The 57,671-nt window shown below is 29.8% G+C and carries 49 protein-coding genes and 1 other RNA gene (2 of these 50 cut by a window edge); 35 read left to right on the forward strand and 15 right to left on the reverse strand.

The genetic code is table 11. The features are described 5' to 3' along the window. The 11 genes from CHB63_RS02800 to CHB63_RS02850 all read left to right on the forward strand — a co-directional run. On the forward strand, positions 1-720 hold the end of the coding sequence (locus CHB63_RS02800; protein WP_089376900.1) for an ATP-dependent helicase. The gene continues 1,608 nt to the left of window position 1, outside the view; 720 of the gene's 2,328 nt are visible here — the last part of the coding sequence; its start codon lies off the left edge, out of view; it ends in the stop codon at positions 718-720. Positions 721-783: 63 nt separating this feature from the next. Continuing rightward, the gene (locus CHB63_RS02805) at positions 784-1,437 is read left to right on the forward strand and encodes a DUF4290 domain-containing protein (RefSeq protein ID WP_089376901.1); all 654 of its coding nucleotides are present in this window, start codon (positions 784-786) and stop codon (positions 1,435-1,437) included. Positions 1,438-1,439: 2 nt separating this feature from the next. Then, complete coding sequence (gene murA / locus CHB63_RS02810) at positions 1,440-2,747, forward strand: UDP-N-acetylglucosamine 1-carboxyvinyltransferase (RefSeq protein ID WP_089376902.1); 1,308 nt, start codon at positions 1,440-1,442, stop codon at positions 2,745-2,747. A gap of 126 nt (positions 2,748-2,873) precedes the next feature. Continuing rightward, positions 2,874-3,401: a nucleotide exchange factor GrpE gene (locus CHB63_RS02815; RefSeq protein ID WP_089376903.1), complete on the forward strand. Its 528-nt coding sequence runs from the start codon at positions 2,874-2,876 to the stop codon at positions 3,399-3,401. Positions 3,402-3,411: 10 nt separating this feature from the next. After that, on the forward strand, positions 3,412-4,551 hold the full coding sequence (dnaJ, locus tag CHB63_RS02820) for a molecular chaperone DnaJ (RefSeq protein ID WP_089376904.1): 1,140 nt from the start codon (positions 3,412-3,414) through the stop codon (positions 4,549-4,551). 163 nt (positions 4,552-4,714) lie between these two features. After that, positions 4,715-5,015: RNase P RNA component class A (rnpB, locus tag CHB63_RS02825), an RNA gene on the forward strand. A gap of 178 nt (positions 5,016-5,193) precedes the next feature. Beyond that, positions 5,194-7,458 carry an aconitate hydratase gene (locus CHB63_RS02830; protein ID WP_089376905.1) on the forward strand — a complete coding sequence of 755 codons (2,265 nt, stop codon included), beginning with the start codon at positions 5,194-5,196 and terminating at the stop codon, positions 7,456-7,458. Positions 7,459-7,667: 209 nt separating this feature from the next. Next, positions 7,668-9,074 carry a glycogen synthase gene (locus CHB63_RS02835; RefSeq protein WP_089376906.1) on the forward strand — a complete coding sequence of 469 codons (1,407 nt, stop codon included), beginning with the start codon at positions 7,668-7,670 and terminating at the stop codon, positions 9,072-9,074. A gap of 6 nt (positions 9,075-9,080) precedes the next feature. Continuing rightward, positions 9,081-10,343 carry a glucose-1-phosphate adenylyltransferase gene (locus CHB63_RS02840; RefSeq protein WP_089376907.1) on the forward strand — a complete coding sequence of 421 codons (1,263 nt, stop codon included), beginning with the start codon at positions 9,081-9,083 and terminating at the stop codon, positions 10,341-10,343. A gap of 10 nt (positions 10,344-10,353) precedes the next feature. Continuing rightward, positions 10,354-12,261, forward strand: a complete 1,908-nt coding sequence (glgB, locus tag CHB63_RS02845) for a 1,4-alpha-glucan branching protein GlgB (RefSeq protein ID WP_089376908.1) — start codon at positions 10,354-10,356, stop codon at positions 12,259-12,261. Between the two features lie 137 nt (positions 12,262-12,398). Then, a complete protein-coding gene (locus CHB63_RS02850) occupies positions 12,399-14,798 on the forward strand; it encodes a glycoside hydrolase family 31 protein (RefSeq protein ID WP_089376909.1) in 2,400 nt (799 codons plus the stop codon). Between the two features lie 77 nt (positions 14,799-14,875). Here the strand turns inward: CHB63_RS02850 and CHB63_RS02855 are convergent, their stop codons facing one another. Together CHB63_RS02855 and CHB63_RS02860 are read right to left on the reverse strand one after the other, a co-directional pair. Beyond that, complete coding sequence (locus CHB63_RS02855) at positions 14,876-15,607, reverse strand: energy transducer TonB (RefSeq protein ID WP_089376910.1); 732 nt, start codon at positions 15,605-15,607, stop codon at positions 14,876-14,878. A 290-nt stretch (positions 15,608-15,897) separates the two neighbouring features. After that, the gene (locus CHB63_RS02860) at positions 15,898-18,780 is read right to left on the reverse strand and encodes a TonB-dependent receptor (RefSeq protein ID WP_089376911.1); all 2,883 of its coding nucleotides are present in this window, start codon (positions 18,778-18,780) and stop codon (positions 15,898-15,900) included. 180 nt (positions 18,781-18,960) lie between these two features. Here CHB63_RS02860 and CHB63_RS02865 point away from each other — a divergent pair, with 180 nt between their 5' ends. The 11 genes from CHB63_RS02865 (at position 18,961) to CHB63_RS02915 (ending at position 32,948) form a co-directional block, all read left to right on the forward strand. Continuing rightward, a complete protein-coding gene (locus tag CHB63_RS02865; RefSeq protein ID WP_089376912.1) occupies positions 18,961-19,632 on the forward strand; it encodes a Crp/Fnr family transcriptional regulator in 672 nt (223 codons plus the stop codon). A gap of 71 nt (positions 19,633-19,703) precedes the next feature. Continuing rightward, on the forward strand, positions 19,704-20,579 hold the full coding sequence (locus CHB63_RS02870; RefSeq protein ID WP_089376913.1) for an anti-sigma factor: 876 nt from the start codon (positions 19,704-19,706) through the stop codon (positions 20,577-20,579). Between the two features lie 128 nt (positions 20,580-20,707). Next, positions 20,708-21,454: a 3-oxoacyl-[acyl-carrier-protein] reductase gene (gene fabG, locus CHB63_RS02875; RefSeq protein ID WP_089376914.1), complete on the forward strand. Its 747-nt coding sequence runs from the start codon at positions 20,708-20,710 to the stop codon at positions 21,452-21,454. Positions 21,455-21,465: 11 nt separating this feature from the next. Continuing rightward, positions 21,466-23,493 carry a hypothetical protein gene (locus CHB63_RS02880; protein WP_089376915.1) on the forward strand — a complete coding sequence of 676 codons (2,028 nt, stop codon included), beginning with the start codon at positions 21,466-21,468 and terminating at the stop codon, positions 23,491-23,493. Positions 23,494-23,528: 35 nt separating this feature from the next. Further along, positions 23,529-23,909, forward strand: coding sequence for a hypothetical protein (locus CHB63_RS02885; protein ID WP_089376916.1), 381 nt, complete (start codon positions 23,529-23,531; stop codon positions 23,907-23,909). Between the two features lie 79 nt (positions 23,910-23,988). Continuing rightward, positions 23,989-28,317 carry a CusA/CzcA family heavy metal efflux RND transporter gene (locus CHB63_RS02890; protein ID WP_089376917.1) on the forward strand — a complete coding sequence of 1,443 codons (4,329 nt, stop codon included), beginning with the start codon at positions 23,989-23,991 and terminating at the stop codon, positions 28,315-28,317. A gap of 2 nt (positions 28,318-28,319) precedes the next feature. Beyond that, complete coding sequence (locus tag CHB63_RS02895; protein ID WP_089376918.1) at positions 28,320-29,477, forward strand: efflux RND transporter periplasmic adaptor subunit; 1,158 nt, start codon at positions 28,320-28,322, stop codon at positions 29,475-29,477. Positions 29,478-29,552: 75 nt separating this feature from the next. Next, complete coding sequence (locus CHB63_RS02900; protein ID WP_089376919.1) at positions 29,553-30,380, forward strand: prohibitin family protein; 828 nt, start codon at positions 29,553-29,555, stop codon at positions 30,378-30,380. Positions 30,381-30,641: 261 nt separating this feature from the next. After that, entirely contained in the window at positions 30,642-31,352 is a 711-nt protein-coding gene (pxpA, locus tag CHB63_RS02905; RefSeq protein WP_089376920.1) for a 5-oxoprolinase subunit PxpA, read from the forward strand. Positions 31,353-31,354: 2 nt separating this feature from the next. Then, positions 31,355-32,101: a 5-oxoprolinase subunit PxpB gene (gene pxpB, locus CHB63_RS02910; RefSeq protein WP_089376921.1), complete on the forward strand. Its 747-nt coding sequence runs from the start codon at positions 31,355-31,357 to the stop codon at positions 32,099-32,101. After that, the gene (locus CHB63_RS02915; RefSeq protein WP_089376922.1) at positions 32,094-32,948 is read left to right on the forward strand and encodes a 5-oxoprolinase subunit C family protein; all 855 of its coding nucleotides are present in this window, start codon (positions 32,094-32,096) and stop codon (positions 32,946-32,948) included. The genes pxpB and CHB63_RS02915 overlap by 8 nt, the downstream gene beginning before the upstream one ends. On the opposite strand, the gene CHB63_RS02920 is transcribed toward CHB63_RS02915, so the two are convergent. Continuing rightward, complete coding sequence (locus CHB63_RS02920; RefSeq protein ID WP_089376923.1) at positions 32,940-34,589, reverse strand: glycoside hydrolase family 5 protein; 1,650 nt, start codon at positions 34,587-34,589, stop codon at positions 32,940-32,942. The two genes, CHB63_RS02915 and CHB63_RS02920, sit on opposite strands and share 9 nt — an antisense overlap. A gap of 109 nt (positions 34,590-34,698) precedes the next feature. Between CHB63_RS02920 and CHB63_RS02925 the strand changes: the two genes are divergently transcribed. The 12 genes from CHB63_RS02925 (at position 34,699) to CHB63_RS02980 (ending at position 47,510) form a co-directional block, all read left to right on the forward strand. Next, positions 34,699-37,491, forward strand: coding sequence for an alpha/beta hydrolase family protein (locus tag CHB63_RS02925; RefSeq protein WP_176420225.1), 2,793 nt, complete (start codon positions 34,699-34,701; stop codon positions 37,489-37,491). A gap of 26 nt (positions 37,492-37,517) precedes the next feature. Next, entirely contained in the window at positions 37,518-37,994 is a 477-nt protein-coding gene (locus CHB63_RS02930) for a hypothetical protein (protein ID WP_089376925.1), read from the forward strand. Positions 37,995-38,094: 100 nt separating this feature from the next. Further along, positions 38,095-39,642, forward strand: a complete 1,548-nt coding sequence (locus tag CHB63_RS02935; RefSeq protein ID WP_089377564.1) for a DEAD/DEAH box helicase — start codon at positions 38,095-38,097, stop codon at positions 39,640-39,642. Positions 39,643-39,765: 123 nt separating this feature from the next. Next, a complete protein-coding gene (locus CHB63_RS02940; RefSeq protein WP_089376926.1) occupies positions 39,766-40,317 on the forward strand; it encodes an RNA polymerase sigma factor in 552 nt (183 codons plus the stop codon). A gap of 5 nt (positions 40,318-40,322) precedes the next feature. After that, a complete protein-coding gene (locus CHB63_RS02945; protein WP_141107247.1) occupies positions 40,323-40,820 on the forward strand; it encodes a hypothetical protein in 498 nt (165 codons plus the stop codon). A gap of 102 nt (positions 40,821-40,922) precedes the next feature. After that, complete coding sequence (locus tag CHB63_RS02950; protein ID WP_089376928.1) at positions 40,923-41,384, forward strand: hypothetical protein; 462 nt, start codon at positions 40,923-40,925, stop codon at positions 41,382-41,384. A 59-nt stretch (positions 41,385-41,443) separates the two neighbouring features. Further along, positions 41,444-42,316 (forward strand): hypothetical protein, encoded by an 873-nt coding sequence (locus CHB63_RS02955; protein ID WP_089376929.1) that lies wholly within the window; start codon positions 41,444-41,446, stop codon positions 42,314-42,316. 124 nt (positions 42,317-42,440) lie between these two features. After that, the gene (locus tag CHB63_RS02960; protein WP_089376930.1) at positions 42,441-43,211 is read left to right on the forward strand and encodes an outer membrane lipoprotein-sorting protein; all 771 of its coding nucleotides are present in this window, start codon (positions 42,441-42,443) and stop codon (positions 43,209-43,211) included. A gap of 1 nt (position 43,212) precedes the next feature. Then, a complete protein-coding gene (locus tag CHB63_RS02965; RefSeq protein ID WP_089376931.1) occupies positions 43,213-44,433 on the forward strand; it encodes an ABC transporter permease in 1,221 nt (406 codons plus the stop codon). A 2-nt stretch (positions 44,434-44,435) separates the two neighbouring features. Beyond that, positions 44,436-45,653 (forward strand): ABC transporter permease, encoded by a 1,218-nt coding sequence (locus CHB63_RS02970; RefSeq protein ID WP_089376932.1) that lies wholly within the window; start codon positions 44,436-44,438, stop codon positions 45,651-45,653. A gap of 4 nt (positions 45,654-45,657) precedes the next feature. Further along, positions 45,658-46,356 carry an ABC transporter ATP-binding protein gene (locus tag CHB63_RS02975; protein ID WP_089376933.1) on the forward strand — a complete coding sequence of 233 codons (699 nt, stop codon included), beginning with the start codon at positions 45,658-45,660 and terminating at the stop codon, positions 46,354-46,356. A 5-nt stretch (positions 46,357-46,361) separates the two neighbouring features. Further along, positions 46,362-47,510: a hypothetical protein gene (locus tag CHB63_RS02980; RefSeq protein WP_141107248.1), complete on the forward strand. Its 1,149-nt coding sequence runs from the start codon at positions 46,362-46,364 to the stop codon at positions 47,508-47,510. A gap of 582 nt (positions 47,511-48,092) precedes the next feature. Here CHB63_RS02980 and yiaA read toward each other — a convergent pair. The 7 genes from yiaA to CHB63_RS03015 all read right to left on the reverse strand — a co-directional run bounded on the left by yiaA (position 48,093) and on the right by CHB63_RS03015 (position 53,358). Continuing rightward, entirely contained in the window at positions 48,093-48,485 is a 393-nt protein-coding gene (yiaA, locus tag CHB63_RS02985; protein ID WP_089376935.1) for an inner membrane protein YiaA, read from the reverse strand. A gap of 30 nt (positions 48,486-48,515) precedes the next feature. After that, a complete protein-coding gene (locus CHB63_RS02990) occupies positions 48,516-49,187 on the reverse strand; it encodes a TIGR02117 family protein (protein ID WP_089376936.1) in 672 nt (223 codons plus the stop codon). A gap of 362 nt (positions 49,188-49,549) precedes the next feature. Then, on the reverse strand, positions 49,550-49,915 hold the full coding sequence (locus tag CHB63_RS02995) for a hypothetical protein (RefSeq protein ID WP_141107249.1): 366 nt from the start codon (positions 49,913-49,915) through the stop codon (positions 49,550-49,552). An 88-nt stretch (positions 49,916-50,003) separates the two neighbouring features. Beyond that, positions 50,004-50,378, reverse strand: a complete 375-nt coding sequence (locus CHB63_RS03000) for a carboxypeptidase-like regulatory domain-containing protein (RefSeq protein ID WP_176420227.1) — start codon at positions 50,376-50,378, stop codon at positions 50,004-50,006. Positions 50,379-50,562: 184 nt separating this feature from the next. After that, entirely contained in the window at positions 50,563-52,050 is a 1,488-nt protein-coding gene (locus CHB63_RS03005; RefSeq protein ID WP_089376939.1) for an ArnT family glycosyltransferase, read from the reverse strand. A 335-nt stretch (positions 52,051-52,385) separates the two neighbouring features. Continuing rightward, positions 52,386-52,550 (reverse strand): hypothetical protein, encoded by a 165-nt coding sequence (locus CHB63_RS03010; protein WP_245856739.1) that lies wholly within the window; start codon positions 52,548-52,550, stop codon positions 52,386-52,388. A gap of 295 nt (positions 52,551-52,845) precedes the next feature. Continuing rightward, positions 52,846-53,358, reverse strand: coding sequence for a VOC family protein (locus CHB63_RS03015; protein ID WP_089376940.1), 513 nt, complete (start codon positions 53,356-53,358; stop codon positions 52,846-52,848). A gap of 157 nt (positions 53,359-53,515) precedes the next feature. On the opposite strand from CHB63_RS03015, the gene CHB63_RS03020 reads away from it, so the two are divergent. Next, positions 53,516-53,791 (forward strand): winged helix-turn-helix transcriptional regulator, encoded by a 276-nt coding sequence (locus CHB63_RS03020; protein ID WP_217898393.1) that lies wholly within the window; start codon positions 53,516-53,518, stop codon positions 53,789-53,791. A gap of 172 nt (positions 53,792-53,963) precedes the next feature. Here CHB63_RS03020 and CHB63_RS03025 read toward each other — a convergent pair whose 3' ends face one another. The 5 genes from CHB63_RS03025 to CHB63_RS03050 form a co-directional block, all read right to left on the reverse strand. Further along, positions 53,964-54,167 carry a DUF3703 domain-containing protein gene (locus tag CHB63_RS03025; protein ID WP_089376942.1) on the reverse strand — a complete coding sequence of 68 codons (204 nt, stop codon included), beginning with the start codon at positions 54,165-54,167 and terminating at the stop codon, positions 53,964-53,966. A gap of 87 nt (positions 54,168-54,254) precedes the next feature. Continuing rightward, a complete protein-coding gene (locus CHB63_RS03030) occupies positions 54,255-54,875 on the reverse strand; it encodes an alpha/beta fold hydrolase (RefSeq protein ID WP_089376943.1) in 621 nt (206 codons plus the stop codon). Beyond that, entirely contained in the window at positions 54,866-55,057 is a 192-nt protein-coding gene (locus CHB63_RS03035; RefSeq protein ID WP_141107251.1) for a hypothetical protein, read from the reverse strand. The genes CHB63_RS03030 and CHB63_RS03035 overlap by 10 nt, the downstream gene beginning before the upstream one ends. 240 nt (positions 55,058-55,297) lie before the next feature. Then, a complete protein-coding gene (locus CHB63_RS03040) occupies positions 55,298-56,380 on the reverse strand; it encodes a Fic family protein (protein WP_089376945.1) in 1,083 nt (360 codons plus the stop codon). A gap of 271 nt (positions 56,381-56,651) precedes the next feature. Further along, positions 56,652-57,671, reverse strand: the 3' portion of a protein-coding gene (locus CHB63_RS03050) for a DUF6090 family protein (RefSeq protein WP_089376947.1). The gene runs 30 nt beyond the window's last position; the window shows 1,020 of its 1,050 coding nt (coding positions 31-1,050); its start codon lies off the right edge, out of view; it ends in the stop codon at positions 56,652-56,654.

Raw genomic sequence — 57,671 nt, forward strand, 5'->3', positions numbered from 1 at the left:
GATTCTTTAGCCTTCTTTTTAGAAGATGCAGCTTTAGCATCGGATTTAGATAAAAAAGCAAAAGATGATTCTCCAAAAGTTTCATTAATGACAATTCACCTGGCAAAAGGATTGGAATTTCCGTATGTTTATATTGTTGGTTTAGAGGAAAATTTATTTCCATCAGCAATGAGTATGAATACAAGAAGTGAATTAGAGGAGGAGCGTAGATTGTTTTATGTTGCATTAACAAGAGCAGAAAAACAAGCCTATTTATGTTATTCTCAAAATAGATATCGCTGGGGAAAATTAGTAGATTGTGAACCTAGTAGATTTTTACAGGAAATAGATGAAAAATATTTGGAGTATTTAACTGTTAAGGCTCCGGAGCCTATACAAAATAAGTTTATTAACGAAGATATTTTTGGAAGTGTTCCTCAAAATAAGATACGATTTAAAAAGCCAATTCAACGCACTCCAATTAAGAAAAGCACAGCTCCAAAAATTGAATTTCAACCGCCAAAAAACTTAAAAAAAGTTTCTAAGACTTCGGCTACAAATAGCAACTTGTTCGACAATAATATAGTTGTTGGAAACGTTGTAAATCATACAAAGTTTGGAAAAGGAGAGGTTATTAGTTTAGAAGGCTCTGGAGCAAACCAAAAAGCAGAAATAAGATTTGCAAGTGTTGGTGTTAAAAAGCTGTTGTTACAGTTTGCTAAGCTTTCAATTATTAGCTAAAATAACATTGTAAAACCAATATTTATATTGTAATTTGCATAAATTAAAAAGAAGAAAAGATACATGGAATTTGATTTAGAATACAACGGTGAAAGACCTCATTTAATTATACCAGAATATGGTAGACATATTCAAAAATTAGTTGATCACTGCATAGCAATAGAAGATGTTGAAGAGCGTAATAAAATGGCAAGAGCAATTGTTGATGTAATGGGGAATTTACAGCCTCATTTACGTGATGTACCAGATTTTAAACATAAATTATGGGATCAAATTTTTATAATGTCCGATTTTAAATTGGAAGTTGACTCCCCTTATGAAAAACCAGTAAGAGAAGAATTACAAGCAAAACCAGAACCTTTAGCATATCCTAAATCTGCATCAAAATATAGATTTTATGGAAACAATATTCAAACGATGATTGATGTTGCTTTAACTTGGGAAGAAAATGAGGCAAGAGAGGCATTGTATTATGCAATTGCTAATCACATGAAAAAATGCTATTTAAACTGGAATAAAGATACAGTAGATGATGCTGTCATTTTTAAACATTTAATTGATTTGTCTGGTGGGAAAATTGATTTGTCTGATAAGGGCGAAAAGTTATCAGAAATAAAAGAATTATTACGTAAAAGAAAACCTACTGCAAAATCTTCACATAAAGCATCTGGTAAATCCAGACAAGATTATAAAAAGAAAAATTATAAATCTAATTAATAATGGCAACATTTGTAATTGAAGGAGGTCATAAACTTAGTGGAGAAATTATTCCTCAAGGAGCTAAGAATGAAGCTTTACAGGTTATTTGTGCAGTTCTTTTAACAGCAGAAAAAATTACAATTAGTAATATTCCTGATATAAGAGATGTAAATAAACTTATCTACATTTTAGGCAAATTAGGAGTTAAAATTGAAAAGGTTAATGGAGATACTTATACTTTTCAATCGGATGATTTAAATTTAAAATACTTAGAATCAGAGCAATTTAAACAAGATGGTAGTTCACTAAGAGGTTCTATTATGATTGTTGGTCCATTATTAGCACGTTTTGGAAAAGGTTATATTCCGAGACCTGGTGGTGATAAAATTGGGCGAAGACGTTTAGATACTCATTTTGAAGGATTTATAAAGCTTGGTGCTTCTTTTAGATATAATAAAGACGAAAAATTTTACGGAGTTGAGGCTGATTTTTTAACAGGAACTGATATGCTTTTAGATGAGGCTTCTGTAACAGGTACAGCTAATATTGTGATGGCAGCTGTTATGGCTAAAGGTAAAACTTCAATTTACAATGCGGCTTGTGAACCTTACTTACAGCAATTGTGTAAAATGCTAAATAGTATGGGCGCAAAAATAAGTGGAGTGGGTTCTAATTTACTTGTTATTGAAGGAGTTGAGATATTAGGAGGATGCGAACATAGAATTTTACCAGATATGGTTGAAATCGGTAGCTGGATTGGTATGGCTGCAATGACAAAATCTTCTATAACAATTAAGAATGTTAGTTGGAATGATTTAGGTTTAATTCCTCGTGTATTTCAAAAGATAGGTATTAAATTAGAAAGAAGAGGTGATGATATTTTTATTCCGGAACAAAAAAGTTATGAAATTCAAAATTTTATTGACGGTTCAATTTTAACAATTTCTGATGCGCCTTGGCCTGGTTTTACACCCGATTTATTAAGTATTATATTGGTTGTTGCTACACAGGCAAAAGGAAGTGTATTAATACACCAAAAAATGTTTGAAAGCCGTTTGTTCTTTGTAGATAAATTAATAGATATGGGTGCAAAAGTAATTCTTTGTGATCCACATAGAGCTACAGTAATTGGAATGAATCATGAATCTAGTTTAAAAGCAACGGTTATGACTTCACCTGATATTAGAGCGGGTATTTCATTATTAATTGCGGCACTTTCTGCTAAAGGTACCAGTACTATTCATAATATTGAACAAATTGATAGAGGTTATCAAAATATAGATACGCGCTTACAAGCAATTGGAGCAAAAATTACAAGAGTTGAATAACGAATATTCAAAATTTTAAAAATCCCGCTTAATGCGGGATTTTTTATTGATGTCATATTGGCATAATTCAAAAAATGGCAATACTTTTGCTGATTATTAAACTGAAAAATTTTTTAGAGAAAAATTATGGGTAAAAAGAAAGATTCAAAGGAAGAAAAAGAATTAAAAGATAAAGAATCAGTTCAGCAAGAAACGAATGAAATTAGTGTAGAAGAGCAATTAAAAGTTGAAGTTGTTCAAGAAAAAGATAAATTTTTAAGGTTATTTGCAGAATTTGAAAATTACAAAAAGCGTACCTCAAAGGAACGTATAGAGTTATTTAGAACTGCCAACGAGGAATTAATGACAGCCTTATTACCAATATTAGATGATTTTGACAGAGGTCTATCTGAAATGAAAAAAGCAGATGACAAAGAGCTATTGAAAGGAATGGAACTTATAAAAAATAAGTTTTACAATTCTTTAACTCAAAAAGGTTTAAGTCATATTGAAGTAAAAAATGGTGAAACTTTTGATGTGGAATTACACGAAGCTATTACACAAATTCCAGCTCCAACGGAGGCTTTAAAAGGGAAAATTATTGATGTTATAGAACAAGGATATAAATTAGGTGATAAAGTAATCAGGTATCCTAGAGTAGTTGTAGGACAATAATAATTATAAAATGAAGCAAGATTTTTACGAAATATTAGGCATTTCAAAAAATGCAACTCCAGCAGAAATAAAAAAGGGATATAGAAAGATGGCAATAAAATACCATCCTGATAAAAATCCTGGAGATAAAACAGCAGAAGAAAATTTTAAAAAAGCGGCTGAAGCATATGAAGTTTTAAGCGACGAGAATAAAAAAGCAAGATACGATCAATATGGTCATGCAGCATTTGAAAATGGTGGTGGCGCAGGCGGTTTTGGCGGTGGCGGAATGAATATGGATGACATATTTAGTCAGTTTGGAGATATTTTTGGAGGTGCTTTTGGTGGTGGCGGAGGCGGCTTTGGTGGCTTTGGTGGTGGACAATCTAGAGGTAGAGCTCGTGTAAAAGGGAGTAATCTTAGAATTCGTGTAAAACTTACTTTAGAAGAAATTGCAAAAGGTGTTGAAAAGAAAGTTAAAGTTCGTAGGAAAGTAAGTGCACCTGGAGCTACATTTAAAACGTGTACTACTTGTAATGGAAATGGGCAGGTAATGCGTGTTACCAATACTATTTTAGGGCGTATGCAATCTGCTTCAACTTGTCCAACTTGTCACGGAGCAGGTGAAATATTGGATAAAAGACCTAAAAATGCAGATGCACAAGGTTTAGAACAAAAAGAAGAAACAGTTTCTATAAAAATACCGGCAGGTGTTACTGAAGGTGTTCAATTAAAGGTAAATGGTAAAGGAAATGCTGCCCCTGGAAATAATTCAGTAGATGGGGATTTAATTGTTGTTATAGAAGAAATAAAACATGATACCTTAAAACGTGAAGGAACAAATTTGCATTATGATTTGTACGTTAATTATTCAGAAGCTGTTTTAGGAATAGATAAAAATATTGATACAGTAAGTGGTAAGGTTAAAATTAAGATTGAACCAGGAACTCAATCTGGTAAAATATTAAGATTAAGAGGTAAAGGACTTCCAAGTATAGATCATTATGGAAATGGGGATCTATTGGTACATATAAACGTATGGACGCCGCAAAACCTTTCAAAAGAGCAAAAAAAGTTTTTTGAAAAAATGATGAATGATGAAAATTTTACACCAAACCCTTCGAAGTTTGACAAATCTTTTTTTGAAAAAGTAAAAGACATGTTTTCATAAAAAAAGTGTTAATTAATTATTATAATAATTAATTTTAATATATATTTGAAGTGTTATTAGTGAAATATCTAATAACACTTTTTCTTTTTCATAGCAATTTTCCCACTCAAATTTTGAGTGGGTTTTTTTTTACAATTTAATAGTCTATTTTTGCAAAAAAAAATAAGTAGGTCGTCTTATCGCTTTAATTTATTAAAGAGGAAAGTCCGGACACCAAAGAGTAGCATAGCGGATAACATCCGTCCAACGTGAGTTGAGGACAAGTGCAACAGAAAGCAAGTACAGTTCGGCTGTAGTGAAACCAGGTAAACTCTATGCGGTGAAATGCCACGTATATTGAAATTTTAGAGTCACTCGCTCTATTTCAAGGGGTAGGCAGCTTGAACTATAAAGTAATTTATAGTCTAGATAAATGATAAGAACTTTTTAAAGTACAGAATCCGGCTTACAGACCTACTTATTTTTTTATCATATTCTTAATATTTACAACGTTTTCGTAGCTGTTTTTTATGTTATTAAAAATATTTGTTGTTATTAATATTTATATCTTTAAAAATGCATTGGACATTAGGAATTTTTTAATTCAAAACATCATTTTTTGTACCTTCGCTGAATTAAAATAACTAAACAAAAATTATAGATATGGCATTTGATATTGAAATGATTAAAGGTGTTTACGAAAGAATGGCTGAACGTGTAGATGCTGCACGTAAAATAGTTGGGAAACCCTTAACATTGGCTGAGAAAATATTATACAACCACTTGTGGGATGGTAAAGCGACTTCTCCTTATCAACGAGGAGTTGATTATGTAGATTTTGCACCGGATCGTATTGCTTGTCAAGATGCGACTGCACAAATGGCATTGTTGCAATTTATGCAAGCGGGTAAAAATAAAGTTGCTGTACCTACAACAGTTCACTGTGATCATTTAATCCAAGCTAAAATTGGAGCAGATAAGGATTTACAAAATGCCTTAAATACGAGTAGTGAAGTTTTTAATTTTTTAGCTTCAGTATCTAATAAATATGGAATTGGATTTTGGAAGCCAGGAGCAGGAATTATTCATCAAGTAGTATTAGAAAATTATGCATTTCCTGGAGGAATGATGATTGGTACTGATTCTCACACTGTAAATGCAGGTGGACTTGGTATGATTGCTATTGGTGTGGGTGGAGCAGATGCAGTGGATGTAATGGCTGGAATGGCTTGGGAATTAAAATTTCCAAAATTAATAGGAATTAAATTAACAGGTAAACTATCTGGTTGGTCGGCGCCTAAAGATGTTATTTTAAAAGTAGCAGGAATATTAACTGTAAAAGGTGGTACTGGTGCAATTGTTGAATATTTTGGTGAAGGAGCTAAATCAATGTCGGCAACTGGGAAAGGTACAATTTGTAATATGGGTGCTGAAATAGGAGCTACAACTTCTACTTTTGGTTATGATGCATCTATTGAGCGTTATTTACGTTCAACAGACAGAAGTGAAGTTGCGGATGAAGCTAATAAAATTGCTTCATATTTAACAGGAGATGATGAAGTTTATGCGAATCCTGAAAAATATTTTGATCAAGTTATTGAAATTAATTTAGATGAGTTAAAACCACATATTAATGGTCCGTTTACACCAGATTTAGCTACTGTTGTTGGAGAAATGACTGAAAAAGCAACAGCTAATGACTGGCCTTTAAAAGTTGAATGGGGTTTGATTGGTTCTTGTACAAACTCATCTTATGAAGATTTATCAAGAGCAGCTTCTGTTGCAAAACAAGCCGTTGATAAAAAATTAATTACAAAAGCAGAATTTGGTATAAATCCAGGATCGGAACAAGTGCGTTATACAGCACATAGAGATGGATTGTTAGATATTTTTGAAGAATTAAATGCTAAAATCTTTACTAATGCTTGTGGACCTTGCATTGGACAATGGGCTAGAGAAGGAGCTGATAAACAAGAAAAAAATACAATTATCCATTCATTTAATCGTAATTTTTCTAAAAGAGCAGATGGAAATCCTAACACACATGCCTTTGTAGCTTCGCCAGAAATGGTTGCTGCAGTTGCAATTTCTGGGCGTTTAGATTTTAATCCATTAACTGATAAGTTAATCAATCAAGATGGAGAAGAAGTAATGTTAGAAGAACCTACTGGAATGGAATTACCTCCAAAAGGATTTGCTGTTGAAGATGCTGGTTACGATGCACCTATTGAAGATGGTTCAGGAGTTAATGTGGTTGTTAGAGATGATTCAGAAAGATTACAATTGCTTACACCATTTACTCCAATAGGAAGTGATATTAAAGGAGCAAAATTATTAATAAAAGCATTCGGAAAATGTACAACAGACCATATCTCTATGGCAGGTCCTTGGTTACGATTCCGTGGTCATTTAGATAATATTTCAAACAATTGTTTAATTGGTGCTGTAAATGCCTATGGAAAAGCAACAAATAAAGTTAAAAATCAATTGACTGGAGAATTTGGAGCGGTTCCAGATACAGCAAGAGCTTATAAAGCAGCTGGAATATATTCAATTGTTGTTGGTGATCATAATTATGGAGAAGGATCTTCTCGTGAACACGCAGCAATGGAACCACGTCATTTAGGTGTTGCAGCAGTTATTGTAAAATCATTTGCTCGTATCCATGAAACAAACTTGAAAAAACAAGGAATGTTAGGTTTAACGTTTGCAAATGAAGCGGACTATGATTTAATTTTGGAAGATGATACTTTCAACTTTATTGATCTAAATGAATTTGCACCGGGTAAACAATTAAGTTTAGAAATTGTGCACGCAGATGGATCAAAAGATGTAATAAAATTAAATCATACTTATAACCAAAGTCAAATAGATTGGTACAATGAAGGTTCAGCATTAAACCTTATTAAAAAGGAGAATGCTCAGTAAAAAAGATTAGATTATTATATAAATCATCAAAAAAGAGACCTATTTATACGTCTCTTTTTTGTTTAATATGTAATTGAGAGTGAATTTATTTATATATTTTTAATATAAAGGATTGAATTACAAGGTAAAATAAATTAAATTCCAACGATTTCGTAAATATATAATTTGTTTTATATATTTTTTGTAACTTTTTATCATAAATTCGAAATATGAATATAGTACATGTTAGTGCCGAATGTTATCCAATTGCAAAGGTTGGTGGTTTGGCAGATGTGGTAGGATCTCTACCAAAATATCAAAATAGCGCAGATGTTTTATCTCAGGTAATTATGCCTTTTTATGATAATAAGTTTACAAAAGAAAATGATTTTGAAATAGTTTTTGAATCAAAATTAAAATTAGGAAAGGAAGAATTTGATTATCGAATTTTAACGCTGAAAAAAAATAATTTAGGTTTTAATTTATTTCTGGTTGATATACCAGAACTTTTATTTAAAAATTATGTATACTCAAATGATGATACAGAAAGATTTTTAGCTTTTCAAATTGCAACTTTGGATTGGTTTTTAAGTTGGGATAATAAACCAACTTTTGTTCATTGTCACGATCATCATACAGGTTTAACTCCGTTTATGATGTTACAATCAAAAAAGTATGAAGCATTAAATAAAATCCCTACTGTATTTACAATTCATAATGCACAATACCAAGGTTGGTTCTCGCATGATAAAGTATCTTTAATACCAGAATTTGATTTTGATAATGTTGGATTATTAGATTGGGGTGGAAGTATAAATCCATTAGCGGCTGCAATAAAATGCGCTAGTCGAGTTACAACTGTTTCACCCAGTTATATGGAAGAGCTAAAAGGTAATGCAAATGGTTTAGAATGGTTATTAAGTCATGAAAGTGCTAAGTGTGTTGGTATTTTAAATGGAATTGATATAGAAGTTTGGAATCCTGAAACCGATAATTATTTAGTTAAAAATTATAACCAAAATACAGTTCAGTCAGGTTGTAAAGAAAATAAGAAATGGTTGTGTGAAAAATTTAATTTAGACAATGAAAAACCGCTTTTTGCTTTTATAGGAAGATTGGTTGGAGAAAAAGGTTCGGATTTATTTCCGGAAGTATTTAAAAAATCATTGGAAACAAAAAATATTTCAATACTTTTGTTAGGTTCAGGAAATAAAGATGTTGAAGAGCAATTAGACGAGCTAAAGTCTGAATTCATTGGAACATATAATGCTTTTATTGGCTATGATGAAAGTTTATCACATATAATTTATTCAGGAGCAGATTTTTTATTGATGCCATCAAGAGTAGAACCTTGTGGTTTAAATCAAATGTATGCTTTAAGATATGGAACCATTCCAATAGTTAGAAGTATTGGAGGGTTAAAAGATACTGTAATCGATATTTCAGAAGAAAATGGATTTGGTATTTGTCATAAAGAGGTAACTGTTTCAGATATTGCAATTGCAATTGAAAGGGGAGTTGAGCTTTATAATAATCAACCGGAATATAAAAAATTAAGAAAGCAAATAATGAGCATAGACCATTCTTGGAATGCTTCAGCAAATGAATACATCAATTTATATAAATCTTTAAATTAAAAAAATATGTCAGGAAATAAAGTTTTAGCAATTATTTTAGGAGGTGGACAAGGATCAAGATTGCACCCTTTAACTCAATCAAGATCTAAGCCAGCAGTTCCTATTGCAGGAAAATATAGATTGGTAGATATACCTATTTCAAATTGTATAAATTCTAATATTAAAAGAATGTTTGTGTTAACTCAGTTTAATTCAGCATCTTTAAATAGACATATTAAAAATACATATCATTTTAGTTTTTTTAGCTCTGCTTTTGTGGATGTATTAGCTGCAGAGCAAACTCCTGGAAACCAAGGTTGGTTTCAAGGAACAGCAGATGCTGTTCGTCAAAGTATGCACCATTTTAAAGAATTGGATTATGATTATATGTTAATATTATCGGGAGACCAACTATATCAAATGGATTTTAATGTAATGGTAAAGGCACACATAAAAGCAAAAGCAGCAATATCAATTGCTACCATTCCAGTTAATGCTAAAGACGCTACTTCTTTTGGTATATTAAAAACCAATGATAAAAATGAGATTACTTCTTTTATAGAAAAACCAGAAACTAATTTATTACCAGAGTGGAGTTCAGAAGTAAGTGATGAAATGAAATCTGAAGGTAGAAATTACCTAGCTTCTATGGGTATTTACATTTTTAATAGAAAATTGTTAGAAGATTTAATGGAAGACGATAGTACTATTGATTTTGGAAAAGAAATTATTCCTCAAAATATTGAGAAACAAAAAGTTGTAAGTCATCAATTTGAAGGTTATTGGACTGATATTGGTAATATTGATTCATTTTTCGAAGCCAATTTAGGATTAACAGATGATTTTCCAAAATTTGATTTGTACAGTAAAGAAAGACGAATTTATACGAGAGCTCGTATGTTACCAACTACAAAAGTTTCGGGAACTAATTTAGATAAAACTGTAATAGCAGAAGGTTGTATTATTAATGCAGGAAAAATTGAACATTCTGTGATTGGTATTCGCTCTAAAATTGATTCAGAATCAACTGTTATAAATACCTATATGATGGGTAGTGATTATTATCAAGCTCTAGAAGAAATTTTAGATGATAAAATAGTTTCTATGGGAATTGGTAAACGTTGTTTTATAAAAAATGCAATTTTAGATAAAAACTGTTGTGTTGGAGATGATGTTAGAATTAATGGAGGTAAACATTTAGAGGATCAGGAAACTGATACTTATGCAATAAGAGATGGTATTGTAGTAATTAAAAAAGGAGCAGTAATACCTAACGGATTTATAATATAACTAAAAATTTATGGCAAACGTTATTCCGTATAGTCTGTTTACAGATTTTGATATAGATTTATTTAAAGGAGGTAAGCATTATAGACTTTATGAAAAGTTTGGTTCTCATTTAGTTACTGTAAATGGCATTATAGGAACATATTTTGCTGTTTGGGCTCCAACTGCAAATCAAGTTTCAGTTATTGGAGATTTTAACCATTGGGTAGATGGAGAATTTAGTTTAAATGTTAGATGGGATTCGTCTGGAATTTGGGAAGGATTTATTCCTTACGTTGAAAAAGGAACAGTTTACAAATATAAAATTCATTCAAATAATCAAGGGTATATCTCAGAGAAGGCTGATCCTTATGCACGTAGATATGAGCATAATCCTAAAACCGCTTCTATAGTTTGGGAAGATAATTATCAATGGAAAGATAAAAACTGGATGAAAACTCGAAAGAGTCATAATGCCTTAGATGCACCATATTCAGTTTATGAAGTTCACTTAGGTTCTTGGAAAAGACATGAAACAGAAGATCGTTTTTTATCTTATTTTGAATTAGGAGATGAATTGGTTAATTATGTAAAAGAAATGAATTTTACACACGTAGAATTTATGCCAATTATGGAATTCCCATATGATCCTTCTTGGGGATATCAAGTAACAGGTTATTTTGCACCAACATCTCGTTTTGGTTACCCAGATGAATTTAAGTATTTAGTTGATAAACTACATGAAAATGGTATTGGAATTATTTTAGATTGGGTACCTTCTCATTTTCCAGAAGATGCGCATGGTTTAGGTTATTTTGATGGTTCATGTTTATATGAACATCCAGATAAACGGAAAGGATATCATCAAGATTGGAAAAGTTTAATTTTTAATTATGAACGTAATGAGGTTCGATCATTTTTAATAAGTAACGCTATTTTTTGGTTAGAACAATATCATGCCGATGGATTACGTGTAGATGCAGTTGCATCCATGTTATTTTTAGATTATTCACGTGAAGAAGGAGAGTGGGAACCTAATATTTATGGTGGAAATGAAAATTTAGCAGCAATTAGCTTTTTTAAAGAATTAAATGAGGAAGTTTATAAGTCATTTCCAGATGTTCAAACAATTGCAGAAGAATCAACTGCTTTTCCTATGGTGTCGAAGCCAACCTTTATGGGTGGATTAGGTTTTGGAATGAAATGGATGATGGGCTGGATGCACGATACGTTAGATTATTTTGCAAAAGACCCAATGTATAGAAGGTATCATCAAAATGAAATTACTTTTAGTTTAGCATACGCATTTACTGAAAATTTTATGCTACCACTTTCTCATGATGAAGTTGTTTATGGAAAAAACTCCATATTAGGCCGAATGCCAGGAGATGAATGGCAGCGTTTTGCAAATTTGAGACTTTTATATGGTTATATGTTTACACACCCTGGAACCAAATTATTGTTTATGGGTAGTGAATTTGGGCAATATAATGAATGGAATTTTCAGCAAAGTTTAGATTGGAATTTATTAGAGTTTGAACCTCATAAAAATATGAAGTTGTACTTTTCCGAGTTGAACAAATTTTATAGAGATACACCAGCACTTTATGAAAAAGGATTTAGCGGAGAAGGGTTTGAATGGATTAGTTATGAAGATACAGAAAATTCTGTGATATCTTATATTAGAAAAGGAAATGATCCAGTAAATAATTTACTGGTTGTGTGCAATTTTACACCTGCAACTATAAAAAAATATAAAGTAGGTTTTCCAACTAATGGAAAATTAAAAGAAGTTTTTAATAGTGATTCAAAAAAATATGGAGGAAGTGGCATATCTAATTCAAAACAAATAACTTTAAAAAAACAAACCTGGAATAATAGAGAATATTCAGGCGAAATTAGTTTAGCTCCGTTAGGTATTAACATTTTTCAGGTAAAATAGCATACAAATAGTTTTAAATATAAAAAGAGCCTATAATTTTAAATTTTATTTAAAATTATAGGCTCTTTTTTAGCTAATTGCATCGTAATTGAATACTAATATTTAGTATGTTTGCATTTCGTTTAATAGCATAATTTATGATTTTAAATACAGAATTAGAATACAAAGGAAATTTATTTCCATCGAAAATAGTTTTTTATAAAAAAAACGTAGACACTTTATATTTTAAGAGTGAAAATAATGTTGTACTTCAATTAACAGTTGAGCGAGACAGTGTATTACGATTTAGATATAGTACTACAGGAATGTTTGATAAAGACTTTTCATATGCAATAACAATGTATGCAAGTAAGGGATTTAATCATTTAGAAATTGTTGAGGATGATGAAAAATATATAATCACCACATCAAAATTAATTTGTCATATTTCAAAATTAGATATGCGTAAATCTATTTTTGATGTTAAAGACAATTCATTAATTTGTGAAGATGAACTTGGTTTTCATTTTGAAGAGAGTTATGAGCTTGGAGGCGATATCGTTAAAATGTCTTTAAAATCTCAACAAGGTGAAAATTATTATGGTTTAGGTGATAAACCTGTTGAAAATAATTTAAAAGGTAAACGTTTTCAAAACTGGGTTACAGATTCTTATGCTTATGGTAGAGGAACAGACCCTATTTATAAAGCCATTCCGTTTTATACTGCAATACATCACGGAAAGTCTTATGGAGTATTTTTTGATAATACTTTTAGAACTTATTTTGATTTTTGTCATGAAAGAAGAAATATTACAAGTTTTTGGGCTGAAGGTGGTGAAATGAATTATTATTTTATTTATGGACCTGAAATGACTGAAGTTGTTTCTAACTATACAGATTTAACAGGTAGACCGCACAATATTCCACCATTATGGGCCTTAGGGTATCATCAATGCAAGTGGAGTTATTATCCAGAGTCAAAGGTAAAAGAAGTTGCAAATAAATTTAGAGAATTACAGATTCCTTGTGATGCACTTTATTTGGATATTGATTATATGGAAGGGTTTAGATGTTTTACTTGGAACAAAGAATATTTTCCAGATCCTAAACGAATGGTTAAAGAACTTTCTGATGATGGTTTTAAAACAATAGTTATTATTGATCCCGGAATTAAAATTGACCATGAATATGATGTTTTTAAGGAAGGATTGAGCAAAGATTATTTTTGTAAACGTGCTGATGGACCTTATATGAAAGGTAAAGTTTGGCCTGGGGAATGTTATTTTCCAGATTTTACAAAGCCAGAAGTTAGAGAATGGTGGTCAGAATTATTTAGAGAATTGATTGAGGATATTGGTGTTAAGGGAGTTTGGAATGATATGAATGAGCCCGCGGTAATGGATGTTCCAGGTAAATCTTTTCCGGACGATGTTCGTCATGATTATGATGGAAATCCTTGCAGTCATAGAAAAGCACATAATATTTATGGAATGCAAATGGCAAGAGCAACATACCATGGATTAAAGAAATTTAGCTACCCAAAGCGTCCATTTGTAATTACAAGAGCTGCATATTCGGGTACTCAAAGATACACATCTACTTGGACAGGTGATAACGTTGCAACCTGGGATCATTTATCTATAGCAAATCAACAAGCACAAAGAATGTGTATGTCCGGATTCTCGTTTGCAGGATCTGATATTGGAGGTTTTGCTGAACAACCAAACGGAGAATTGTTTACTCGATGGATTCAATTGGGTGTATTTCATCCATTTTGCAGAGTACATTCATCTGGTGATCATGGGGATCAGGAACCATGGGTATTTGGTACAACTGTAACAGATATTGTAAGAAAGTTTATTGAAATAAGATATCAATTATTACCTTATTTATACACAACGTTTTGGAGATATACAGAAGAAGGTATACCAATTTTAAAATCATTGGTTTTATTTGATCAGACTGATACAAATACACATTATAGAAATGATGAATTTATTTTTGGAGAAAAAATATTAGTTTGTCCAATAATTGAAGCAAATGCAAAAGGTAGAAGAATGTATTTTCCAAGAGGGAGATGGTATAACTTCTGGGATAATACTGTTGTAATTGGAGGTGAAGAAAAATGGGTAGATGCGGATATAGACAGTATGCCTATTTTTGTTAAAGAAGGTGCAATAATACCAAAATATCCAATTCAACAATACGTTGGTGAAAAAGTAATAGAAGAATTAGAACTGGATATTTACTATAAAGAAGGTAAAGAATCTTCTGAAGTTTATGAAGATGATCATGATGGTTACGATTATAAAAAAGGTAGATATAGTTTAAGAAATTTTAACCAAGTTGGTAAAAAAGATACTTTAACGATTCAGCAATTTAAATCTGGAAAATACATCACTAGTTACAATACTTTTAAAATTAATATTCATGGATTACCATTTAAAATTAAAAGTATTGAAGTTGATAATGAAAAAATAGATATTTCAAAAATTAATGGAGATGTAACTTTTGTGGTAACAAAAGAATTTAGAGAGATTTATATTGAAAGAAAATAAAGTTCTATTTAAATAGAATAAAAAAAGCTCCTTATTTAATTATAAGGAGCTTTTTCAATAATATGGAGTCTTTTTTTTTAATTTCTAAAAAACACTATTGGAATCGTAATTACTTGGCTTATAGCTTTACCATCTAACATGGCAGGTAGCCAATTAGGCATATTTTCAACCACTCTTTTAGCTTCTTTATTAAGTATTTGATTAACGCCTTTTTCAATTCTTACATCAGCTATTTTTCCATCATTTTCAATTGAAAAGCAAACAATTACCTTCCCTCTAGAACTTGAATTCCTAGAATTTCTTGGGTATTTCATATTATTGGTTAAATACTTGGCCAGTTCTTTGTTTCCACCTGGAAATTTAGGTTGAATTTTGTACATGGTATGTTTTATATTTACGCCATCTTTGTTCCAACAAAAACCTTCAGTAAAGATTCCATTTTTATAAAAATCTTGTCTTTTTAATTGTCCACTTTCCCAATAAGTCATGAATGCACCATGCTTTTTTCCATTTTTATAATAAATTTCAGAACTAATTTTCCCATTCTCATTCCAATAAGTCTGTTTTCCATGAAATTTTTTTACAGTATTTGAAACAAAATGATTTTCAGATTTAATTTGACCAGATTCAAAGTATTTTAATTGAACAGCTTGATTAATTGACGAATCTGATAATTTTATGATTTTGTTCTTATTTACTAATTCAATAGTATTTGATTTTGAGGAAGTATCTATATGAAGTGGTATGTTTTGTGCATAAACTATTTTAGTTATTAAAAACAGCATAAATGCTATTGAGATTGACCTCATTTTATCTTTTTTAGGGTTCTAAATAGTTGATAGGTTATTTTTACCTTAATTTATTTATACTGTAAAATTATAAGATTATAGATGTTTTTGTTATGATATATGTCATATCAATAAATGTTATATAAGTTTTAATTGTAATAAATTATTATATTGATATTCAATAGAGTAACTAATTAATAAATTAATCTATAATTTCAAAAAGTGAATATTTTTAAAAAGAAAAACCCGTAAAGAAAAGAATCTTTACGGGTTAAAATTATCTTCATTTTGAAGGTGTATAATTTTATATATTATTTAAGTACAAAATTTAATCTGGCAAAAAGGAAACGACCTCCAACACCAAATTGTTGTGCTCTTCTTGACCAGTCAAATCTACCACTACTTCTGTTGGTTCCACCATCAGAAAATTCTTGTGCAGCTCTATCTGGTTCTACATCAAGTAAATTATTTGCTCCAACTGTAATTGTTAAAGATTCAGTTGCTTTGTATCCAAAAGATAAATCTGTAACTACTTTTGTTCCAAATACTTGTTGTCTGGTAACATTGTTTGTAGCTTCAGTTACTTCACCAAAATATACATTTCTTAAAAACACGTTGAATTTATCAGTAGTTAAACTATGAGATAAATTAACTTTAGTAGTAGGTACGGCTTCTTCTAAATACACTCTACTTGCCTCATCGAAATAGGTATCAACTTTTCCTGCATCTATTAATACTTGTGAGGCATTTACATCACCAACTCTTTTGGTGTTTGAAAAAGTTGCAGCAAAGTCAGTTTTTAATTTTGTATTATCACCAAAGTATGCATCATGTGTTATTACTACATCTAAGCCTTTTGATTCAGTATCAATTGCATTCGCAAAAAATGCTGCAGCACCAGCATTTGCCTGAGAAAGTAATTTATCTAATTCTGTGCCAGTTCCTGGTCCTGAAAATCTACCTGTATATACAACTCTATCATCAATACCTACCCAATAACCATCAACAGTTAATGTTATATTTGAGTCAGGAAATTTTGATGTAAATCCTATACTAACACTGCTAGAAGTTTCTTCTTTTAACTGAGGAATTCCTAATAATTGAGCAGCTCTACTATCATTTGCAAAAGTTCCAACTTCAATAGGGTCACCATTTTGATCAAAAATTGTTGAAGTAGAATTAAAGTTTAATTGGTGTAAAGATGGAGCTCTAAAACCAGTATTTACGGCAGCTCTTATATTTGTATTTTCACCAGCTTTTATTCTAGATGCAACTTTAAAGTTTAATGTTGAACCAAAATCAGAGTAATCTTCATAACGAGTAGCTAAACTTAATAAAAAGCTTTCTGAAATATCAGCTTCAACATCTAAATAACCAGCAACACTGCTTCTTCCTCTAGATAATTCGTTAGCCGGACTAAATCCAGGAAATACTTGAGAACCTCCTGGTCTTGAAGCTCCAAAAAAGTCTACAGAAGGATCTTGACTGTCCAAAGTAATTACTTGTCCATCATCAGTATATTGGGCATATGAAGCTTCTTCACCAGAATAAATTTCATATGTTTCTATACGGTATTCAGATCCAAAAGCAACATTTACTCCAGACATAACATCGTCATAAAATTTACTGATATCTAAATTAGTGGTGTTTTGGGCGAATGAAAATCCACCAGCATCAAATTTTGTTGGTGATGCACTTTGTTTAGAAGCATTAAATGTATTTCCAATAGTATATAAAAATTCATTTTTACCATAAGTATTGCTAAAGTCAACATCCCATTCAGATACCTTTCCTTTTATTCCTACTGAAAATGATTTATCGGTTATAGCTGAATTAATTTCTGGTAAAAAACCATTAATATAGGCAGGAGTATAAGTTCTACTTTGACTAGGTAATCTATAAAAACCAGCAGAGTTTCCAACTCTTGAACTAACACCAGCAAATGAGTAAAGTTCAGTTCCATCGTCATTTAACGGTAATGAAAAGTTTGCAAAGAATCGACCACCACGTAAAGCAGATTGACCAACTCTCATGTTAAAATCACTTCTATCTAAACCTCTAGCAGCTAATTCTGAAGTAGTATTATCAGCTGATAAAATACTTTGTAATTCAGATTTTGTTGAAGACGGGCTTAAACCTAAACCAGCAGCATTACCATATTGAATTACATCTGATACATCATCATCTAATAAATTAGATAAATCATATCCGGCATTATCAGCAAATCTTTCAACAGTATTATAAAGATTGAAAATACCTCCTTCAAATTCTTTCATTCTACTATATGGATCTCTCACGTCAAAATCTCCAGTGAAATTTAAAAAGCCTCCTTTATCTCCTAATTGTAAACCATAGTTAGCACTTACGTTTGTTGTGCTACCATCACTTCCTCCAGTTTGATCATTTGAATTTTCAGAGAAATATGCACCAGAAGTTATATTCATAGTAAGTTCATTAGTGCTTCTTTTTAATACAATATTTATAACACCTGCAATAGCGTCAGAACCATATTGCGCTGCTGCACCATCACGTAAAACTTCAATACGCTCAATAGAAGCTGCAGGAATTGCATTTAAATCCGTACCTACGCTACCACGTCCAAAGGTTCCATTTACATTTATTAATGAAGAAGTATGTCTTCTTTTTCCATTAATCAACACCAAAACTTGATCAGGACCTAAACCTCTTAATGAAGCAGGATCTATATGGTCTGTACCATCAGAAATCGTTTGGGTATTAGATGTAAAAGAAGGAGCCACATAATTTAAAATTTGATTTAAATTTACTTGTGGACCAGCTGTTATTAGTTCGGTTACATCAATAATATCAACAGGAACTGCAGTATCTACAGCTGTCCTGTTTGGATTTCTTGAACCTACAACAACTACCTCATTTAAAGAAACTCCTGATATCATAATAACATCAAAACTTAAAGTTCCATCCATTTGTAATTTTTTATCATTAAATCCTACATACGAAAAAATAAGATTTTCACTAGATTCTACCCTAATGTTGTAATTACCATCAAAATCTGTTGTTGTTCCTCTTGATGTTCCTTCTATTGTTACCGAAACACCTGGCAGTGGTTGATTGTCAACATTGGTAACTGTACCTGTAACTTGATAAGATTGGGCATAAATTCCCATTGTTAAAAGCGAAAATATCGCTAAAATTAATTGTCTTTTTTGTTTCATTTAAATTGATTTTATTTAGTTAATTCGCGTAATATATAACAAAAAGATAATATACGGTGTGATTAATTACACATATTAATCATAAAATATAGAATTTATTTTCATTATTATAATTTGATATATATATATTGTAAGGTTGAATTAATATTTCGACCAACATTTAAATAATTTAAGGTAGATATGAGTAAAATTTGGTATTTAGAAAATGTTAATTTATTTAAAATTTTATGCCCGCATAAATTTGCAGCTTATAAAGACTGCCATAATTTTACTCAATATTCAAAAAGTGATTATATTTATTTTGTAGAAGACGCTTCAACCAAAGTATTTTTAATTGAAAAAGGAAAAGTAAAATTAGGTTATTATAATGAAGATGGGAGTGAAGTGGTTAAAGCAATTTTATGTAAAGGCGAGTTATTTGGTGAAAAAGCAATTTTAGGTGAAGAAAAACGAAATGAATTTGCTCAATCAATAGATAATTCCACATCAATTTGTCCGATAGGTGTTACAACGCTTCACGATTTAATGCGTGATAATCAAACCTTTACTCTAAAAATATATAAGTTTATAAGTTTTAGAATTCAAAAATTAGAGCGCCGTTTACAAATTTTACTTTTTAAAGATGCTAAAACCAGACTGTTGGATTTTTTAGATGAACTATGTGAAGATTATGGTATGTGTTGTGAAGAAACCGGTGGAATGAAAATTGAACATCCATATACTCAAAAAGATATCGCTAATTTAATTGGTACTTCAAGACCAACATTAAATCTTATTTTAAACGAGTTAAAACACGATGGAGTCATTGATTTTAATAGAAAAGCGATACTTTTATTAAAAAAAACTGCATAGTGTTAGCTAGCTGACATTTTAAACTATTTTACTGAAATATATTTGTCATATAACTTTTAAAACAAATTATTATGACAAGAATTTTCACATTAATTGCATTATTTACAATTGCATTTTCGGTTTCATTTTGTTCAGACGATGATGAACCAACAACAAAATATTTAACCTTAAACATTTCTGGATTAGAAAATTTAGGAACAGATTATGTTTATGAAGGATGGATAATTGTAGGCGGAAATCCTATTTCTACTGGTAGATTTTCAGTAAATGATAGTGGAAATCTATCTCAAACAAGTTTTACAATTGATATTGAAGATTTAGATGCTGCATCTACCTTTGTTTTAACAATTGAACCGGAAGTTGGAGATAACCCTGCTCCAAGTAAAGTTCATATTTTGGCAGGAGATTTTTCAGGTAATTCCGGACAACTTTCAATAGGACACGGAGCTGCTTTAGCAAATAATTTTTCAACAGCAAATGGAAAGTATATATTGGCTACTCCAACAAATGGAGCAGATAATGATGAGAATAGTGGAGTTTGGTTTTTAGATTTATCATCTGGAGCTCCAGCAGTAGGTTTAAGTTTACCAACGTTACCTGAAGGTTGGAAATACGAAGGATGGGTAGTTACAAGTGGAACACCTGTAACTTCTGGTAAATTTACATCAGTTGATGCAGTTGATGAGTTTGATGGATTTAGTAGCACGATGGATGGTCCACCTTTTCCAGGAGAAGATTATTTAGTAAATGCACCTTCGGGATTAACATTTCCTGTCGATTTATCTGGTGGAAAAGCAGTAATTTCTATAGAACCAGATCCGGATAATAGCCCAAATCCTTTTTTATTGAAGCCTTTAGTTGGAGACATTCCTGCAAATGCAGTAGATCATACTACATATGATTTAGGTCAAAATTTAAATTTTCCAACAGGTACAGTAAGTAGATAATTTTAATAAATCAACCCCTTTTAATTATATAGTTAAATTATAAAAGCTTCCTTTTTGGAGGCTTTTGTTTTATACAAATGTGTATATTTGATTTATTAAAAATTTGAAAACTAAAATTAAACAAAAGAATGAAACTTTTAGAAAATAAAACTGCTTTAATAACTGGAGCTACTAGAGGAATTGGAAAAGGAATTGCAGAAGTTTTTGCAAAACAAGGTGCAAACGTAGCCTTTACTTATAGCTCATCTGTTGATGCCGCAAAAGCTTTAGAAAAAGAATTGGAAACTTATGGAGTTAAAGCAAAAGGATATCAATCTAATGCTGCTAATTATGATGCTGCTCAGGAGCTTGCAGCCGATGTGTTAAAGGAATTTGGAACCATTGATATATTAATTAACAATGCAGGAATTACAAAAGATAATTTATTAATGCGTATTTCTGAAGATGATTTTGATAAAGTAATTGAAGTAAATTTAAAATCTGTTTTTAACTTAACAAAAGCGGTAATTAGACCAATGATGAAACAAAGAGCTGGTTCTATTATTAATATGAGTTCAGTTGTTGGATTAAAAGGAAATGCAGGTCAGTCTAATTATGCAGCTTCAAAAGCTGGTATTTTAGGTTTTTCAAAATCTGTTGCGTTGGAATTAGGTTCAAGAAATATTAGATGTAATGTTATTGCTCCTGGTTTTATTGAAACAGAAATGACAGCAAAATTACCTGAAGATACTGTAAAAGAATGGAGAAATTCAATTCCTTTAAAAAGAGGAGGAACACCTGAAGATATTGCAAATGCTTGTGTGTTTTTAGCTTCAGATATGAGTTCTTATATTACAGGACAAACATTAAGTGTTGATGGTGGAATGTTAACATAAAATATATAATATTGGAATCAACAACATTATTATACATATTATTAGCTGTAATTGCAGCGATAATTATTGCTGTATTTCAATATATTTTTAAAAATAAAGAGAGAAGCCAATTAAAATATTGGCTTTCTTTTTTACGCTTTTTAAGCATCTTTACAATTTTATTATTGATTATTAATCCTTCAATTAAAAAAAAGGAAATTGAATTAATTAAGCCCAATTTATTAGTTGCAGTAGATATTTCAACTTCTATTAAATACAATTCACAAGATATTATTGTAGAGAATCTTATTGAAAAGTTAAAAACGGATAAAGAGTTAAATGATAAATATTCTATAAATTATTATGGTTTTGGGGATAATTTATACAGTTTAGATTCTTTAAAGTTTAATAAAACTCAAACAAACTTATTTTCTCCATTTCAAGAATTATCAAATTTATACAAAACTGGAATAAATCCGGTAATTCTAATTTCAGATGGGAATCAAACAATTGGAAGTAATATTGAGTTTGTAAATTATAAAAGCCCCGTTTTTCCATTTATTTTAGGGGATACAACTCAATTAGAAGATATCTCTATTAACCAGTTGAATGTTAATAGGTTTACCTATATAAATAATAAGCTTCCTGTTGAGTTATTTGTTAATTATACAGGTGAAAAACCAGTTTCAAAAAGACTTTCTGTTTATTATAAAGGAAACAGAGTATATACCAAACAATTGAATTTTTCAAAAGAAGAAAATGTAAAAACGGAATCTTTTTATTTAACTGCAACATTAAAAGGAACTCAATATTATTCGGCTTCAATAGAAGAATTAGAGAATGAAAAAAACACCTTAAACAACACTAAAAATTTTAGTATTAATGTTATTGAAGAACAATCTAAAATTTTAATATTAACATCAATTATTCACCCTGATTTGGGGATGTTAAAAAAATCTATTGAAAGTAATAAACAACGATCTGTTAAAGTTACAAATATAACTGAATTTAAAGGTGATTTATCAGATTATCAGCTAGTTGTATTGTATCAGCCTAAAGACTCATTTGAACAAGTTTTTAAGGAGATTTCTACTAAGAAATTGAATTATTTTATTATTTCTGGATTGAGTACGGATTGGGAATTTTTAAATAAAATTCAAGATAATTTTTCAAAAAATGTAATTTCACAATCAGAAGAATACCAACCAGTTTTTAATGTAAATTATGCCAGTTTTATAAGTAACGATATTGGTTTTTTAAATTTTGCTCCTTTAGAGGATTATTTTGGAAATGTAACATTTTCAACTCCAGTTAATTCTTTATTATTTGAAAAAATAGAGACTATTGAAACTGATAGACCAATGTTGGCAACCTTTGAAAATAACAATCAAAAAGGTGCCGTTTTACTAGGTGAAAATAGTTGGAGGTGGAGAATGAATAGTTTTTCTTCAACTAAAACCTTTGAACTATTTGATGGATTTATTTCTAATATTATACAATATTTAGCTTCTAATAATAAAAACAATAGATTAAATGTAGTTGTTGATCATTTGTATTATGCAAATGAAACAATTCAAATTTCAGCGAGTTATTTAGATGAGAATTATAATTTTGATTCACGTGCAAAACTATGGTTAATAGTTAATAGTCAAGAAAATAATTCTATTAAAAAAATTCCTTTTGCACTAGTTAATAACAGGTTTAATACGGAACTTTCTAACATTTCTTCAGGTGAATATTTTTATACGGTATCAGTTGAAAACCAAGATAATAAATCATCAGGAAGTTTTAAGGTTTTACCGTTTGAAGTTGAGCAGCAATTTACAAATGCAAATGATGAACAATTAAAAATTGTAGCTTCAAAAACGAAAGGGAAAACTTATTACAATCAACAAGAAACTAATTTAATTGATGATTTAAAAGCTGACAATCGTTTTAAAATTATTCAAAAAAGTAAGGTTATAGAAACCCCATTAATTAACTGGAAATGGTTATTAGGTTTTATTATTTTATCGTTAAGTATAGAATGGTTTGTTCGTAAATATTTCGGTAAAATTTAACAATTTGTAAATATTAAAATTTGTATTATTGTTTTGTGATAAAAATTACAACTATACTATTATCATTTGCCGTTCTAATTCAAAGTTTTAATTTTGATATTGGAGATATTAATAAGATACCAGTTCTTGTTGACCATTTTATGTGTCATATTGAAAGTGGCGATAGTATTAACGATTTTTTTTCTATGCATTATGGTGCTAAAACGGTTAATCACCAAAGCGACCATAAAGAACATGAAAAACTACCTTTTAAGCATCAACATTTAGATTCACATTTTCAAGTAGTTTATATTTTATGTGAAAATAATAACCCGATTGAACTTAAAGAAACTATTTTAAACGATAATAATTTCACGTATAAAGAGCCTTTCTCTAAGTTATTTTCAGATAACTTATTTCAGCCACCACAAAAGTAACATAGTTATATTATTTTATTATTAACTTTGAGTATCAAGTGATTGATATTCATATTTATACACTCTTTATAATTATGTTATGCTACAAAAAATTATTAAAATAAGCATTGATAATAAGCTTATAATACTTTTAATAACTGCAGCAATTTTTGGTTTTGGTTTATTTTCATTAACTCAAATTCCAATTGGTGCCGTACCAGATATTACAAATAATCAGGTACAGGTTATTACAACATCAAGAAATTTATCAACGCAAGATGTTGAACAATTTATTACCTATCCAGTAGAATTAGAAATGGCAAATTTACCTGGAGTTCAGGAAATCAGATCAATTTCAAAATTTGGATTGTCGGTTGTTACTATTGTATTTGACGATGCAATGGGAACTTATTTACCGAGACAATTAATTGCGGAAAAAATTAAAACAGCTTCAGAAAAAATTCCTGAAGGATTTGGTTCCCCAGAAATGGGACCAATTACAACAGGTTTAGGTGAAATTTACCAATATATTTTAGATACCAAGCCAGGATTTAAAGATCGATATTCGCCTATGAAATTAAGAACCATACAGGATTGGGTGGTTAAACGGCAACTTTCAGGAATCCCTGGTGTTGTTGAAGTAAATACCTGGGGTGGATTTTTAAAGCAATATGAAGTCGCTCTAAATCCAGAGAAATTGAAATCGATGAATATTACTTCTGCCCAAATTCTGGAAGCAATAGAAATGAATAACAGTGTTGCCGGTGGTGGTTATATTGAAAAAACGAATGAAAGTTTTTTTGTTAGAGGAGAAGGCTTGATAAAATCTTTAGACGATATAGAAAACATTGTAATTAAGAACGTTGAAGGCGTTCCGGTTTTAATAAAACATGTTGCTGAAGTTAACTTTGGATTTGCAACAAGATTTGGGGCAATTACAGGAAATGGAGAAGGTGAGAAGGTATTGGGACAAGTAATGATGTTGAAGGATGGAGATTCAAATAAAGTAATTGAAGCAGTAAAAGACCGTGTTGCAGAAATTCAAAAAACATTACCTGAAGGTGTTTTTATTAACGGCTTTTTAGAGCGAAGCGAATTAATTGGTAAAACAACATTTACAGTTGCAGAAAACTTAATTCTTGGAATTATAATCGTAATTTTTGTAGTTATTTTATTATTAGGAAGTTTTAGATCCGGATTGGTAGTAGCATCTGTAATTCCATTGTCCTTATTATTCACACTGTCAATGATGTATGTATTTGGAATAGATGCTAATTTAATGAGTTTGGGGGCAATTGATTTTGGTATTATTATAGATGGAGCAGTTATTATTGTAGAATTTATTGCTTTTAAAATTACCGCAAATAGAAATGATTTAATGTTGCTTTCAAGTAATGAAAGGCAGAAAAGTATTGATGAGATAACTTATAAAAGCAGTTCTAAAATGATGACATCTGCCATATTTGGGCAGCTAATAATTTTAATAGTTTTTATTCCTATACTATCTTTAAGTGGAGTTGAAGGAAAAATGTTTAAACCAATGGCAATGGCGTTTAGTTTTGCTTTAATTGGAGCCATGTTTTTATGTTTTACCTATGTTCCTGTTGTAGCATCCATATTTTTAAAGCCTGAAAAAGTTACTAAAAATAACGTTTCTAAACGTTTAATGAATTTCTTTTATAGCTTATATGAACCTGTAATTAGATGGGCTTTATATCATAAAAGAGTGGTAATCATTTCTTCAGCAGCTTTATTAATAGCAACGGTAGTATTATTTAGTAAAATGGGTGGTGAATTTATACCAACCTTAGATGAAGGGGATTTTGTAATTCAACCAGTTTTAAAAACTGGAACATCACTTTCAAAAACAACCGAAATTACTACTCAAATTGAGCAAATATTATTGGATAATTTCCCAGAGGTAGATCAGGTAGTTTCTCGTATTGGAGCTGCAGAAGTTCCAACAGATCCAATGTCTATGGAAGAAAGTGATGTAATTATTAAATTAAAACCTAAAGGAGAATGGGTATCAGCAAAATCTAAAGATGAATTAGCAGATAAGTTTAAAGAAAAGTTATCGATTATTCCAGGAATTGATTTTGAGTTTACACAACCCATTGAAATGCGTTTTAATGAACTAATTACTGGTGTAAGAGCAGATGTAGCTGTAAAGATATTTGGAGATGATCTAAGTGTTTTAGCTAATGTGGCTGATGAAATTAAAAGTAAAATCTCAAATGTAGAAGGAGCGTCAGATATAATTGTTGAAAAAATTGATGGCTTACCTCAAATGACAGTTACTTATAATAGAAAAAAAGTAGCTCGCTATGGATTAAATATTAAAGTTTTAAATGATATAGTTTCAATGGCATTTGCAGGAAACACTTTGGGTAATGTTTTCGAAGGTGAACGCAGATTTGATTTGGTAGTTCGTTTACATTCAGATTATAGAAAAAATATTGAAAACCTTAAAAATTTATATGTTGATACTCCACAAGGAATTAAAGTGCCATTGCACGAACTAGCAACTATTGAATATACCAAAGGTCCGGCAAAAATATCCAGAGATGATACTAAAAGACGTATTGTTATTGGTGTAAATGTTAGAAACCGAGATATGGAATCTGTAGTTCAAGATGTTCAAAATATAATAGAAAGTCAGGTAAAATTACCTGTTGGATATACGGTTTCATATGGAGGTCAGTTTGAAAATTTAAATAGTGCAAAAGCGCGATTAAAAGTTGCTGTGCCAATTGCATTGTTATTAATATTTATACTCTTGCATTTTGCTTTTAAATCGATTAAAGATGCATTTATGATTTTCTCGGCAATTCCATTGTCTGCAGTAGGAGGAGTGTTGTTTTTATGGATAAGAGGATTGCCTTTTAGTATTTCGGCTGGGGTTGGATTTATTGCTTTGTTTGGTATTGCTGTTTTAAATGGGATTGTACTTATTGAGCATTTAAAATCACTAAAAGAACAAGGAATGAAAGATGTTTATGAGCGAATTTTAGTGGGTACAAAAGAAAGATTACGCCCCGTAATTTTAACAGCTGCAGCAGCCGCTTTAGGTTTTTTACCTATGGCAATATCAACAAATGCAGGTGCGGAAGTTCAAAGACCTTTAGCAACCGTAGTTATTGGTGGTTTAATTTCAGCCACCATATTAACTTTGGTGGTTTTACCAGTTTTATATGCAATTTTTGAAACTAAAAAATTTAAAATGAACAGAAACAAGAAATCGGATTTAACAATGGCTTTATTATTACTATTGCTACCAATTATTGGATTTTCACAAGAAAAGACCATTTCTTTAGATGAAGCAATTTCTATAGCGGTTGAGAATAATAAACAATTACATATTAAAAAGTTAGAAATTGATAAGAGCGAAAAATTAATTGGGAATGCTTTTGAAATGGAAAAAACCAATATTTATTATACCAAAGACAGGACTAATTTAGGTGTGGATGGCAAACCATTCGAGACTTTTGGAATAGATCAAAAAATTGAATTCCCGACGGTGTATTTTGCTAAAAAGAAAGCGTCTAAAATTAATAGAAACCTGAGTGAAATAAATTATAAAATTTCTAAAAATGAATTGGTTAAGAATGTATCAAAATCATATCATACAATCCTGTATTTAAATGAAAAATTGAATCATTTAATTTATATAGATAGTTTGTATCATAATTTTTCAAAAGCAGCCAAACGAAAATTTGAGTTAGGGGAGTCTAACTATTTGGAAATGATTACGTCACAATCTAAATACAAGCAATATTCTGCACAATTAAGTCAGGTTAAAAATGAAATAAACATTGCTAAAGGTGAATTAGATTTATTGCTCCAGTCAGAAGAGAATTATGAAATTTCAAAAATCGATTTATCAAAAATAGCAATTAAAAATATTGATTTAAGTATTCATTTATTAAATCAATATTATGTTGAAAACAGTAATTTTGTAACTGCAAAAAAAGGAGTTTTAACACAGCAATTATTACCCGATTTACATTTTAATTATTTTAATAGTAAAGATAAAATAGCGAATACTACGGTAGATAGTTATCAGGCAGGAATTGCCATTCCATTATTTTTCGCAGGAAAGTCTTCAGCTATTTCGGTTGCTAAAATTGAGCAAGATATTGCTAGTGAATTAGCTTTTGATTCAAAAATGAAGCTAGAATATAAATACAAAAACTTACTTGAAGACCTGAATAAAAGTGAAGCTCAGCTAAACTATTACGATGAAAGTGGAAAAGAATTGAGTAATGAAATTTTAAAAACAGCAAATAGTAGCTATAAGAATGGTGAAATTGACTTTTTTCAATACATACAAAGTATAGAATCTGTAAATCAAATTAAATTAGATTATTTGAGTCATTTAAACACTTACAATCAAATTGCTTTAGCTATAAATTATTTAAACTTATAAAAATGAAAACATATTTAATAAAAATAGTATCAATAAGTCTAATATTTATATTGGCTGTTTCTTGTAATCCATCTAAAACTTCAGAAAAGGAAGTACATGAAGTTGAAAATACAAATGCAAACCTTGTTAAAATTACCATCGCTCAATTTGAAAACTCAAAAATGGAATTGGGAGCTGTTTCTAATCAAACTTTTTCAGAAGGAATAAAAACGAATGGTTTTATTGATGTTCCTCCTGCAAACAAAGCAAGTGTTAGTGCCATAATGGGTGGTTACGTTAAAATTTCTAATTTATTAATTGGTGATAAAGTAAAAAAAGGACAATTTTTATTATCTATTGAAAATCCAGACTTTATAGAAATTCAACAACAATTTTTGGAAGTTTTTGAACGATTAAATTATTTAGAAAGTGAATATGAGCGTCAGAAAACTTTATTTGAAGAAAAAATAACTTCACAAAAAAACTATTTAAAAGCTGAAAGTGATTTTAAAATGGCTAGAGCAATACATAATGGTTTGGAGCAAAAATTACGCTTAATGAATATCAATCCAGCAAAAGTGAAGCAAGGAAAACTAACCTCGGTAATTCCTGTTTATGCACCAATTTCGGGTAATGTAACTGATGTAAATACAAGTGTTGGTAAGTTTATGAATGCTTCAGATGTATTAATTGAAATAATTGATAGTGAACATAAACATTTGGAATTGGTAGTTTTTGAGAAGGATGTGTTACAGGTTAAGGAAGGTCAGATTATTTATTTTCAAACCCCAGAAAACTCTTTAAAAAGTTATACGGGTGAAGTTCATTTAATTGGTAAATCTATTGATGAGCAAAATAGAACAGTTAGAGTTCATGGCCATTTAGAAAATGAAAATGAACCTTTTGTTGTTGGTATGTTTGTAGAAGCTGAAATAATAACAAATTCAATTGAAAAAAAGGCGCTCCCAATTAATGCTGTTTTAGAGGAAGGCGGAAGCTATTTTATTTTGGTATTGAAACAGAAGAATGAAAATTATCTGGAATTTGAAAAGAAATCTATTACTATCGGTTTAAAAAATGAAAACTGGGTTGAAATTATAGATTTTAAAAACACTCTTGATAATTCTCAGATATTGATTAAAGGTACTTTTATTCCACTTGATGACGGTGCGGGACATTAGTCATTAAATCTTAATTAAAACTAAGTTATATGAATTCAGTTTTGTATTTTTGAAGAAACATATAAAATTAATAAAATGAGCAACGGACAATTACAATTACCAAAGACTTTAATGCCTCTAATTTTAATAGGTATTATAGCAATTATATTTATATCAAAATCAGCTGTAAATATAGATGCAGGGGAAGCAGGTGTTTTATGGAAACGTTTTGACGGTGGTGTGGTAGTAGACGAACCACCATTAGGAGAGGGATTTCATATTGTAGCTCCTTGGAATGATGTAGTAGTTTATGAACTACGTCAACAAGAATTATTTGAAAAAATGAAAGTGCTTTCATCAAACGGATTAGACATTATATTAGAAACATCATCTTGGTACATGCCAAGACCAGAAGATTTAGGAAGATTACATCAAGAAAAAGGTGAAAACTATTTAGAAAGGGTGATTAAACCTACCCTTAGATCGGCAGCTCGTAGTGTTGTTGGACGTTATACACCAGAACAATTATATGCAAGTAAAAGAGATGTGATTCAGAGTGAAATTTTTGATGAAGCTAAAAAAATATTAGATGGTCAATACATTGAATTAAATGAAGTGTTGGTTAGAGATGTTACCTTACCAGCAACAATTAAAGATGCTATTGAACGTAAATTAAAGCAAGAACAAGAATCTCTTGAATACGAATTTAGATTGGTTACTGCAGCTAAAGAAGCTGAAAAACAAATTATTGAGGCTCAAGGTAAAGCAGATGCAAACCGTATTTTAAGCGCTTCCTTAACGGATAAAATTTTACAGGATAAAGGTATTGAAGCAACTATTAAATTATCGGAATCTCCAAATAGTAAAGTGATTGTTATCGGTAGTGGAAAAAGTGGAATGCCTATTATTTTAGGGAATCAATAATAAAATAAAAATTTATATAAAGAAGGCAACCAATCGGTTGCCTTTTTTTGTGCTTATTCTTTTCATGAAAACTTAATTTTCTTAGTTTTTGAAATTCCGTATTATTTCATATTAAATATTGATTTATTGTAACAATTTCGTAATTTCATTGCCATATAAAAAGAAGCATAAACTGGTGGTTTTCAAAAAAAAAACTCAGTTTGTTAAATAGAATTTAATTTGCTTTTTTGATCAACCTCTTTTTTTATTTTGAATTATTTTATGAAAAAAATTGATATTAATTGTGATGTTGGAGAAGGAGTAAATAATGAGGAAAGATTGTTACCTTTTATTCAATCTTGTAATATTGCTTGTGGTGGTCATGCAGGCGATGAACAATTAATGCGAAAAATAGTAAAATTAGCTTTAATTTATAAAGTTAAAATTGGAGCACATCCATCATATCCTGACAAAGAAAATTTTGGAAGGAAAAGTATCAATGTTTCTTCCAATGATTTAAAATTATCAATTCAAAAACAATTAGATACTCTAAATACCCTTATTAAGGGGGAAGGTGGAATATTACATCACATAAAGCCTCACGGAGCTTTGTATAACGATATTGCAAAAAATGAAGAACTTTCATTAGTCTTTTTAGAAGCTATTTTCAATTTTAAAAATTTCACAAAACTAGTTGTTCCATTTAACTCAATAATAGCTAAAAACGCCTTAAAGCAAGGTTTTTCTATAATTTATGAAGGTTTTGCAGATAGAAATTATAATGATGATTTAAGTTTAGTTTCAAGAAACGAAAAGAATGCAGTTTTAACTGATATTATTGAAATTGAAAAACATGTGAAAGGAATGCTTTTTAATGATGAAGTAACTACAATTTCCGGAAAAAAAACTACTATAAAAGCCGCTACATTTTGTGTTCATTCAGATACTGAAAATGCAGTGGAAATTGTCCAAAAACTTTCTAAGTTATTTTAAATATGAATTCTAATTTAGGTAAATATAAATTAGTTTTTAAACCATTTGGCGAGTCAGGTGTTTTAATAGAATGGCCTAAAAAAATTGACAAAAATATTTTAACTGATATTCGTGAATTTGTTCATAAAAATGAACTTAAAAAGATTAAATATATAATTGATATAAACTTTGTATATAGTTCTTTATTAATAATTTACGATAATAATTTAACAACATATAAAAAAATTAAAAATGTTTTATTGAAGCTATATGATAAAACAGATTTTGTTGAGAATAAACAACGTTTACTTTGGAATATTCCTGTATGTTATAATACAAAATTTGGAATTGATTTACAATTATTAGCTTCAGAAAAAAAATGCACTATTAACGATATAATTGATTTACATTCTAGTATAAATTATACTGTTTATGGAATTGGATTTTTACCTGGATTTTTATACTTAGGTGGATTGCCAGAAAAATTACAATATCCTAGAAAAAGTATACCTCGATTAAACGTTTCAAAAGGCGCTGTAGCAATTGGTGGAGATCAAACTGGGGTTTATCCACAAAACTCTCCGGGAGGATGGAATATAATAGGTAAAACTCCTATTTCAATTTTTGATATTGATAAAGTAAATCCAATTGAAATTCAACCTGGTGATGAAATAAAGTTTTACAGTATTTCTTTAATGGAATTTGCAGAAATTGAAGCTAGTTTTAAAAATGGTTTTTATAATTTAAAAAAAGTGGTTTTAAATGATTAAAGTATTAAAAACAGGAATGTTAACAACCGTTCAGGATATAGGGAGAGTGGGTTATAGAAACATTGGAGTTCCGTTAAGTGGATCAATGGATAGCATTTCAGCAGGAATTGCAAATGGATTGTTGAATAACCATAAAAATGATGCTGTTTTAGAAATTACAATGTTAGGTCCAAAATTAGCGTTTTTAAAAGCTGCTAAAATTGCAATCTCTGGAGCTGAATTATCTGCTAAAATAAATAATACTTCAATTATAAATAATAAAGTTTACTTTTTAAAAAAAGGGGATGTGTTATCTTTTGGTGCAGCAATAAAAGGTATTCGTTGTTATTTGGCGGTAGAAGGTGGTTTTCAAACAGAAAAAATTTTAAAAAGCAGATCTTTTTATGCTGGGATTACTTCACAGGAAAAATTAAATGAAAATGATACAATTCCATTTAATTCCCAATTAGAAAATACGAATAATTTTAAAGGTCTTTTAAAAAATAAAGTACATTTTTTTGAAACAAATGAATTAGAAGTTTACAAAGGTCCGGAATATGACTTATTTACTCCAAATGAGAAAAAATTACTTATTTCAAACAAATTTACAGTTTCCAAAGATTCAAATAGAATGGGATATAGACTGGAAGAAACTGTAATTGAACACACTAAATCAATAATTACCAGTCCTGTAATTCCAGGAACGGTTCAGCTAACTCCAGAAGGAAAACTTATTATTTTAATGAAAGATGCCCAAACTACGGGTGGATATCCAAGAGTATTACAATTATCAGAGAAATCAATAGCTATTTTGGCACAAAAAAATGCAAAAGATAAAATATCTTTTAAAAAAATGGTATCAATTTAATAATTGGGTAAATAAATCTATTAAATGTTGGTTTGCATTAGAAGGATCAGGTAAACTTCCTGAACCTTTATAAATACCAAAAGAATCTTCGTGGTAAGCGTGGTATGTAAAATGAATATTAGCTTCTTTTGCAATGGAAACCATATCTTCAACAAATTGTAATCCACCTTTATTATTCTCAAAACAAGGCGCTCCAGCACCAAATTCACCCATATATAGAGCAACATTTTTGGTTTCAGCCCAATCAATATATTTTTTCAGTACAGATTCTAGATATTGCTTATTCCTTTTTAAAACTGGTGAGTTTGAAGTATAAAAATCCAGTCTAATGTTACAGGAAGCATTTGTTGAAACGTTTTCACCCTTCATCCAACCATTTATTTGATAATAATAGTTTTTTGTTGGAATAAAACTTAATGAAGTATTACTTAAATTACAATCCACTGAAGCATTTTTTATAAACAAACTCGAAGCATCATTATAACCAATATTAGAAGATAATCCGTGTTCACCAGAAGCATCTGCACTCCAGAAATACCAATTATTTTCACTTGTTAAATTCATATCAATAATGGTGCGTGTATAATTTCCATTTTCATCAAACTCCTTTACTCTAATGTCATCAAAAAATACTGTACCTTCAACATTTCTAGCAACCAAAGCAGGGTAAGCGACTTTAATTTTATCATCTATAATTTGATACTTTTCACCTTCAAAAAACTCCCAATCATTATTTCCGCTATTTAAAGGCGGATTATTAAATGTTGCTGAATACCAACTTCCATCAATAAACTCTATAATATTTTCATCAGGATATTTGCCGCCATCCCCTAATTGAGTCCAATCAAATAATTGATGCGTATATCTATGTGGTGAATATCCGTGAAATTCATAAACTAAGTTATCACCAGATACTGTTGGAAAATTAAGCCCATCGTAATTACTTTCATTTTTAACATAAATAGCTCTTTCAATAAAAATTAAGTGATTTTTATTTACTTCTCTTATTCCATTAATTAATTTTTGAGCTAAATCAGACCACTGGCTTAAAGATTTATTTGGAACCGGCTCATTTACGGGTCCAAAACCAGCAATTTGAACTTCATCCTTATAACGTTCAGCAATTTCTTTCCAAAGCGCAACTAATCTATTTTGATTTTCAATGTTATCCCACAAAGCATCCCCAGTTCCTTGTGATTGATATCCACCTTGCGGAGCGTGCATATTTAAAATTAAATAAACATTATTTTTTTTAGCCCATTCAATGTTTTTATCCAACCAATCCCAGCCAGATTGTTTGTAAACATAGGGATTGGAATCTTCTTCAAAAGTTCTATAATTTAAATAAAAGCGAATCGCATTCATCCCCATTGCTTTTACACGCTGATAATCTAGCTCATTATGATGCGTTTGGGGCGGTAAAGATGAATTTGACCAGATTTCGTTTCCAAAGGCAACCCCTTTTAAAAAAACAGGGTTATTGTTAGAATCAACTAGCTGATTATTATCTAATTGCAAAAGTAAATTAGGAGCTTCAATTTCAGATTCTTGATCATTTTCTATGATGCTTATTTCATTTTTATCACAAGAAAATAACACTATTAATAAAAGAAGTAAAAAGTAAAAATGAAAAGATTTCATTAAAATGGAGTTTTATCAAAATTACAAATTCTATTAATAAATATAAACTTAAATAACTTAATTTTAATGATTAACTATTATATTTATGCTCTCAAAAAAGAACCCTACCATGAAAATTTTTCTCACTACTCTTTTAATTTTTATATCACTTTCAATTTTTGCACAAAAAAAAATATTAGATCATAAAGATCTTGAAATTTGGAATACTATTAAAAATAAAACAATCTCATCAAATGGCGAATTTATTATGTATTCGCTTGAAAAAGGAGAAAAAGACAGTTGGCTTAAAATTAAAAACGGTACTGGAGGATTGGTTTTTGAACATGAAAGAAGCGAAAAAGGACAATTTACATACCATTCAAAATATGCTTTATTTACATTAAAACCTTGGAAAGACAGTATAAAAGAGTTAAAAAGATCAAAAGTTAAAAAGGATGATTTACCAAAAGATACTTTGGGAATTTATAATTTAAATACAAAATCACTGCATAAACTTGGGAATGTTAAATCTTATAAAACTCCAGAAAAATGGTCTGGATTTATTGCTTATTTATTAGAAGATATTAAATCTGTAAAAAAAGAGGAGGACACCTTAAAACCAAAAAAGAAAGATAAAAAGAAGTCGGGACAAAAAGTAGGAAAAGAGAATGGATATCATTTAGTTTTAAGAGATTTAAACAATACAAAACAAGATACATTTAAATTTGTAACTGATTATGTTTTTGCAGAAGAAGCAAAAAGACTTGCGTTTATTACTTCAGGAGTTGATTCTACTGTAAAAGCAGGTGTATATGTTTTAAACCTCGAAAATAATAATTTAGCTCAGATTTTTGATGCTGAGAAAGCAACATATTCGCAATTGAATTTTAGTGAAACTGGTAAAAATTTAGGTTTTGTTGTTGATACAGATACAACAAAGGTTTTGGTGAGGCCAAACCAATTGTTTCATTGGAAAGAAGGAGCAATTAAAGCACAAAAAGTACTAGATGAAAATAATGCTCCAAATGGTTTTAGAGTTTCTTCAGATGGGAAAATTAGCTTTTCAAAAGATGAGTCGAAGCTGTATTTTGGATTATCAAAACCTCCAATTGTAAAAGATACTACTTTGTTAGATGAAGAAATTGTAAATGTTGAAGTTTGGACGTATGATGAACCTAGATTGTATACAGTTCAGGAATTACAGGTTAAAAGTGATGTGAAAAAATCTTATTTAGCAGCAATTCATTTAAATAATTCCAACAAATTAATCCAAATAGGGTCTTTAGCATATCCAGATGCTAGATTGGGAAATGAAGGCAATTCAGAATTAGCTCTAGTAAGCACTTCGTTACCATACGAATTAGAAAGCCAATGGACAGGAAATAGAGCCCGTGATTACGCTATTGTAAATACAAATACTGGTGAAATAACTAAAATTTTAACCAAGATGAGCGGACGAATTAATATAAGTCCGGCTGGAAAATATGCGTATGGTTATAATTCTGTTGATAGTACGTGGTTTGCTTATTCGTTAATTAAAAAGAAAATGACGAATCTTACTAAGGGAGAAGTTTTTTATAACGAGTTAAACGACTCTCCAAACAATCCGTATGCCTATGGTTCTCTTGGATGGAGCGAAAACGATGCGTCTTTATTAATTTACAATCGTTTTGATATTTGGAAATTTAATCCTGATACTGGATTAAAAACGAAATTAACAAATGGACGAGAAAATAAAACAGTTTACCGTTATGTTAAACTTGATAAAGAAGAACGTTTTGTAAATGATAAAAAATGGATTTTAAAAACATTTAATGAGGTTACAAAAAATTCAGGTTATTATGAGTTTAACTCTAAAAACAATACAGGAAAACAGCTAATAACTGGTCCGTTTAGCTTTTCAACACCTTTAAAGGCAAGAGAAAATAATAAAGTAATTTACACTAAGGAAAGTTTTATAGATTTTCCGGATATTATAGCTTCTGATTTAAGTTTTAAAAAACAAAACCAATTAAGTAACGCAAACCCTCAGCAAAAAGAATACAATTGGGGAACTGCAGAATTGGTGAATTGGACCTCATTAGATGGTGTAGAATTAACAGGAATGCTTATTAAACCTGAAAATTTTGATCCTTCAAAAAAGTATCCGATGATAGTTAATTTCTATGAGAAAAGCTCAGATGGATTGTTTAGACATAAGGCACCTTCAGCAGGGCGTTCAACAATAAATTATAGCTTTTATGCAAGTAGAGGCTATTTAATTTTTAATCCGGATATTAATTATAGAATCGGATATCCTGGAGAAAGTGCATTAAATTGTGTGCTTCCTGGCGTTACTTCATTAATAGATAAAGGATTTGTAGATAAGGACAATATTGGTGTACAAGGGCATAGTTGGGGAGGTTATCAAATTGCCTATTTAGTAACAAAAACGGATATTTTTAAAGCAGCTGAATCTGGAGCACCAGTTCCTAATATGATTAGTGCATATGGAGGAATTAGATGGTGGACAGGGTTAAGCAGACAATTTCAATATGAACATACACAAAGTAGAATAGGAGGAACACCTTGGGAATATCCACAGCGATATATTGAAAATTCACCAATTTTTAATATAGATAAAATTAATACACCTTTGCTAATTATGCATAATGATGCAGATGGTCACGTACCTTGGTATCAAGGAATTGAATTTTTTACAGCATTAAGAAGACTTGGAAAACCTTCTTGGTTTTTAAATTATAATGGAGAGCCACATTGGCCTCAAAAAATTCAAAATAGAAAAGACTTTAATATAAGGTTAGCTCAATTTTTCGATTTCTATTTAAAAGGAGCTCAAAAACCTGTTTGGATGAAAAGAGGAGTGCCTGCAATTGAAAAAGGCATAAATCAAGGGTTGGAGTTATTGCCAGTTGGAGAATAATTTTTAGTTTCATATTACTTTAATTAATGAAAGCAGCTACTGTTAAACAAATAAAGGATGAATTGAGTAACCTATCTTCAAGTGAATTGGTAGAACTAGTGTTACGTTTGTCAAAATTTAAAAAGGAAAATAAGGAATTACTTACCTATCTTTTATATGAAGCATCAAATGAAGATGGATATATTGCCTCTGTTAAAACAGAAATTGAGGAGCAATTTAAATCGGTAAATACAACTAATTATTATTTTATAAAAAAGACAGCGCGTAAAATTCTTAGAATTACTAAAACATACATTCGATATTCAAAAAAGAAAGAAACGGAAGTAGCATTATTAATTCATTTTTGCTTAGAATTAAAAAAAGTACAGCCATCAATAAAACACCATGTTACGCTACAAAATTTGTTTAATAGGCAAATAAATTTAATAGAAAAAGCAATTGCAACTTTACACGAAGATTTGCAATATGATTATAATTTAGAACTGGAAAAATTACTGAAATAATTCAGAAAAAAATAAAATAAAAAAATATTTATTCAAAAATATTGGTAAAAACTTAATAAAGGCTGTATTTTTGTACGTTTTTTAAAATTGAAATGTGCATTTGAATACTACTGACTTAGAAGAAAGAAAAACTGGTAAAGACCTTTACCATTATCAAAAAGAAGCAATTACAAAAATCTTTAAGAGATTTGAGGAAGCTCGTGATGACTATCATTTGCTTTATCAATTACCAACGGGAGGTGGAAAAACTGTTATCTTTTCAGAAATTGTTCGCCAATATTTAAAACATCATAAAAAGAAAGTACTTATTTTAACTCATCGTATAGAGTTGTGTAAACAAACTTGTACAATGCTTTCAGAATTTGGTGTTGTAAATAAGGTTATTGATAGTAAAGCGAATTTAGATGATCATAAAGATTATTCTTGTTACGTTGCAATGGTTGAAACTTTAAACAATCGTTTGAATGAAAACAAGCTAGATATTTCTGATATTGGATTGGTGATAATTGATGAGGCACATTATAATTCATTTACAAAACTTTTTAAATTTTTTGAAGATTCATTTATTCTTGGAGTTACTGCAACGCCTTTAAGTTCAAATATGCAGCTTCCAATGACCGATAATTATGAAGAGTTAATTATGGGTGAATCAATAGAATCCCTAATTTCAAACAATTTTTTATCCACAGCAATACCATATTCTTACAATGTAGGTTTAACGTCTTTAATTGTAGGTGCCAACGGTGATTATACAGTTAAATCTTCAGATGATTTGTATACACATAGTGATATGTTAGGGAAATTGGTACAAGCTTATGAAGAACGTTCATTAGGTAAAAAAACATTAATTTTTAATAATGGAATTAATACTTCCATTAATGTTTTTGAAACTTTTAAAATGGCGGGTTATCCAATAATGCACTTAGATAATACAGCTACAAAAAAGGAAAGAGAATTTATTTTAAAGTGGTTTAAGAAAACTCCAAATGCAATTTTAACTTCTGTAAGTATTTTAACCACAGGATTTGATGAGCCAACTGTAGATACAATTATTTTAAACAGAGCAACAAGATCATTAACATTATACTATCAAATGATTGGTAGAGGATCTAGAATCTTAAAGGATAAGAAAACTTTTAATGTAATTGATTTAGGAAATAATTTTCATCGTTTTGGAATGTGGGGAGCCCAGGTAGATTGGCAAAAAATATTTAAATACCCTAATTATTATTTAGACAATCTTTTAAATGATGAAGAATTAGAAGATAATTTTAGGTATGAAATGCCAGAAGATTTAAGAATCCAATTTTCAAAAACCGAAGATGTGTTTTTTAATATTAAAAAAGCATATGCAGCAGCCATAAAAATTGGAGAATCCTCTAAAGTTGTGCTTTCTCGTTCTATTGATCAACATGCTAAAATTTGTACTGAGAATAGTGAGGATGTTTATGATGCACTAGCTTTAGCAAACCAATTAGGTGATGATATTGATTATAGAATAGATCAATATGTAAAATGTATTTGTAAAAGCACTAAAAACTTTACCGATTGGTTAAAAGATGATTATCGTCAGAAATTACGATCTCATTTATTAGCTAATTTTGATACTATTTTTGAAGAAATATTTGGGTATCCTCCAGAAGATTAAAATTAATACAACAAACTATTAAACTTTTTAATAAATTTAAGGTCTAAGTATATAAGGAGCATTTTATATTTTAATAGCGAAGAATTTAAACTGTTTCTTCTTTTAATTTAAAGTAATGTTATTTTGACCAATGAAACTGAATTTATTAATGCTTTAAAGGATCCTAGACAAAAAGATAAAGCATTTAAATTGTTACTGGATAAATACCAGCAGCGATTGTATTGGCATATTCGAAAATTGGTATTAACTCATGAAGATGCCGATGATGTACTTCAAAATACGTTTTTAAAAATTTACAAAAACTTACATAACTTTAAGCAAAACAGCTCTTTATTAACTTGGATGTATAGGATTGCTTATAATGAATCTATGAATCTTTTATCTAAAAATGGCAAAATTTTGTTTTCAAATAATGAAGAAGAATCAAAAAAAGCAATAGATAAATTAGAATCGGATGTGTATTTTGAAGGAACAGAAATACAATTAAAATTACAAAAAGCAATACTTAAATTGCCTGAAAAGCAACGGCAAGTTTTTCAAATGAAGTATTTTGATGAATTAAAATTTAATGAAATTTCAGAAATAACCGGGATAAGTGAATCCACATTAAAATCTTCATATTATACAGCCGTTAAACATATTGAAGAATTTGTGATGAGTTTTCAAACTTTTTGATAAAAATGAAGTCTAATAATAACATGGAGAATTTATACAATAAAAATAAAATGAACTTCAATAACGATTTTATAGATGCGTCTTTAAAAGATAAAATTAAAGACGATACTCTAGGTGAAAGCCATAAAGAGGAATTGGGTTTTAAAATTCCAGAAAATTATTTTGAAAAATCTAAATTTGAAATTAATAGCAATATTTCAGTTAAAAAAGATGGTTTTTTCGAAATTACTTCAAACAAATTAAAATTTATGCTGCCAATTGCTGCAGCAATAGCATTACTGGTTACTTTAACAATTTTTAAACCTAATTCGTTATCAACCATTAAACAATTACCTGGAATAGTTTTAGATACCGTTGATGCCATTAATACGAATGAATTTATAGATAATAATGCGTTAGCATATGATGATATTTCAATTAATTCACTTTTTGTTGCAGATGATGAAATTGATGAATATTTGGAAGATTTTATATTGCAAAGTTTGGTTGAAGAGGACTTTTAACTATAAATAAATCAATATTTTATGTCAAACTTTATTAAAATATTGGAGTCTAACTAATAGAACATTAAAAAAAAAATATAATTTTGATATATGAATAATATCATGAAATCTTTAAAAGTTTTTTTAATAGTAGTAATCGGTTTCATAATTGGGTTACCCAATGTTGTTGCTCAAAACAATCCTGCTGAAAGCGAGGTTATAAAAAACCTAACTACAGAGCAAAAAGAGTTGTTGAATTCTCAAAAAGAGTTGCTAAAAGAAAATAGAGATGCTTTTAAGGCAAGTTTAAGTGAAGAGCAACTTATGATTCTAAATGATCAGTCAGTTCCAAAAGCTGATAGACAAAAAGCATTATTACAGTCACTTTCAGTTGTTCAAAAAAATTTAATTAAACAAAATAAAGAAATTGCAAAAATTAATAAAGAAATTTTTAGAGCCTCTTTTACAATTGAACAGCGAATACAAATAAAAAATCAACTTCGACAAATTAGAGATATTCAGGGTTCAAAAGAATTACGTGAAATTGTAAAAGAACGTAGAAAAAACAGAAGGAATAATAATTAATTTACTACCTTTAAAGACAGGTAATTAAGTAGTTTAAGTACTTGTTTTGCTTATGGATTATGAGAAATTATTTATTAATTATTTTCTGTCTTTTTTGTTCAAAGTTTCTTCTGTCTCAAGAAATTAAAAAGGACGATGTAGACGATTTACTTGATGAAATATTACTTCAGGAAGATAATCTATTAGATGAAATAATTCAGTCGCTTTCCAATTACCAATTTTTGTATGTAAATGTTACTTATAATTCCAATACTTATTTTTCTGGACGAGATATTGGCTTTGATCAATTTAATGTAGCTCCACAAATAAGTTATGTAAGTTCAAAAGGGTTTTATGCAGGCATTTCTGGAAATTATTACAATGAATTTTATCCCAAATGGGATGTTACAGTGGCGAATTTAGGTTTTAACAAAGAAATTGGACAAAAAAAATTATTTAGATACACTATCAGTTTCGCCAAATATTTTTATGCAAATGAAGAGGATAATATTTTAAGTAATAGTGCTAATCTTGGAGTAGGTGTGCGAAATAAAGAACGAAGTATTGGAACGCAAATTACTGGATCTTACTTATTTGGGAAAGAACAATCTTTTCAAATAGCATCTAGAACTTACGCATCAATTAAACTAGTAAAAACAAAAAAAGTAAGTTTAAAGTTTAGGCCGCAATTAACTATAATTGCGGGTAAACAAACAATTGAGCTCGCTCGAATTATTCCGGTAGGAGATGATGATACAGCTATGGAATATATTAAGAATGACGTTTTTGAGCTCATTAATACCCAAATAAATATTCCATTGCAGTTATCTTATAACTCTTTTGATTTTGAAGTGGGGTATAACTATAATATCCCGAATCCTATAGGTACAGAAACAAAACTTGATGCAACAAGTTTCTTTAATATTAGCTTGGCGTATCTAATTGATTTGTAGTTGTTTATTAATTATCATTCTTCGAATTTAATAATTCTGCACATTTTTTTACTTTTTATAAAACTATATAATAATATGACGAGCATCATATTATTTGATTTTCCTGTGAATTAATTTTAATAGTATGAAAAACAGGTGCTCCCTTAAGATTTATCTTGGAATTGTATTAATAATGATTCCTTTATTAGAAATTCAATCACAACAAAGCCTAAGTGCTAAAAAGGTTGTTAAAATAGCTGATGAAAATATGCGAGGTAAAACTTCAGAAGCAGATATTACTATTAAAATTATCAGACCAACCTGGAGCAGAGAAATGAATATGAAAGCTTGGTCTAAAGGAGATGATTATTCAATGATTTTAATTAAATCTCCCGCAAAGGAAAAAGGAACCGTTTTCTTAAAACGAATTAAAGAAGTTTGGAACTGGATTCCTTCAATAGAACGGAATATAAAATTGCCACCTTCAATGATGTCACAAAGTTGGATGGGTACCGATTTTACCAATGACGATTTGGTAAAAGAGGCTTCTTCAGTCGCCGATTATAATCACAAACATTTAGGAAAAGAATCAATCTTAGAAAAAGAATGCTATAAAATAGAAATGATTCCAAAACCTTCAGCCGCTATTGTTTGGGAAAAAGTAATTGTATGGATTGATGTTAAAGATTTTTTACAATTAAAAGCAGAATTTTATGATGAAGATGGTGAGTTGGTAAATATTATGAATTCCGGCGAGGTGAAAGAAATTGGTGGACGAAAAATTACTTCAAAAATAGAAATGATTCCTATTGATAAAGAAGGAAACAGCACTTGGATAATTTATAATGATATCATTTTTGATAAAGAAATTGATGACAATTTTTTTACTACCAGAAGAATGAAGCAAATACAATAACATGTTTTTAAAATTAGCCTGGCTAAATATTTGGCGCAATAAACGAAGAACATTAATTACAACCGCATCGGTATTTTTTGCTGTTTTGTTGGCGATTGCAACACGTTCTATGACCGACGGTGTATACGAAAACATGATACATAATGTGGTAAGTTATTCATCGGGGTATTTGCAAATTCACCAAAAAGGATTTTGGGACGAACAGTCTATTGATAATACTTTTGAAGCAGATGAAAAACTAAGTCAAATTTTATTGAATAATCCTGATGTTGAGCATATTATGCCTCGATTAGAAACGTTTGCTTTAGCATCTTATTTAGAAAAAACCAAAGGCGTTTTAATATTGGGCATTGATCCTGAAAAAGAAAAAGAGGTTAACAATTTACATGAAAAAATTTCTCAGGGAAAATACATTGAAACCATTAATGACAATGCTGTTGTAATTGGTGAAGGATTGGCAACTCAGTTAAAATTAAAAGCAAATGATACGTTAGTTTTATTGGGACAAGGGTATCACGCCAGCAGTGCAGCCGGAAAATACCGAGTAACTGGAATTATAAAATTAGGGTCGCCAGAACTGAATAATAATATTGTCTATATGCCAATTCAACAAGCGCAATATTTACATGGTGCAGAAAACAGGTTAACTGCCATTTCCATTATGTTAAATAAATCCTCAAGCCTTGATAAGTTAAAAACTACTTTACAAATGGATTTGGATACCGATACTTATGAAATTATGAGTTGGAAAGAAATGATGCCGGAAATGGATCAATTTATTACTGCAGACAGCACAGGGCATTATATAATTATTGGGATTCTTTATTTTATCATTTCATTTGGATTATTTGGCACGTTGTTAATGATGACTTTTGAGCGCTCACGAGAATTTGGAATTTTAATTGCCATTGGAATGAGAAAAAGATTGCTGGCAATTATTTTATTATTGGAATCATTAATGATTTCCTTAATTGGTTGTTTAGCTGGTGTATTTGGGGGATTTTTAGTTGTATTATGGTTTACAAAATATCCGATTTATTTCACAGGAGAATTAAAGGAAGTTTATGAAAATTATGGCATAGAACCAATCATTTATTTTTCGAATAATCAAAATATATTTATTGTTCAAACCTTAATTGTACTTATGTTATCTGTCATTTTAGCCATTTATCCTGGTTTAAAAGTGATAAAAATGAAACCTATAGAAGCTATAAATAGTTAATTATGTTGTTACAAATTGCTTGGCGAAATATATGGCGAAATAAAACAAGAAGTTTTGTTGTTATCTGTTCCATTATTATTGGTTTATGGGCCGGAGTTTTTATGCTTGCATTTTCGTGGGGAATGTATAAAAATAATATTGATGATACCGTTTTTAAACAACTCTCTCATATTCAAATTCATCATCCATCTTTTAAAGTAGAGAACGAATCAAAATACACCATTACAAATACCAATAAAATTTTGCAACAGCTTAAATCTAATTCAATTATTGCTTCAGTAAGTGCACGTGTTATTACAACAGGAATGATTACTTCACCAACAACTGCAAGTGGTGTAAAGATTTATGGAATTAACCCTTCAATGGAAACAACCCAAATTGGTTTAGATGAAAATGTACGTCAAGGAGCTTATTTTAAATCAGGTAAAAACAACGAGATTTTAATTGGAGAAAAACTGGCCAAAAAGCTTAAAATAAAAGTAAAAAGTAAAGTGGTTTTAACCTTTACTGATATTGAATCTGATATGGTTTCAGCTGCATTTAGAGTAGGAGGTTTGTACAAGTCTAAAAATATTTCATTAGATGAAATAAATGTATATGTTCAGCAACATCATTTAGCCAACCTTTTGGGTTTAGAACCTACAGAAAGTAATGAAATAGCCATATTGTTGACTAATGAGGAACAATTGGATTCCATAAAAAAATACAGTGCCAGTTTGGTTTCTAAAGGCAAGGCAGAAGACTGGAAAGAGCTCTCTCCGGAGCTTGGAATGGTGATAGAATCCTTTAATATGTACACTTACATTATTACCGGAATTATTCTACTTGCGCTAACATTTGGAATTATAAACACCATGTTAATGTCGGTTTTAGAACGTGTTCGGGAATTGGGAATGTTAATGGCAATTGGGTTAAACAAGCGAAAAATATTTTTTATGATTATGTTGGAAACCCTTTATTTAACATTATTAGGTTGTCCAATTGGCTTATTATTAGGTTGGTTAAGTATTAATTTTTTAGGTAAACACGGCATTAATATTTCTATGTTTTCAGAAGGATTGGCATCTTATGGGTTTAGTTCAATTATTTATCCTTCATTAGACCAGGAAAAATATATTATTGTGGCTGTAATGTGCTTTATCACAGCACTTTTAGCAGCTGTTTATCCGGCTTATAAGGCTTTACAGTTAAACCCTTCAGAAGCAATTCGAAAAATTTAAAATTATGGCTAAAACAATTATAGATGCGCATAATGTAAGCAAAGTTTACAATCCAAAAACGGTTCCGGTTCATGCGGTTCAAAATGTGCATGTACACATAGAAGAAGGTGAGTTTGTTGCGTTGGTGGGGCCTTCAGGTTCAGGGAAATCCACATTGCTGAATATGATTGGTGGTTTAGATGAGCCAACAACAGGAAATGTAATTATAGATGGTGTAGAAATTACAAGTTTGCCCGAAAATAAATTAATCGATTTCAGGCTTCATAATATTGGTTTTGTGTTTCAATCTTTTAACCTGATTCCTGTACTTACAGCTAAAGAAAATGTTGGTTTTGTGTTGCAGCTACAAAATATGTCCAAAAATGAAAGAGAAAAGCGTGTAATGCAATTATTAAATGAGGTTGGTTTAGAAGATAAAGTAAATAGCAAGCCAGGAGAACTTTCAGGCGGACAACAACAACGTGTAGCTGTTGCCAGAGCATTGGCTTCAAAGCCAAAAATAATACTGGCAGATGAACCTACAGCGAATTTAGACTCAAAATCGGCAGGAAATTTATTGGATATAATGGCAAAATTAAACAAAGAAGAAAAAATTACTTTTTTGTTTTCAACCCACGATATGCGTGTTATAAAAAAGGCAAGAAGAGTAATTACATTGGTAGACGGTAAAATAGATAGTGATGTGGAACAAATTCCTACCTAAACAGTATGAAAAATCATATAAAAATACTGTTGTTCATTTTTATATTGAGTTGTTTTGGGGTAACTTCTCAGGAAAAGGATGACAAATTATTCTTAACCGGTTATGTTAAAAACCTGCACGAATTTAGTTTTGTAGATAATTTGGACGATTTACAATGGACTACCTTTTTACATAACAGGCTCAATTTTAAATACACAGCTTCCGAAGAAATTAAAGTGCGCCTAGAAGTGAGAAATCGAATTTATTACGGAGATAATGTTAAAAATATTGCAGGATTTTCTAGGTTGATTGATCGTGATAATGGGGTAGTGGATCTTTCCTGGAATTTATTGGATACCAATGTGGTTTTTAATTCAACTATAGATAGAGCCTTAGTAAATTATATTAAAGGTGATTGGGATGTTACTTTGGGAAGACAGCGTGTAAATTGGGGAATGAATTTAACTTGGAACCCAAACGATATTTTTAATACCTATAATTTTCTAGATTTTGATTATGAAGAACGACCTGGAAGTGATGCAGTACGTATTCAATATTATTTAAGTGATTTTAGTAAAATTGAATTGGCTGCAAAAAAGGGGAGAAGCAAGAACGATTATATAATTGCAGCAATGTATAAATTTAATAAATGGGAATACGATATCCAGTTGCTAACAGGTATTTATCAAAAAGATTGGGTAATTGGTGTAGGTTGGGCAGGAAACCTTAAAAATGCAGGTTTTAAAGGTGAAGCTACGTACTTTGTACCTTATGAATCTTATTACGAAGCTGATAATGTATTAAGTGCTTCTGTATCGGTTGATTACGGTTTTAAGAAAGGATTGTATTTAAACGGCTCTATATTGTATAACAGTAATGCCAGCGAAAGCGGTAATTTGGGAAGTTTACAATATGCCAATGTTTCTGCTAAAAATTTAATGCCTTATAAATACTCCGGTTTTTTACAATTAGCTAAAGAATTTACACCCATTTTCTCAGGTACTTTAAATGTAATTTACGCTACCACCAACCAATCTGTAATTATAATGCCAAGTTTAAATTATTCTGTTGCAACAAATTGGGAACTAAACTTCACAGGGCAATCTTTCTTTGAGTTTGACCCTTATAAAACACTTGGTAATACGCTGTTTGTTAGATTGCGGTATAGTTTTTAAATTAACTAGTTTGAATATGGCAAGTTGCGGGTTTTAAAATGCAATTTTCCATTGTTTATTTATTAGTTTAAATTTACTAAAATTTTCCTGTTTACCACAATTTAGCAATTTGGTATATGCGTTGTTGTAATTTAGTAGCTTTAGTTCCTTCCAACTATTCTATTTTGTTTAAATTTCATCCGATTCAATAATCAAATCCGGAATAATCATCATATTTATTCAATCAAATAGGGTGTTATAAATAGACTTCCACATCATACTATGACAGATGTTATTGTGTTAGATGTGGGGGTCAACTAAACGTTATCATTTCTTCACTACAGTTGTAGTTAAGACTAAAGTGATATATATAATTATTGATAATTCAAAAATGCTTGGTTAGAGCTCAGTCTCGGCTACTAGTAGAACCTCCAACTTAATCAGTGGGAGGTTTTTTATGTATAGCTCTACTAAGAGAAAAGTATCATTATACTGATGGGTTGTTTTTCATGTCTAATTTAAATGAAATCCTTCCAAATTTCAATCCAAAAAAAAGGCCACCTTTTCAGACAGCCTCAATATTGATTTCCATAAAACAATAAATTATTTTGTTGCTGCCAAATTATCCCTAGTGTTTTTCTGTACTGCAATTGCACCGAATAAAGATAGTAAAAAAGCGAATGCATAAAAGCCTTTTTCACTTGGAAGTACAGTAGCATTCCAAAGTCCAACAATTAGTAAAACAATAGATAAAATTGTTCCAAACCAACAAATGCTATAATAAATATCAGTTACTGGATAACCTTCAAGTCTATCTCTTACACTTTTTTGTAAAGAAATTACTGCGAAAAGACCAAACATTAATACCGTAAAATAATAGCCTTTTTCATTCAATTGCATTTCGGCTCTCCAAAGTCCAATTAAGTAGCCAATAATTCCCACTGCCATAGCGACCCAAGAAGCCGATACAAATGCTGATGATGTTTTTTGATTCATTTTTAGTTATTTTTAGTTAATAAATTCGTTTTAATATTTCAAAAAGATTCCAGTATCAAAAGCTGTCCATAAAGCCGCTTTTTGTCCACTCCTTTTTAGTCCATTATTCGCCCAGGTATTGCAAGTATGAAACATACTATAACTACCATTAGCTTCATAGAAAGCATCGAAACCACCATAATTCGCACTTGTTTTAATATTGATTACATGACCATTATCGTCTTTTTGAAAACTTCCATCGATATAATCTATTAATCGTGTATACTGTTTCTTACTTATCATTATTTTTTTACATGATTCATTTTCAGTCATTTTATTGTAAAAAGTAGCATGTATTGCAGTATTACCTAATGCAAAGGCTGCATTAAATGCAACTCTAAATTTTAAGTCAGCCCACTCAGGTGTTTCTAAGTAAAACCCTTTATCTCCCCAACCCATTGCCAAATAATTCATTACTGTATCTTTTAGAACTGTATTAGAGTACTTAATTTCTTTACTCCAATCTATTTGGTTGCTTTTGATTGGTACTACGATATCAGTATGTACTCCATTCGTAAGTATATAGATACCTACATCTTGAGATGTATTAGGCTCTGCATCTACAGTTATCCTTGAAAGAGCATAGGCGGACAATAAATAAATCAATATTATTGCTATAAAAGTCAATATTGGATAAAAAATAAATTTTAAATATCTTTTCATTAGGGAGATATAAGGTTAAATGTGGCTAATATACAATAATATCTAAAATAGTAATGAGATAGAGTTTTACGAGTCTGATTAGTTGCAAAGTCAGGTAAATTGTGAAATTAGACTAATCTATTTTTTAAATTTAACAACTCTAAAAAATACCTAAAAATAATTTAAAGTAATTATAAATAGTTTTGTATTTTTATTTTAGGATGCTTCAAAAAACTTTAAAAGGAGGGAAGGTGGTTTTTTTGCTATTGTTGTATTTTAGGAGCTTTTCACTTTGGTTTATTAGCTGTTTTATTTAAACGCGGTATCTTTGGTTTAATCATGCATTACCAATAATTTATACGTTTTATAGAATGTAGTTATTGTTAATATTCAATTTCAACATTTATTGTTGAAGCTCCTTGTAATTTATTCCATTTTCCTTGACTGCTTCTCCTTGAAAACCCTTTTCCTTTTGTTAAAATGGCTCCGATGTAAACGTCTTGTGATTTTTCAAAATTTGGCATAAACTCAACTCCAACAAAAAAATCTTCCTCAAGATAAATGTAATCGTGTGTTAAATCAATTTTAAGCCAACCTGTTTCTATCTTTTTTTTCTGAATTATATTTTGGAATATTATTCTATCTCCAGGTTGATTATTTAAGTTTTTATAGAAATTTATTCTAACAAAAGAACTGTCAGATTCAAATCCCTTTCTCAAGTAAATATTTACAAATTTTATGCTCACCATTTTGTTGGGAATATTAATTCTTTGAGCATTTTCTATAATGTCATTATCTTTAGAAATTCCTCCAAGCCAGAGTAGTGGATTATATGTTTTAACTCCAACTTTTCTTTTCTTTTCTTTTCTTTTCTTTTCTTTTCTTTTTTTTATTGGTAAGCATTATTTCTGAGAGTTCATTTGTTCTCGGTTTTAAAGTAATAATATGATTTTTAACTTTATGAATAGGTATTTTGACTGCATAGTAATTAATATGACTAATTGTAATGCTATCATTTATAGATGCTTTAGGTACATTAAAATCAAATTCCCCTTGCAAATCAGAAACAGTTCCTAAATTTTTATTTACAATTCCAATATTAACAAATTCAATAGGTTTTTGAGTGTTAGCGTCAATTATTAGACCACTCATTTTAATTTCTTGTGTGTATCCTAAAAAGTTAATTAAAAGAAGTGAAATTATTGACAACATATTTTTCATAAAAAAATACTAAGAATTAATAATCTATCAATATTAATTAAATGTATTTTCAAAAGAAGTTAAAAATTCTATAATTGGGAATAATTTAAGTTTTGTCAAATGAATTTCACCATTTTAGCCTAATTATTTAGGCCATAAGAAGCAATTAATTATTGCCATTGTTTATGTTTATAATTTAGTCAAATATATGCGCTTCATAATCTTTCCACCATTTTTCAATATCAATTTTTGGTTTTCTACAAATGTAAAGAGGGATTCCGTTCTCTTCTCCAATTGCATATTTGTGCGTTATTATTTTTACCAATTCAACTTCTTCAAAAACATATTCTACAGATGGTTTCTCGTTTCCTAAACTTATCCAAACAATTGCATCTTTATTTCCATAACCCCAAGACCAAAAACTTCCGTGTCTACTAATTGGATTGGGTAGATTGTATTTTTTTCCTAATATTTTAAGAGCTCCTGCTTCGCCATAATTCTCTGCCCATAAAACACAATTATTCTTTTCTTTTGGGCTTAACTGTTGGTAAACACTATCCACTAATTTCACTTGTTCTTGCCATCCAAACATATCAGCATAATCTCCTTTTAATGCTACTCTCTCATTTTTTTCTTCTAATTGGGCATATTTTACATATTTTTCTATTGGTAAAATAGGGGTAGACTCTGGAATAAAAAATATTGAAGGTAACAGTACAATTAAGGTAATTGCGTATATAAACATAGGTTTTTTAGAAAATAGAAATTCTAACTTTACCGCTCCACCTGCAAAAAGAACTGGGTAAATGGCAAATACATAATATGCTTTAGAATTAAGTAGCCACAGAGTGCAAAAAATAACCAAAGATGCAATTCCAATGGTTCTATATTTTTTTAAGTTTTTATCTATTATAAAGGCGGCTAAACCGAAAAGACTTATAATTAAGGTAAATGGAAAGTTTAATTGTTCCAGACCAAATTCCATTGGGTTTATTTCGTCTAATTGATTATCATTAAGCGCTTGTAAATGTTTTAAAAGTGGGAAATCATTTTGTGCTTGCCAGAAAATATTTGGCAAGAAAATAAGTAATGAAATTATTGCCGAAATGTATAGCCATTTGTTTTTAAACGCATTTCCTTTTTGATAGAAAAATAAACCAATAAATATTCCAAAGGCCCAAACTAATATGGTGTATTTGTTCATTAGCCCTAAACCTAATGTGATTCCCAAAAGAATTAGAAATTTTTTGTTTTTAGAATTAATAAACTTAATAATAAAGTAAAACCCTAATGTCCAAAAAAGCTGATCAAATGCAACGGGTTGAAACAACGTATGGTTTCTATAAAAAGGTAGAAATGCCAAAATACATATTCCTGAAAGTAAAACAGCTTTAAATTTACCACCAAGTTCAATTGCAATTAAGCAACATAAAATCAGAATCCCAACACCTGCAAGCGTTGGAAAAAGTCGAACTCCTAGCAATGAATAATCAAAAAGCCAGTAAGATATTTTTCCGATAAAGCCAATAAGAGGAGGGAACTCCATAAATCCCCAATCTAGATGCTCACTAACTGATAAATGCAGTAATTCATCACGATGAAAGCCATAATTCCGGTTTCCAAACAATTGAATTATTAATTTAATAGTAGATAGGATTAATATAATTGGCACATATTTTTTCATTGGGAGGTTTTTAAATACGCAATAAATATTAGAATTTTTTTTAAATATGCATTAAAAATTTAGATAGGCAATAAATAACAATAAATAGATAGTCAAATAGAACAGGTAAAAGTTTCTAAATTTTTTATATTCCCTGTTATCAGGGTAGATATTTCCAAAAAGGCCCTTAATTTCTTTCCAAAAAACGGGTTTAATATTTATCACCCAACTATCTGTTTGATACACTATTTTACGGAATTTACTACGATAATAACTTAATGGCATTCCCCAGGCCACAAAAAGTATAAACCAAATATTTTTAACTATAAAATCCATAGTTGTTTTTTTGAGGTAATCTAATCCTTTTTACCGCTAATTACATAAGTAATTAAAGAACTCTCTATACATAATTGATACTCTTCAATATTAAGAGGACATTTATATTCTACAAACAAGAAATCATTTCCAACAAGTTTGTTGAATTTCGGATGATTTTTAAAGTATTCGTATGCGTTAATCACTATATATCTTTCGGTTTTTTAAATTATGCCTAACGGTTATTTATAAGATTTGTGCGACTGGAAAATCGGAGATTTCTAGGTTGTAGCAAATCAGTTTATTAGAATGTTTATAGTTGATATTTAGTTGTTTTTTAACTCATTTCTTGATGAATGGCGTATTTAAGCACCTAATTTAGCAAATAAAAACCGAATAGAAAATCTACAAACCACGAGCGTAGCGAACTGGCCAAGCAATCTTCGTAGTTAGGCTAGAACAAGCAATTAATTATATACGTCTTAAGTTAGGCACAGTTTTTTATTTTGAATAAGCACCTGAAGAATATGTTAGTTCATAACTATGAGTGTAGATTTCAAACACAATTCCAAATGGGTCTTCAACATAGCACATTTTGAACGGCTTGTCATTCGGATAGTATTCCCTTATTGGCATTCTTTGTTTTCCTCCATAAGATAAAATTTTATCAATGAGTTCTTCAATATTTGGGTCTTGTACACAAAAATGAAATAGACCAGTATTGAAAGGATTAAATTCAGGTGCTTCTTTTATTCCGTTCGGAAAAGAAAATAATTCTATTCCAATTCCGTCAGAAGTTGCTAAATGAGCAATTTCAAATTCTGTCCAATCGTTTCCGAAAACGTCAATGCACATTTGACCAATAGCCGTTTCCTTTTCTTTTTTGACCTTTGAAGGTCCCATAATTATGTACCAGCCCATTACTTCTGAATAGAATTTTACGGCTTCTTTTATATTTGGAACTGTTATTCCGATATGTGAAAATGATTTTGGATAATTTTTATTAGTTGTCATAAGTTATATTTTAGATTGTAAAATTAATCTATATTTGCCTAATCGGCAATAACTTACCAAAAAGTAGTATAGTTACTAAAACGAGTAAAATAATGATAATCAATAATATAAAGTTATAATTTTGAATAAAAAAGATAGTTGCCCATTAAATTATACTATGAATTTAATAGGGACAAAATGGAAACCTTTAATTCTATTTCATTTATTAGAAGGCGGTTTGCGTTCAGGAATATTACAAAAGAAAATTTTAGGGATTTCAAATAAAATGTTTACACAAACGGTAAGAGATTTAGAAAAAGATGGACTTATTTCTAGAAAAGTTTATCCTGTAGTCCCACCTAAAGTGGAATACAGATTAACCACTAGAGGGAAATCACTTGAGAATATTTTAAGAAGTTTGGATAAATGGGGTTCTGAAGATTGTCAGAATTAATTGAAGTGACTCGATTTCAAACTTGTAGGTAACCAAGGGTTAGAGCATGAAAAGTAGCGGGTTTGAAAACGCACTTTTCAGATGTTTAAATTAATATTTTTTTGTTTTAGAAACATTATATTTTACTGAATTGAGCAATTTTTTACACGTAGTTACCCTACGTTTTTAATTTTCAGGCTAAATTTATTCTGGCTTTCGCAAAAATATCTTGTAATTCTTTTTCAATCGGAAATGGTTTTAAAGGTGGAACATTCGCTCTTCCAGGATTTCCAATTAGAATTTTTCCAACGAACGATTTTACACCTCCAAAAATCAGACGTGAAATTTGTCCGATAATTTCTTTTCCGCATTTGATTTTAATTCCGAATTGTAACATTTTCCAATGCACGAATTAACTCTTAACTATATCTACCAAATGCAGTATATTCTGTGTTATATGAATACTTTTAATAACGTATCCATTTTAAATCTGACTATTAAAAAAATCTAATATTCGAGTACGTACATATTCAGGTTGATCTGATACAACTGCATGATTACACTCTTTAATAAGTTTTGCATCACAATTGTATAATATTTTGCGGGCTCTTTCAATAGCACGTCTTGAATTATAAAGAAATTCTTGCTCACCTATTAATAATAATACAGGCATTACAAGTTTTTGTAATTCTTCATTTGTAAATACACGAGGAGGAACTTTCATTATCATTTTGGCACTTCTGAATCTTTCATACAAAATATGTGAATGTTGAATACAGTTAAAGTTTGTTTTATAACAAAGTGCTTTTTCGAAAATACGTACTGTAAATTTTGAGGGTATTAATAACGGTAGAAAACCAAGTAGAAAACCAACACCTCCTTTCACGAAAGTCATATATGGAGCTAGAAGTCCTAGTTTTTCAACTCTTTCAGGTTCATGAATCGCAAAATTAGCAGCAACAAATCCTCCAAATGACCAACCCAACACTTTGGCACTCTGGATACCGAAATACTCAAATAATTCGACAATCCAATTTGCTAAATCCTTTTCCGTTTTTGGCGGATTACTCGGTATAGTTTTACCAACATCTCCTATTACATCCACTGCGTATGTAGATGATCTTGACTTAATTCTTCAATAATAGGTGACCATATTGCTGAAGTCATTAGAGCACAATGGAATAGCATTAATGGTGGCGCATCTTTAGGTCCACTTATAATAATATGAGTATTGCCGTAGGATGTTGGAATATCAATTTCCACACATGGTATCGGCCAGAGTTTCATTGCAGCATCATAAACCTTATAAAACCTGGCTTCAGCCTTTGCAGATTTGAAAATAGGAGAATTAGCACGCATAATAAATTTTAAGTTTATAAATAATTTATTTAAGTGTCTCGTCCTGAAATATGGCTACAGTTAAAATTAATAATTAAGCTGTTAATTTATATACCATATTAGGTGTTTTATAGTTTAAAGATAAGTGTAATCTTATTTTGTTGTATAAATTAATTGCATTTTTTGTAGCTATATTTCAGGACGGGTCAGAGTTAGTATTTTTATCAGTTTTTCGTTGATATAATAATTTCCAGTTCCTAATTTTTCTTTTTTTAGTACATTATCTTTAGCTAATTGATTTAGATATTTGGATGCTGTAATTCTCGAAACATCTAAATCGTTCTCAATGAACTCAATTTTTGTATATGGATGTTTAAATAAATTATTCAATAAATCTTGACTATAAAATTTGTAATTGTTTCTTAGTAAATTTTTATATTCATATATTAAATCTCTAATTTTTCCAATTAATACAATTGTCTCTTTAGATATTTGCTCTACACTATCTAACATATATAAAATCCAATTTTCCCAATTGTCAGTTTCTCTAACTTCTTGTAAAAGGTTATAATAATCTGCTTTGTGTTCAATAATGTAACGACTTAAGTATAGAACAGGTAAATTTAATAAATCGTTCATTACTAAATATAGAACATTAATTATTCTTCCAGTTCTTCCGTTTCCATCATAAAAAGGATGAATACTTTCAAATTGAAAGTGAATTATTGCCATTTTAACTAATATGTCAAATTCAGACATATGTTCATCGTTAATGTATTTTTCTAGATTTGTCATTAAATCTAGGATTGTATTATATTCTTGAGGAGGAGTGTATACAGTTTCTCCGGTTGTTGCATTTTTCAAAGCTGTTCCTGGAACTTTTCTGAATCCAGCATTATTTTTCTCTAATTCTGATTGTATTTCAATTATATCATTATTTGTTAGTATTTTATTTTTCTTAATTAACCCAAATCCTTTTTTTAATGCAGAAATATAGTTTTGAACTTCTTTAGCATTTAATGATTTGAAACCATCAAAATTTAACTCAGCTTTAAATATATCATCGTGAGTTGTTATTATATTCTCAACAGCAGAACTATCTTTAGCCTCTTGAAGACCTAAAGTGTTGATTAAAATATTTTCATTCGGAATACTTGAAACAATTCCTTTTAATTCAGCTAAAGCTCTATGAGCTTTAGCTAATTTTTTAAGAACTTTTTTTGTCTCAATATCTTGTTTTAGAGGTAATTTTTTTAATCTTTCAGATTCCATTATGTATAGAAATATTAATTTTCTTTACAAATATAAATCATTATGATAAGATAATCGATTTTTCTTATCATTACTTTGTGAAATGATAAAATATTTCAGTTTACTTATCATACCATTTTTTAGTGACATTATTTTGGCTAACGGTCTCGGCTATGAGTAGTTGCGTGGGTTAGCACTTAACCTTGCAAGTACACACCAAGTTGGAAATTCCGCAGGAATTTCCAAAGTAGGCGAGAACAAGCAATTACTTATAGTCATTGTTGTGCTTTCGTTAGTTTTCAACCTTTTCATATCCTACTGGATCTCTATCAATAAATTGGATCAAAAGCTTGTGTGTGGAACTATCAGTACTACTAAAATCTAACATTAAATTCCAGTTAATAACGTAGAAAAGAGAATCATTGAATTGAACAAGTTCATCTTCTCTACCATCAGGCCTAATAAGATATAGAGATTCATTAGCATAACTAATTGTTATATTATTCCAACTTTTAATATTAGGTTCTATAGTTTTATAAGTGTAAATTCCAGAATATCTTCTGATTAATTCTTTTTCAGGTGTTAGTTCATTAAAATTAAATTGGTATAAGACCTTATTCAAAGATTTGAGTAGATTCTTTTGGTATATAACTCTTATGGTTTCCCATCTCGTTTTTTGAAGTAAGTAAGCTAAAAATGATTCATTGGCATAAAGATTCTTGACTGCTATTTCTTTTTCTTTCAAAGTGTAATCCTTTTTAAGAGCAATAGTATTCCTCAAACCATAATTACTTAAAGCAGAATAAAAATCTTTGGAAGCGGTCATCATTAAATTTAAAAGATTATCAGATTTAGATTCATCTTCAAAACCAGCTTTGTATTGTGAAGAGAAGTTTGCTAAAACATTAAGCAATTCCTTATTTTTAATGATTGAAGTTTTTCCTGAACCAATAATCGCGTCGTAGCTTCCCATAACAGCCTCCTCTCGATGATGAGAAAAGGCACCTGTGCGAATATATTCTCTAATCGTATCAGGATGAATTGAATAATCTTGAGTCTCAATAGCATCTATTAAATCTCGAGAACGCAATATCACTCTTTCTTGATTTTTTATAGTTTCAATAAAATTTAAACGTGTTGCAATAAAATCTTCTTTGAGGTCTGAAAGAATTAATGCTTCTTCATTTTTCTCTTTTCTTAATTCATTACTGTTGTTAATCTGTAAAGCGATTACTATACCAATAACTACCAAAATAATTTCGCCTATAGCATATTTTAAATACTTTCCATTTTTGCCTTCCGAAAGTAAGTT

The sequence above is a fragment of the Lutibacter flavus genome (genome assembly GCF_900188355.1).
GTDB lineage: Bacteria > Bacteroidota > Bacteroidia > Flavobacteriales > Flavobacteriaceae > Lutibacter > Lutibacter flavus.

Excerpts from the sequence above, each read along its gene's own strand:
- CHB63_RS03000 (WP_176420227.1), bottom strand. The coding sequence starts at position 50,378 with ATGTTGTCAATAATTTCACTTCTTTTAATTAACTTTTTAGGATACACA.
- CHB63_RS02990 (WP_089376936.1), bottom strand. The coding sequence starts at position 49,187 with ATGAAAAGATATTTAAAATTTATTTTTTATCCAATATTGACTTTTATA.
- CHB63_RS03040 (WP_089376945.1), bottom strand. The coding sequence starts at position 56,380 with ATGGAATCTGAAAGATTAAAAAAATTACCTCTAAAACAAGATATTGAG.
- CHB63_RS02980 (WP_141107248.1), top strand. The coding sequence starts at position 46,362 with ATGAAAAATCATATAAAAATACTGTTGTTCATTTTTATATTGAGTTGT.
- CHB63_RS02965 (WP_089376931.1), top strand. The coding sequence starts at position 43,213 with ATGTTTTTAAAATTAGCCTGGCTAAATATTTGGCGCAATAAACGAAGA.
- yiaA (WP_089376935.1), bottom strand. The coding sequence starts at position 48,485 with ATGAATCAAAAAACATCATCAGCATTTGTATCGGCTTCTTGGGTCGCT.
- CHB63_RS03005 (WP_089376939.1), bottom strand. The coding sequence starts at position 52,050 with ATGAAAAAATATGTGCCAATTATATTAATCCTATCTACTATTAAATTA.
- CHB63_RS02895 (WP_089376918.1), top strand. The coding sequence starts at position 28,320 with ATGAAAACATATTTAATAAAAATAGTATCAATAAGTCTAATATTTATA.
- CHB63_RS02970 (WP_089376932.1), top strand. The coding sequence starts at position 44,436 with ATGTTGTTACAAATTGCTTGGCGAAATATATGGCGAAATAAAACAAGA.
- CHB63_RS02805 (WP_089376901.1), top strand. The coding sequence starts at position 784 with ATGGAATTTGATTTAGAATACAACGGTGAAAGACCTCATTTAATTATA.
- CHB63_RS02955 (WP_089376929.1), top strand. The coding sequence starts at position 41,444 with ATGAGAAATTATTTATTAATTATTTTCTGTCTTTTTTGTTCAAAGTTT.
- CHB63_RS02835 (WP_089376906.1), top strand. The coding sequence starts at position 7,668 with ATGAATATAGTACATGTTAGTGCCGAATGTTATCCAATTGCAAAGGTT.
- CHB63_RS02995 (WP_141107249.1), bottom strand. The coding sequence starts at position 49,915 with ATGGTGAGCATAAAATTTGTAAATATTTACTTGAGAAAGGGATTTGAA.
- pxpB (WP_089376921.1), top strand. The coding sequence starts at position 31,355 with ATGAATTCTAATTTAGGTAAATATAAATTAGTTTTTAAACCATTTGGC.
- CHB63_RS02945 (WP_141107247.1), top strand. The coding sequence starts at position 40,323 with ATGAAGTCTAATAATAACATGGAGAATTTATACAATAAAAATAAAATG.
- dnaJ (WP_089376904.1), top strand. The coding sequence starts at position 3,412 with ATGAAGCAAGATTTTTACGAAATATTAGGCATTTCAAAAAATGCAACT.
- CHB63_RS02930 (WP_089376925.1), top strand. The coding sequence starts at position 37,518 with ATGAAAGCAGCTACTGTTAAACAAATAAAGGATGAATTGAGTAACCTA.
- CHB63_RS02865 (WP_089376912.1), top strand. The coding sequence starts at position 18,961 with ATGAGTAAAATTTGGTATTTAGAAAATGTTAATTTATTTAAAATTTTA.
- CHB63_RS02890 (WP_089376917.1), top strand. The coding sequence starts at position 23,989 with ATGCTACAAAAAATTATTAAAATAAGCATTGATAATAAGCTTATAATA.
- CHB63_RS02950 (WP_089376928.1), top strand. The coding sequence starts at position 40,923 with ATGAAATCTTTAAAAGTTTTTTTAATAGTAGTAATCGGTTTCATAATT.
- CHB63_RS02850 (WP_089376909.1), top strand. The coding sequence starts at position 12,399 with ATGATTTTAAATACAGAATTAGAATACAAAGGAAATTTATTTCCATCG.
- CHB63_RS02815 (WP_089376903.1), top strand. The coding sequence starts at position 2,874 with ATGGGTAAAAAGAAAGATTCAAAGGAAGAAAAAGAATTAAAAGATAAA.
- CHB63_RS02855 (WP_089376910.1), bottom strand. The coding sequence starts at position 15,607 with ATGAGGTCAATCTCAATAGCATTTATGCTGTTTTTAATAACTAAAATA.
- CHB63_RS02840 (WP_089376907.1), top strand. The coding sequence starts at position 9,081 with ATGTCAGGAAATAAAGTTTTAGCAATTATTTTAGGAGGTGGACAAGGA.
- CHB63_RS02925 (WP_176420225.1), top strand. The coding sequence starts at position 34,699 with ATGAAAATTTTTCTCACTACTCTTTTAATTTTTATATCACTTTCAATT.
- CHB63_RS03035 (WP_141107251.1), bottom strand. The coding sequence starts at position 55,057 with ATGAAACTCTGGCCGATACCATGTGTGGAAATTGATATTCCAACATCC.
- CHB63_RS02870 (WP_089376913.1), top strand. The coding sequence starts at position 19,704 with ATGACAAGAATTTTCACATTAATTGCATTATTTACAATTGCATTTTCG.
- CHB63_RS02975 (WP_089376933.1), top strand. The coding sequence starts at position 45,658 with ATGGCTAAAACAATTATAGATGCGCATAATGTAAGCAAAGTTTACAAT.
- glgB (WP_089376908.1), top strand. The coding sequence starts at position 10,354 with ATGGCAAACGTTATTCCGTATAGTCTGTTTACAGATTTTGATATAGAT.
- pxpA (WP_089376920.1), top strand. The coding sequence starts at position 30,642 with ATGAAAAAAATTGATATTAATTGTGATGTTGGAGAAGGAGTAAATAAT.
- CHB63_RS02915 (WP_089376922.1), top strand. The coding sequence starts at position 32,094 with ATGATTAAAGTATTAAAAACAGGAATGTTAACAACCGTTCAGGATATA.
- CHB63_RS02920 (WP_089376923.1), bottom strand. The coding sequence starts at position 34,589 with ATGAAATCTTTTCATTTTTACTTTTTACTTCTTTTATTAATAGTGTTA.
- CHB63_RS02860 (WP_089376911.1), bottom strand. The coding sequence starts at position 18,780 with ATGAAACAAAAAAGACAATTAATTTTAGCGATATTTTCGCTTTTAACA.
- CHB63_RS02900 (WP_089376919.1), top strand. The coding sequence starts at position 29,553 with ATGAGCAACGGACAATTACAATTACCAAAGACTTTAATGCCTCTAATT.
- CHB63_RS03015 (WP_089376940.1), bottom strand. The coding sequence starts at position 53,358 with ATGACAACTAATAAAAATTATCCAAAATCATTTTCACATATCGGAATA.
- CHB63_RS02830 (WP_089376905.1), top strand. The coding sequence starts at position 5,194 with ATGGCATTTGATATTGAAATGATTAAAGGTGTTTACGAAAGAATGGCT.
- CHB63_RS03025 (WP_089376942.1), bottom strand. The coding sequence starts at position 54,167 with ATGTTACAATTCGGAATTAAAATCAAATGCGGAAAAGAAATTATCGGA.
- murA (WP_089376902.1), top strand. The coding sequence starts at position 1,440 with ATGGCAACATTTGTAATTGAAGGAGGTCATAAACTTAGTGGAGAAATT.
- CHB63_RS03020 (WP_217898393.1), top strand. The coding sequence starts at position 53,516 with ATGAATTTAATAGGGACAAAATGGAAACCTTTAATTCTATTTCATTTA.
- CHB63_RS02960 (WP_089376930.1), top strand. The coding sequence starts at position 42,441 with ATGAAAAACAGGTGCTCCCTTAAGATTTATCTTGGAATTGTATTAATA.
- fabG (WP_089376914.1), top strand. The coding sequence starts at position 20,708 with ATGAAACTTTTAGAAAATAAAACTGCTTTAATAACTGGAGCTACTAGA.